At 72.8% G+C, this 57,671-nt stretch carries 46 protein-coding genes (2 of these 46 cut by a window edge); 29 read left to right on the top strand and 17 right to left on the bottom strand.

Features of this window, described 5'->3' with window-relative positions; genetic code table 11:
- Positions 1 to 317: the 3' portion of a ricin-type beta-trefoil lectin domain protein gene (locus tag ABD981_RS37700; RefSeq protein WP_046905397.1), read on the top strand. 1,093 nt of this gene lie to the left of the window's left edge; only the last 317 of its 1,410 coding nucleotides appear in the window; its start codon lies beyond the left edge, outside the window; its stop codon occupies positions 315 to 317.
- Between the two features lie 6 nt (positions 318 to 323).
- Here ABD981_RS37700 and ABD981_RS37695 read toward each other — a convergent pair whose 3' ends face one another.
- The gene (locus ABD981_RS37695) at positions 324 to 1,532 is read right to left on the bottom strand and encodes an acyltransferase family protein (protein ID WP_165590874.1); all 1,209 of its coding nucleotides are present in this window, start codon (positions 1,530 to 1,532) and stop codon (positions 324 to 326) included.
- Positions 1,533 to 1,771: 239 nt separating this feature from the next.
- Here ABD981_RS37695 and ABD981_RS37690 point away from each other — a divergent pair, with 239 nt between their 5' ends.
- The 5 genes from ABD981_RS37690 (at position 1,772) to ABD981_RS37670 (ending at position 10,244) form a co-directional block, all read left to right on the top strand.
- A complete protein-coding gene (locus ABD981_RS37690; RefSeq protein ID WP_046905545.1) occupies positions 1,772 to 3,880 on the top strand; it encodes a phosphocholine-specific phospholipase C in 2,109 nt (702 codons plus the stop codon).
- Positions 3,881 to 4,023: 143 nt separating this feature from the next.
- Positions 4,024 to 6,279, top strand: coding sequence for an MMPL family transporter (locus ABD981_RS37685; RefSeq protein WP_046905398.1), 2,256 nt, complete (start codon positions 4,024 to 4,026; stop codon positions 6,277 to 6,279).
- Positions 6,257 to 6,814: a GNAT family N-acetyltransferase gene (locus ABD981_RS37680; protein WP_046905399.1), complete on the top strand. Its 558-nt coding sequence runs from the start codon at positions 6,257 to 6,259 to the stop codon at positions 6,812 to 6,814. The genes ABD981_RS37685 and ABD981_RS37680 overlap by 23 nt, the downstream gene beginning before the upstream one ends.
- Positions 6,815 to 6,994: 180 nt before the next feature.
- A complete protein-coding gene (locus tag ABD981_RS37675; protein WP_165590875.1) occupies positions 6,995 to 7,168 on the top strand; it encodes a cytochrome c biogenesis protein ResB in 174 nt (57 codons plus the stop codon).
- 7 nt (positions 7,169 to 7,175) lie between these two features.
- Entirely contained in the window at positions 7,176 to 10,244 is a 3,069-nt protein-coding gene (locus ABD981_RS37670) for a helix-turn-helix transcriptional regulator (protein ID WP_046905400.1), read from the top strand.
- On the opposite strand, the gene ABD981_RS37665 is transcribed toward ABD981_RS37670, so the two are convergent.
- The 3 genes from ABD981_RS37665 to ABD981_RS37655 form a co-directional block, all read right to left on the bottom strand.
- A complete protein-coding gene (locus ABD981_RS37665) occupies positions 10,241 to 10,453 on the bottom strand; it encodes a DUF6191 domain-containing protein (protein ID WP_046905401.1) in 213 nt (70 codons plus the stop codon). The genes ABD981_RS37670 and ABD981_RS37665 overlap by 4 nt on opposite strands.
- Before the next feature lie 13 nt (positions 10,454 to 10,466).
- Entirely contained in the window at positions 10,467 to 11,603 is a 1,137-nt protein-coding gene (locus ABD981_RS37660; protein WP_046905402.1) for a PQQ-dependent sugar dehydrogenase, read from the bottom strand.
- Between the two features lie 92 nt (positions 11,604 to 11,695).
- The gene (locus tag ABD981_RS37655; RefSeq protein WP_345530558.1) at positions 11,696 to 12,634 is read right to left on the bottom strand and encodes an aldo/keto reductase; all 939 of its coding nucleotides are present in this window, start codon (positions 12,632 to 12,634) and stop codon (positions 11,696 to 11,698) included.
- Between the two features lie 142 nt (positions 12,635 to 12,776).
- On the opposite strand from ABD981_RS37655, the gene ABD981_RS37650 reads away from it, so the two are divergent.
- The 7 genes from ABD981_RS37650 (at position 12,777) to ABD981_RS37620 (ending at position 23,566) form a co-directional block, all read left to right on the top strand.
- Positions 12,777 to 13,739 carry a 2-hydroxyacid dehydrogenase gene (locus tag ABD981_RS37650; protein ID WP_205628090.1) on the top strand — a complete coding sequence of 321 codons (963 nt, stop codon included), beginning with the start codon at positions 12,777 to 12,779 and terminating at the stop codon, positions 13,737 to 13,739.
- Positions 13,740 to 14,401: 662 nt separating this feature from the next.
- Entirely contained in the window at positions 14,402 to 17,281 is a 2,880-nt protein-coding gene (locus ABD981_RS37645; RefSeq protein ID WP_205628094.1) for a putative bifunctional diguanylate cyclase/phosphodiesterase, read from the top strand.
- Positions 17,282 to 17,521: 240 nt separating this feature from the next.
- Positions 17,522 to 19,375, top strand: a complete 1,854-nt coding sequence (locus tag ABD981_RS37640) for an acetolactate synthase large subunit (protein WP_046905404.1) — start codon at positions 17,522 to 17,524, stop codon at positions 19,373 to 19,375.
- Between the two features lie 40 nt (positions 19,376 to 19,415).
- Positions 19,416 to 19,943 carry an acetolactate synthase small subunit gene (ilvN, locus tag ABD981_RS37635; protein ID WP_046905405.1) on the top strand — a complete coding sequence of 176 codons (528 nt, stop codon included), beginning with the start codon at positions 19,416 to 19,418 and terminating at the stop codon, positions 19,941 to 19,943.
- Positions 19,944 to 20,071: 128 nt separating this feature from the next.
- Entirely contained in the window at positions 20,072 to 21,073 is a 1,002-nt protein-coding gene (gene ilvC, locus ABD981_RS37630) for a ketol-acid reductoisomerase (protein ID WP_046905406.1), read from the top strand.
- Positions 21,074 to 21,309: 236 nt separating this feature from the next.
- Positions 21,310 to 22,899, top strand: coding sequence for a phosphoglycerate dehydrogenase (gene serA, locus ABD981_RS37625; RefSeq protein ID WP_046905407.1), 1,590 nt, complete (start codon positions 21,310 to 21,312; stop codon positions 22,897 to 22,899).
- Positions 22,900 to 22,987: 88 nt separating this feature from the next.
- Entirely contained in the window at positions 22,988 to 23,566 is a 579-nt protein-coding gene (locus ABD981_RS37620; RefSeq protein ID WP_046905408.1) for a TetR/AcrR family transcriptional regulator, read from the top strand.
- Positions 23,567 to 23,597: 31 nt separating this feature from the next.
- Here the strand turns inward: ABD981_RS37620 and ABD981_RS37615 are convergent, their stop codons facing one another.
- Positions 23,598 to 24,806: a PucR family transcriptional regulator gene (locus tag ABD981_RS37615; RefSeq protein WP_046905409.1), complete on the bottom strand. Its 1,209-nt coding sequence runs from the start codon at positions 24,804 to 24,806 to the stop codon at positions 23,598 to 23,600.
- A 194-nt stretch (positions 24,807 to 25,000) separates the two neighbouring features.
- On the opposite strand from ABD981_RS37615, the gene ABD981_RS37610 reads away from it, so the two are divergent.
- On the top strand, positions 25,001 to 25,942 hold the full coding sequence (locus ABD981_RS37610; protein WP_046905410.1) for a proline dehydrogenase family protein: 942 nt from the start codon (positions 25,001 to 25,003) through the stop codon (positions 25,940 to 25,942).
- A 33-nt stretch (positions 25,943 to 25,975) separates the two neighbouring features.
- Positions 25,976 to 27,607: an L-glutamate gamma-semialdehyde dehydrogenase gene (pruA, locus tag ABD981_RS37605; protein ID WP_046905411.1), complete on the top strand. Its 1,632-nt coding sequence runs from the start codon at positions 25,976 to 25,978 to the stop codon at positions 27,605 to 27,607.
- Positions 27,608 to 27,680: 73 nt separating this feature from the next.
- Here the strand turns inward: pruA and ABD981_RS37600 are convergent, their stop codons facing one another.
- The gene (locus ABD981_RS37600) at positions 27,681 to 28,565 is read right to left on the bottom strand and encodes an alpha/beta fold hydrolase (protein ID WP_046905412.1); all 885 of its coding nucleotides are present in this window, start codon (positions 28,563 to 28,565) and stop codon (positions 27,681 to 27,683) included.
- Positions 28,566 to 28,677: 112 nt separating this feature from the next.
- Between ABD981_RS37600 and ABD981_RS37595 the strand changes: the two genes are divergently transcribed.
- Positions 28,678 to 29,214, top strand: coding sequence for a GNAT family N-acetyltransferase (locus ABD981_RS37595; protein WP_046905413.1), 537 nt, complete (start codon positions 28,678 to 28,680; stop codon positions 29,212 to 29,214).
- A 12-nt stretch (positions 29,215 to 29,226) separates the two neighbouring features.
- Here the strand turns inward: ABD981_RS37595 and ABD981_RS37590 are convergent, their stop codons facing one another.
- Positions 29,227 to 29,991, bottom strand: a complete 765-nt coding sequence (locus ABD981_RS37590; protein ID WP_123954080.1) for a hypothetical protein — start codon at positions 29,989 to 29,991, stop codon at positions 29,227 to 29,229.
- Positions 29,988 to 30,329: a PadR family transcriptional regulator gene (locus tag ABD981_RS37585; protein WP_046905414.1), complete on the bottom strand. Its 342-nt coding sequence runs from the start codon at positions 30,327 to 30,329 to the stop codon at positions 29,988 to 29,990. The genes ABD981_RS37590 and ABD981_RS37585 overlap by 4 nt, the downstream gene beginning before the upstream one ends.
- Before the next feature lie 307 nt (positions 30,330 to 30,636).
- On the opposite strand from ABD981_RS37585, the gene ABD981_RS37580 reads away from it, so the two are divergent.
- A complete protein-coding gene (locus tag ABD981_RS37580) occupies positions 30,637 to 30,768 on the top strand; it encodes a hypothetical protein (RefSeq protein ID WP_276205548.1) in 132 nt (43 codons plus the stop codon).
- Here the strand turns inward: ABD981_RS37580 and ABD981_RS37575 are convergent.
- A complete protein-coding gene (locus tag ABD981_RS37575) occupies positions 30,762 to 31,550 on the bottom strand; it encodes a class I SAM-dependent methyltransferase (protein WP_046905415.1) in 789 nt (262 codons plus the stop codon). The two genes, ABD981_RS37580 and ABD981_RS37575, sit on opposite strands and share 7 nt — an antisense overlap.
- 136 nt (positions 31,551 to 31,686) lie before the next feature.
- On the opposite strand from ABD981_RS37575, the gene ABD981_RS37570 reads away from it, so the two are divergent.
- Both ABD981_RS37570 and ABD981_RS37565 read left to right on the top strand, forming a co-directional pair.
- Complete coding sequence (locus ABD981_RS37570; protein WP_046905416.1) at positions 31,687 to 32,727, top strand: 3-isopropylmalate dehydrogenase; 1,041 nt, start codon at positions 31,687 to 31,689, stop codon at positions 32,725 to 32,727.
- Positions 32,728 to 32,967: 240 nt separating this feature from the next.
- Positions 32,968 to 34,059 (top strand): branched-chain amino acid aminotransferase, encoded by a 1,092-nt coding sequence (locus tag ABD981_RS37565; RefSeq protein ID WP_046905417.1) that lies wholly within the window; start codon positions 32,968 to 32,970, stop codon positions 34,057 to 34,059.
- 14 nt (positions 34,060 to 34,073) lie between these two features.
- Here the strand turns inward: ABD981_RS37565 and ABD981_RS37560 are convergent, their stop codons facing one another.
- Positions 34,074 to 35,534 (bottom strand): cytosine permease, encoded by a 1,461-nt coding sequence (locus tag ABD981_RS37560; protein WP_046905418.1) that lies wholly within the window; start codon positions 35,532 to 35,534, stop codon positions 34,074 to 34,076.
- Positions 35,535 to 35,751: 217 nt separating this feature from the next.
- Here ABD981_RS37560 and ABD981_RS37555 point away from each other — a divergent pair, with 217 nt between their 5' ends.
- From ABD981_RS37555 to ABD981_RS37545, 3 genes are all read left to right on the top strand, one after another.
- Complete coding sequence (locus tag ABD981_RS37555) at positions 35,752 to 36,768, top strand: agmatine deiminase family protein (RefSeq protein WP_046905419.1); 1,017 nt, start codon at positions 35,752 to 35,754, stop codon at positions 36,766 to 36,768.
- Positions 36,769 to 37,054: 286 nt separating this feature from the next.
- Positions 37,055 to 37,600 (top strand): TetR/AcrR family transcriptional regulator, encoded by a 546-nt coding sequence (locus tag ABD981_RS37550; RefSeq protein ID WP_046905420.1) that lies wholly within the window; start codon positions 37,055 to 37,057, stop codon positions 37,598 to 37,600.
- A gap of 75 nt (positions 37,601 to 37,675) precedes the next feature.
- Positions 37,676 to 39,010, top strand: coding sequence for an MFS transporter (locus tag ABD981_RS37545; protein ID WP_046905421.1), 1,335 nt, complete (start codon positions 37,676 to 37,678; stop codon positions 39,008 to 39,010).
- Positions 39,011 to 39,130: 120 nt separating this feature from the next.
- Here the strand turns inward: ABD981_RS37545 and ABD981_RS37540 are convergent, their stop codons facing one another.
- Complete coding sequence (locus ABD981_RS37540; protein ID WP_123954082.1) at positions 39,131 to 39,883, bottom strand: hypothetical protein; 753 nt, start codon at positions 39,881 to 39,883, stop codon at positions 39,131 to 39,133.
- 522 nt (positions 39,884 to 40,405) lie between these two features.
- Between ABD981_RS37540 and cimA the strand changes: the two genes are divergently transcribed.
- Positions 40,406 to 42,022 (top strand): citramalate synthase, encoded by a 1,617-nt coding sequence (gene cimA / locus ABD981_RS37535; protein WP_046905422.1) that lies wholly within the window; start codon positions 40,406 to 40,408, stop codon positions 42,020 to 42,022.
- A gap of 43 nt (positions 42,023 to 42,065) precedes the next feature.
- On the top strand, positions 42,066 to 43,421 hold the full coding sequence (locus tag ABD981_RS37530) for a hypothetical protein (RefSeq protein WP_046905423.1): 1,356 nt from the start codon (positions 42,066 to 42,068) through the stop codon (positions 43,419 to 43,421).
- 38 nt (positions 43,422 to 43,459) lie between these two features.
- On the opposite strand, the gene dnaN is transcribed toward ABD981_RS37530, so the two are convergent.
- Positions 43,460 to 44,581 carry a DNA polymerase III subunit beta gene (gene dnaN / locus ABD981_RS37525; protein ID WP_046905550.1) on the bottom strand — a complete coding sequence of 374 codons (1,122 nt, stop codon included), beginning with the start codon at positions 44,579 to 44,581 and terminating at the stop codon, positions 43,460 to 43,462.
- A 137-nt stretch (positions 44,582 to 44,718) separates the two neighbouring features.
- Complete coding sequence (locus ABD981_RS37520) at positions 44,719 to 45,336, bottom strand: YceI family protein (RefSeq protein WP_046905424.1); 618 nt, start codon at positions 45,334 to 45,336, stop codon at positions 44,719 to 44,721.
- 251 nt (positions 45,337 to 45,587) lie between these two features.
- Here ABD981_RS37520 and ABD981_RS37515 point away from each other — a divergent pair, with 251 nt between their 5' ends.
- The 5 genes from ABD981_RS37515 to ABD981_RS37495 all read left to right on the top strand — a co-directional run bounded on the left by ABD981_RS37515 (position 45,588) and on the right by ABD981_RS37495 (position 54,533).
- A complete protein-coding gene (locus ABD981_RS37515) occupies positions 45,588 to 46,112 on the top strand; it encodes a hypothetical protein (RefSeq protein ID WP_046905425.1) in 525 nt (174 codons plus the stop codon).
- 106 nt (positions 46,113 to 46,218) lie between these two features.
- A complete protein-coding gene (locus ABD981_RS37510) occupies positions 46,219 to 50,106 on the top strand; it encodes an endo-alpha-N-acetylgalactosaminidase family protein (protein ID WP_046905426.1) in 3,888 nt (1,295 codons plus the stop codon).
- 111 nt (positions 50,107 to 50,217) lie between these two features.
- A complete protein-coding gene (locus ABD981_RS37505) occupies positions 50,218 to 52,584 on the top strand; it encodes a polysaccharide lyase 8 family protein (protein WP_046905427.1) in 2,367 nt (788 codons plus the stop codon).
- Positions 52,585 to 52,727: 143 nt separating this feature from the next.
- Entirely contained in the window at positions 52,728 to 54,311 is a 1,584-nt protein-coding gene (locus ABD981_RS37500; RefSeq protein ID WP_046905428.1) for an acyl-CoA carboxylase subunit beta, read from the top strand.
- 15 nt (positions 54,312 to 54,326) lie between these two features.
- Positions 54,327 to 54,533 carry an acyl-CoA carboxylase subunit epsilon gene (locus tag ABD981_RS37495; RefSeq protein WP_046905429.1) on the top strand — a complete coding sequence of 69 codons (207 nt, stop codon included), beginning with the start codon at positions 54,327 to 54,329 and terminating at the stop codon, positions 54,531 to 54,533.
- Positions 54,534 to 54,766: 233 nt separating this feature from the next.
- Here ABD981_RS37495 and ABD981_RS37490 read toward each other — a convergent pair whose 3' ends face one another.
- From ABD981_RS37490 to ABD981_RS37475, 4 genes are all read right to left on the bottom strand, one after another.
- The gene (locus ABD981_RS37490) at positions 54,767 to 55,348 is read right to left on the bottom strand and encodes a GTP-binding protein (protein ID WP_046905430.1); all 582 of its coding nucleotides are present in this window, start codon (positions 55,346 to 55,348) and stop codon (positions 54,767 to 54,769) included.
- The gene (locus tag ABD981_RS37485) at positions 55,329 to 55,889 is read right to left on the bottom strand and encodes a DUF742 domain-containing protein (protein WP_046905431.1); all 561 of its coding nucleotides are present in this window, start codon (positions 55,887 to 55,889) and stop codon (positions 55,329 to 55,331) included. Before ABD981_RS37485 ends, ABD981_RS37490 begins: the two co-directional genes overlap by 20 nt.
- 93 nt (positions 55,890 to 55,982) lie before the next feature.
- Complete coding sequence (locus ABD981_RS37480) at positions 55,983 to 56,396, bottom strand: roadblock/LC7 domain-containing protein (RefSeq protein ID WP_005311461.1); 414 nt, start codon at positions 56,394 to 56,396, stop codon at positions 55,983 to 55,985.
- 10 nt (positions 56,397 to 56,406) lie between these two features.
- Positions 56,407 to 57,671, bottom strand: the end of a protein-coding gene (locus tag ABD981_RS37475; protein ID WP_046905432.1) for a sensor histidine kinase. Its footprint extends 2,008 nt past the window's final position; the window shows 1,265 of its 3,273 coding nt (coding positions 2,009-3,273); the start codon falls outside the window, past its right edge — the gene reads right to left on this strand; its stop codon occupies positions 56,407 to 56,409.

Genomic DNA, 57,671 nt, shown 5'->3' with positions numbered 1-57,671 from the left:
AGGAGGCCGGCAGCTCGCTGATCATCTGGTGGTGCACCGCGGGCTCGGCCAACCAGCAGTGGGCCTACACGCCGGAGAAGGAGCTGCGCGTCTACGGGAACATGTGCCTGGACGCCGACCACGGCGGGCGCGGACTGATCATCTGGTACTGCAACGGCGGCGACAACCAGAAGTGGAACCTCAACGCCGACGGCACGGTGACCAACCAGCAGAACGGCTTCAACCTGGACGTCTCGGGTGCGGCCACCGCCCCGGGCAGCTCGGTCGCCCTGTGGTACGGCAACGGCGCGCCGAACCAGCGGTGGCAGCGCTCCTGACGCCTCCTAGTGCATGAACGCGGGCTTCTCCGCGGGCCTCAGCCCGCGGCGGAGCCCGCGTCTCATGAGGCGGCCCACCGGGCGCTCGATCCAGCGGTGGATGCCGTACGAGAGCAGCAGCACGAAGGTGGTGGTGACGGCCAGGGTGCCCCAGTGCCCGAGTGCCGGGACGTGGTGGGTGAGGCCCTTGGCGAACGGGATGCCGATGCTCACGTGCAGCAGGTAGAACGGGTAGGTGAGCGCGCCGGCGGTGATCAGCCACCGGTGGCGCACGTGCCGCAGCGGGCCGAGCGTGGCCAGCACCAGCACGCCGAGGAACGCGGTGAGGAGCAGGGCGCTCAGCGTCCAGGAGACCGTGTTCGTGGTGCCGGACGTGGCGAGGTGCCAGTTCACCCGGACCTGGAGCACGCTGAGCTGGTAGGCCCAGGCGAGGCCCATCACGGTCCACAGCATCAGGTTCTGCCCGAAACGGCACATCAGATAGAGCACGATCCCGGCGACGAAGAGCCCCGCGTAGGTGCTCAGGACGAACTGGTCGAGCAGGGTGAGCCGCTGGGAGTACGTGACGAAGGCGGCCACCAGCCACACGGTGCAGAAGCCGAGCATCCGCTGGTACGTGGCGCCGAACTTCAGCACCAGCACCATCAGCAGGTAGAAACGGGCCTCCACGTCGAGCGTCCAGGCGACCCCGTTGAGCAGGTCGGACCGGAGCGGCCCGGGGAACATCGTCAGGTTCGCGACGAGCTCCCGGGGGTGGAGCAGGCTGGCGGGGTCCTCGTTCCGCAGGGGGATCACCGCCACGCGCACGACGATCAGCAGCAGCACGAACCAGTACGCCGGGAAGAGCCGGGAGATCCGGGAGACGGCGAACTCGCCGGGGGTGCGGCCCCAGGCGCTCATGCAGATGACGAAGCCGCTGATGAGGAAGAACATCTCGACGCCGAGCCAGCCGTACATGGCCGCCCGGTGCACGAGGTACGCGAAGACCTTGGGCGACTCGCCCCAGGTGGCGAGCATCGGCGTGCCGAGGAAGTGGAACGCGGCGACGACGAGCGCCGCGACCAGGCGCAGCCCGTCGACCACGGCCAGCCGGGGCGGCCCCGCGGGCGCTCCGACCGACGCTCCGGCGGCGGGCCCGGCGGGGCGTGCCGAGCCCTGCGCCGGAGCCTGTTCGTCCGGGGGCGTCGGTCGTTCGGTCGTACGCGTGGCGTTCATGTGTTCCTCACGGATCGGTTGCCCCCGTACGACCCGTGACCCCGCCGGATGGTTGTCCCTCCGCCATGAGTGGCCGGAAATCGCTTGGACTCGCGGGCTGATCCGTTGGACGTTCACCGCCGTGTCCTCGTCGGGTCTTCTCTCCGTCATCCGGTCTCACTACCGTCCTCGCCGTAACCCCCCAATGGCTCGACGGAGAACCATTGGTCGTCGACTGGAGGTCGGTCTTGTCCACGGAGATGAACCGGGAGCTCTCCCGCAGGAAGCTCTTCGCCCTGGGGGGCGGCGCTCTCGGCGTCGCCGCCGCGGGATCGCTGCTGCCGCCGTCGTTGCAGGCCGCGATGGCCGCGGAGCCGCCCGCCGGGGGGCTGAACGCGGTCCGGCACGTCGTGATCCTGATGCAGGAGAACCGTTCCTTCGACCACTACTTCGGCACCCTGCGCGGCGTCCGCGGATTCGGCGACCGGAATGCCATTGAACTGCCCTCCGGCGCCTCCGTGTTCGAGCAGCCCGGCCCGGCCGGGCAGTCGGCGCGGACCGTGCTGCCCTTCCCGGTGCGGGGCGCGGCCGAGACGCAGAAGAAGGACCTCCAGTACATCGGCGACCTCGACCACTCCTGGGGCGGTGGCGGGAAGGCCTGGCACGGCGGGTGGATGGACGGTTGGGTTTCGGCCAAGACCGCGGCCACCATGGCGTACTACGACCGGCGGGACATCCCCCTGCACTACGAGCTCGCCGACACCTTCACCGTCTGCGACGCCTACCACTCCTCCATCCACACCTCCACCAGCCCCAACCGCAACCACCTCTGGTCCGGCTGGACCGGCCACGAGGCCGACGGCAGCCGTGCCGTCACCAACGCCGCCTACGCGGAGGGCACCCACCCCGGCTACGGCTGGTCCACCTACGCCGAGCGGCTCGAAGCCGCCGGGCGGAGCTGGAAGACGTACACCGAGTGGGAGAACTTCACCGACAACAACATCGAGTTCTTCACCAGCTTCAAGAAGATCGCCCGCAAGGCCCTCGCCGGCACCGGCGGGCACACCTTCATGGAGTCCTTCTACGCCGCCGTCCGCGACACCGACGACCTCGCCGAGCGGACCCGCCTGCTCGGCCTCCTGGAGCGGGGCGTCGCGACCCTCACCGCCGCCGAGCGCTCCCTGTTCGAGCGCGGTCTGCGCCGGGTCGAGACCGGCACCCTCGCCGACGCCTTCCGCGCCGACGTCGCCGCCGGGACCCTTCCCGAGGTCTCCTACCTGGTGCCCTCCGCCATCGACTCCGAGCACCCCGGCTCCTCCTCGCCGGTCGCCTCCGCCTCCCTCGTCTACAAGGTCCTCGACGCCCTCGGCGCGCATCCCGAGGTCTGGCGGCACACCGTCGTCCTGATCAACTACGACGAGAACGACGGCTTCTTCGACCACGTGCCGCCGCCCGTCCCGGCCGCCGACGACCCGGCCGGCGACGCCGAGCGCTGGAAGGGCCAGCCCACCGGCCTCGGCATCCGGGTCCCGCTGCTCGTGGTCTCCCCCTGGTCGGTCGGCGGCTACGTCTGCTCCGAGACCTTCGACCACACCTCCGTGATCCGCTTCCTGGAGAAGCTGACCGGGATCCGGGAGCCCAACATCACCCCCTGGCGCCGGGCCGTCACCGGCGACCTCACCTCCGCCTTCGACTTCACGCGCACCCGCCGCCGGCCGCCCGTCGAGCAGCCCGGGCCCGTCCCGCCCTTCACCGGTCGCTGGCGCCCCCAGCCCCCGGCGGTGCAGTCCATGCCCGTCCAGGAGCCCGGCACCCGCCCGGCGCGACCGCTGCCGTACCAGCCGGACGCCTCGGCCACGGTCGGCGACGGCGTCGTCACCGTGGCGCTGCGGAACACCGGCCGGGCCGGCGCGCACTTCGCCCTCTACCCGTACGCGGGCGAGTTCCCGGTCCCGCAGCACCGGGACGTGCGGGGCACCGGGGAGTGGACCGTCCCCCTGACCCGGGACCACTACCGCTTCACGGTCACCGGCCCCAACGGCTTCCGCCGCGAGTTCGAGGGGCCCGCCGCGGGCGGCGCCCAGCTCGCCTCGCGCGTCGACCACCACGACCGCGACCTGCACCTCACCGTCCGCAACGACTCGGACGCCAAGATCTCCTTCACGGTCCGGCCGCTCGGCTACGTGGACGAGCGCGACCTGGCCGACTGGACCCGCACCGTCACGGTCAAGCCCGGCCGGACCCGTACCGTCGTGCACTCCGCGGCCGACGCCCACGGCTGGTACGACGTCGAGGTGACCGGCCCCGACGGCTTCCGCCGGCGCCTGATGGGCCACATCGAGAACGGGCGGCCCAGCGTCTCCGGCTAGTCCGGGCTGCTCGTCCCGGAGGGGTCGGGACCTCGGTCCCGACCCGCTCCGGACACTCTGTGAGGATCGCCACGAAACGGGCAAACGATCACGTTTGGCTGTAACAGTGGGGCCAGTACCGATCCACCCAGGGAGCGCGTCCGTTGGCAGCCATCGCACGGTGGTGCATCAAGCACCGCCTCGTCGCCGTTCTCCTCTGGCTCCTCGCCCTCGGCGGGGCCGCGACCGGAGCGGCGATCGCCGGCAACGCGTACTCCAACGACTACGAGGTCCCCGGCACCGAGTCCGGCCGGGCCACCGCCCTGCTCGAACAGGGCTTCCGCGGCGCCGGCGGGGACAGCGACACCATCGTCTGGCACACCGACCGCGGCAGCGTCCGCGCCGCCGGCGTCGAGCAGCGGATGACCGCCATGCTCGACAAGGTCGCCGAGCTCCCCGGCATCGCCTCCGTCACCTCCCCGTACGGCCCCGCCCAGGGCCAGATCAGCGAGGACGGGCGCACCGCCTACGCCACCGTCGCCTTCGACGCGCAGGCCGACGACATACCCGAGAGCCAGGCCGAGGCCCTCGTCGACACCGCCACAGCAGCCGCCGGCGACGACGTGCAGGTCGCCCTCGGCGGCAGCGCCGTCGCCCTCACCGAGGCCCCCGGCGGACACATCGCCGAGGCCGTCGGCGTGGTCGTCGCGGCCGTCGTCCTCTTCGTCGCCTTCGGCTCGCTCGCCGCCTCCGCGCTCCCCATCGCGACCGCCCTGGTCAGCGTGGGCACCGCCTACTCCGGCATCGTGCTCCTCGGCCACGTCATGACCGTCGCCGACTTCGCCCCCATGCTCGGCATGCTCATCGGCCTCGGCGTCGGCATCGACTACGCGCTGTTCATCGTCACCCGGCACCGCAAGGGCCTCAAACGCGGCCTGTCCGTGCCCGAGGCCGCGCGGACCGCGGTCGCCACCACCGGCCGCGCCGTCGTCTTCGCGGGCGCCACCGTCTGCATCGCCCTGCTCGGCATGCTGATCCTGCGGCTCAGCTTCCTCAACGGCGTCGCCATCGCCGCCTCCCTCACCGTCGTGCTCACGGTCGCCGCCTCCGTCACCCTGCTGCCCGCGCTGCTCTCCCTCATCGGGATGCGCGCCCTCAGCCGCAGGGAGCGCCGCCACCTGGCCGAGCACGGCCCGCAGCCCGAGCTGCCCACCGGCTTCGCCGCCCGCTGGTCCGCCTTCGTGGAGCGCCACCCCAAGCTGCTCGGCGCGGTCGCCGCCGTCGTCATGCTGGTGCTCGCGCTGCCGACCTTCTCCCTCCACCTCGGCACCTCCGACCAGGGCAACAACCCGGCCACCGCCACCACCCGGCAGGCCTACGACCTGCTCGCCGACGGCTTCGGGCCCGGCGTCAACGGGCCGCTGACCCTGGTCGCCTCGCTCGACGGCGGAGCCGACAAGGTGGCCCTCAACGAGCTGCCCGCCACCCTCGCGCACACCCGCGGCGTCGCGTCGGTCTCCCCGGTCACGTACAACAGCACCGGCGACACCGCCGTGCTCACCGTGGTGCCCGACTCCTCGCCCCAGTCGAAGGCCACCAGCGAGCTGGTCGACCGGCTCCGCGAGGACGTCCTGCCGAAGACCGTGGACGGCACCTCGCTCCAGGTCCACGTCGGCGGCGTCACGGCCTCCTACGACGACTTCGCCGAGATCATCGTCGGCAAGCTGCCGCTCTTCGTCGGCGTCGTCATCGCCCTCGGCTGCGTCCTGCTGCTGCTCGCCTTCCGCTCGATCGGCATCCCCCTCAAGGCCGCCGCGATGAACGTCGCGGCCGTCGCCTCCGCCTTCGGCATCGTCGTCGCGATCTTCCAGTGGGGCTGGGGCAGCGAGCTCCTGGGCCTCGGCAGCGCCGGGCCGATCGAACCCTTCCTGCCCGTGATCATGGTCTCGGTGCTCTTCGGGCTCTCCATGGACTACCAGGTCTTCCTGGTCAGCCGGATGTACGAGGAGTGGCTGGAGACCGGTGACAACCGCCGGGCGGTCCGGGTCGGCCTCGCCGAGACCAGCCGCGTGATCAACTCCGCGGCGGTCATCATGATCTCCGTCTTCCTCGCTTTCGTCCTCTCCGGCGACCGCGTCATCGCGATGTTCGGCATCGCGCTCGCCGCCGCCGTCGCCCTCGACGCCTTCGTCCTGCGCACCCTCCTCGTCCCCGCCCTCATGCACATGCTCGGCGGCGCGAACTGGTGGCTGCCCCGCTGGCTCGACCGCAGGCTGCCCCGGATCAGCATCGAACCCCCGGAGTGCCGGGCCGCCGCCGACGCCCGCGACGCCGACGCCGGCCATGCGAAGATCCCCTCGCAACGAGTGACCGTGCAGCAGACCGGGGAGAAGGACGATGTTCGCGATATCGCTGGGTGACGACGGTGCGGAACTGACCCCGCTGGAGCCGTGGCAGGCCGAGGAGCTCCTCGACCACATGGACCGCGGCCGGGAGTTCATCGGTGCCCACGTCGGCCTGCCCGACATCGTCACCGACCTCGACTCGGCCCGCTCCTACCTCCAGGGCTACGCCGACAAGGCCGCCCGCGACGCCGGCCGGCTCTACGCCATCCGCGTCGACGGCAAGCTGGTCGGCGGCGTCATGTTCCGCATCTTCGACACCGAGAGCGAGCTGGCCGAGGCCGGCTGCTGGGTCGAGCCCGGATACGCCGGCCGGGGCCTGGTCACCCGCGCCTGCCGGGTCATCCTCGACTGGGCGATCGAGGAGCGCGGCATCCACCGCGTCGAGTGGCACGTCTCCTCCGCGAACGCCCCCAGCATCGCCGTCGCCCGCCGCCTCGGCATGAGCCGCGACGGGGTCATGCGGCAGAGCTACCCCTACCGCGGCGAGCGCGCCGACATGGAGGTCTGGTCCGTCCTGGCCCCCGAATGGCGGGCCGCCAAGGCGGCCTAGGGCCAACCGGATCCGAGCCTGGGCGGTGCCCCGGGGCGCCTAAGGACCCCCGGGCGCCGCCTAAGGCCCCCCCGTACGCCGAACATGCGGCACCCGCCCGATGTGGCCGCCCCCTCTGGCCGAGGAGAGTAGAGGCATCGCAAGGAGCGATACCGAAACCGAGAAGCCAGGGAGCACCCCATGTTCGAGTACGAACTCCACCGCATCCACCACGCCGAGCTCCTCCGCGAGGCCGCCGCCGAGCGCCTGGCCCACGAGGCCGCCCGCACCGCCAAGGGCCGCCGCTGGGCCAGGAAGCAGGATCCCGAGGGGCGGGTGAACGCCGACCAGCACCGCTTCGCCCGGGCCGCGTGACCCCCGTATGGGTGTGAACGCGGACGCCTGTGCGATGCTCGGCGCCGTGGAGACCAAGTCAGTGAGCCCCGTGTTCGTCGGCCGGGCCGGCGAACTCACCGCCCTCACCGAGGCGCTCTCCCGCGCGACCGCGGGAGAGCCCCAGGCCCTGCTCGTCGGAGGTGAGGCGGGAGTCGGGAAGACCCGCCTCATCGAGGAGTTCACCGCACTCGCCCGCACCCAGGGCGCCGTCGTCGCCCTCGGCGGCTGCGTCGAGATCGGCGCCGACGGACTGCCCTTCGCCCCCTTCTCCACCGCCCTGCGCGCGCTGCACCGGCTGCTCCCCGAGGAACTCGCCGCCGCCGCCGACGGGCAGGAGGGCGAACTCGCCCGGCTCCTCCCCGAGTTCGGCGACCTCGCCCACCACGAGCCGGCCGCCGAGGACGCCACCGCCCGCCTCTTCGAGCTGACCGTACGGCTCCTGGAGCGCATCGCCGCCGACCGCACCGTCGTCCTCGTCCTGGAGGACCTGCACTGGGCCGACGCCTCCACCCGGCACCTGCTCGCCTACCTCTTCCGCACCCTGCACCGCGGCCGCATCGTGGTCGTCGCCACCTACCGCGCCGACGACATCCACCGCCGCCACCCGCTGCGCCCCCTGCTCGCCGAACTGGACCGGCTGCGCTCGGTCCGGCGCATCGAACTCTCCCGGTTCACCCGCACCGAGGTGCACCGCCAGCTCACCGGCATCCTCGCCGAGGAGCCCAGCCCCGCCCTCCTCGACGAGGTCTTCGAACGCTCCGACGGCAACGCCTTCTTCGTCGAGGAGCTCATCGCCTCCCACGGCTGCGGCACCGCCCTCGGCTCCCTCAGCGAGTCCCTCCGCGACCTCCTCCTGGTCCGCGTCGAGGCCCTCCCGGACGACGCCCAGCGCGTCGTCCGGATCGTCGCCGAGGGCGGCTCCACCGTCGAGTTCGACCTGCTCGCCGCCGTCGCCCGGCTCGCCGAGGACGAGCTCATCGAGGCCCTGCGGGCCGCCGTCGGCGCCAACATCCTGCTCGCCGCGCCCGACGGCGACGGCTACCGCTTCCGGCACTCCCTGGTCCGCGAGGCGGTCAGCGACGACCTGCTGCCCGGCGAGCGCTCCCGGCTCAACCGCCGCTACGCCGAAGCCCTGGAGGACGAGCCCGGCCTGGTCCGCGCCGACGCCCGGGCCAACCGGCTCGCGACCTACTGGTACCACGCCCACGACGCCGCCCGCGCCCTGCCGGCCGTGCTGCGCGCCTCCGTCGAGACCCGCAAGCGCTACGCCTACGCCGAGCAACTGCGGCTCCTCGAACGCGCCATGGAGCTGTGGGACGACGCCCCCGCCGAGGTCCGCCGCGGCCTGCGCCCCATGGACTACGCCGAGGCCTACCCGTCCTGTGGCTGCGACCCCGACACCCCGCTGAGCTATCTCGACCTGCTCGCCGAGGCCACCGTCGCCGCCCGGCTCTGCGGCGAACGCGAACGCGCCCTGAAGATAGGCAAGATGGCCCACCGGCTGCTGGACGCCGCCGAGGACGAGGACCCGCTGCGCTCCGCCTGGTTCTGGGTCGAGCGGGCCCGGCTCCAGTCCAACCTCGCCCGCGGCGACGGCTGGGACGAGATCGCCCGCGCCCAGGACCTGGTCCGCGGCCTGCCGCCCTCCGCCGTGCACGCCGTGGTGCTCGCCTTCGCCGCGAGCTGGGGCATGCTCCGCAAGCCCGGCGCCGACGCCCTCGCCGCCGCCGAACGGGCCGTCGAGTACGCCCGGCTGGTCAAGGCCGAGGGCACCGAACTCGCCGCCCGGCTCACCCTCGGCACCATCATGGTGTCCGCCGGCGACACCGAGAACGGGCTCGCCGCGATGCGCGAGGTCGGCGAACGCACCCTGGCGCTCGGCCACTTCCACGAGGCCTCCCGCGCCGCGGTGAACATCTCCTCCGCCCTGGAGGGGCTCGGCCGCTCCCGCGAGGCCGTCGAGGTCGCCGCCACCGGCATCGCCATGGCCCGCTCGCACGGCCTGGTCGACAGCGCCGGCTGGGTCCGCGCCAACCTCGCCGAGTCGCTGCTCTCGCTCGGCGAGTGGGACCGGGTCCAGGAGGAGTGCGAGCTGCTGCTCCGCACCGGGGCAGCCGGTTCCAAACCGGGCGGCACCGCCCTCCTCCAGCTCGCCCACCTCGCCATCGGCCGCGGCGAGCCGGCCGCGGCCGCCGCCCGCCTCGCCGAGGCCGCGGCCCGCTACGGCACCCGCGACCCGATCCCGCAGTACACGCTGCCGATGACGCACGTGACCGCCGCCGTGGCCGCCGCCGAGGGCCGGCTCGCCGACGTCCGCGCGCAGCTCGCCGCGGTGGCCGGCTCCGGCTTCCCGGCCGGCACCCACCGCTACGGCTGGCCGCTGGTCCTCGTCGCCGTCACCGCCGAGGCCGACGCCCACGGGCTGCCGGCCGCCGCCGAGGGCCGGGCCGCCGCCCTGGACGCGGTGCGCCGCTCCGTACGGTCCCTGGCCGCCCAGGCGCCCGTGTGGCAGGCCTACGCGCTCCAGGTCTCCGCCGAGCTGGCCCGCGCCGAGGCCCGGGACACCGCCGAGCGCTGGGCCGAGGTCGTCGCCGCCTTCGAGCCGCTGGACCGCCCCCACGAGCTGGCCCGGGCCCGGCACCGGCTCGCCGACGCGCTCCTCGCCGAGGGCGGCCGGCGCGAGGAGGCCGCCGCCCTGATGCGCGAGGCCCACGCCACCGCCGTACGCCTGGGGGCCCACCCGCTGCGCGAGGACGTGGAGCTGCTCGCCGCCCGTGCCCGTCTCCCGCTGCACGCCCCGGAGGGGGCGGCCGCCGCGGAGCCGGAGCCGGAGGACCCGGCCGCCGACGCCTTCGGGCTGACCCCGCGCGAGCAGGACGTGCTGCGGCTGGTCGCCGAGGGGCGCACCAACCGCCAGATCGCCGAGGAGCTGTTCATCTCGCCGAAGACGGCGAGCGTCCACGTCTCCAACATCCTGGCCAAGCTGGGCGTCGCCGGGCGCGGCGAGGCCGCCGCCCTGGCGCACCGGCTGCGGCTCCTGGAGCCGGCCTCCTAGGAGGCCGGCTCGTCCCGGTCGTCCGCCGCGGGGGAGGGCTCCCCGGCGGCGCCGGGCAGGCGTATCACGACCTTGCCCGAGGTGAGGTCTATCGGGCCCTTGTGCGGGTCGCCGTCGCCCATGTCCTCCCGGGTCAGGGCGAGCCGCTGCCGCTCGTCGTCGGTGTGCTTGCGGCCCGGCGCGAACAGCTCTTCCATCAGGTTGAACATCCGCCTCGCCCTCCTACCCGACCTCCAGCCGGAGGATCTTGTCGTCACCGGGCCCGGGGGTGCCCCGGGTGTCGGTCTCACTGGTCACGAGCCAGAGCCGGGAGCCGCCCGCGGTCGCCAGGACCGTGCGCAGCCGCCCGTACCCACCTGTCAGGAACGCCTGGGGCTCTCCGGAACGTTCCGCTCCGGAGAGCGGCACGCGCCACAGTCTCTCGCCCCGCAGGCCGGCCATCCAGACCGCCCCCCGGGCGTACGCGATCCCGCTCGGCGAGGCCTCGGCCGGCGCCCACTGGGCCACCGGGTCCGTGAACCCGGCCCGGCCCGCCCGTCCCTCGACGACCGGCCAGCCGTAGTTCCGCCCGGGCCGGACGAGGTTCAGCTCGTCCCAGGTGTCCTGCCCGAACTCGGCGGCCCACAGCCGCCCGGCCGGGTCCCAGGTCAGTCCCTGGACGTTCCGGTGCCCGTACGAGTAGACCACGGAGCCCGGGAAGGGGTTCCCGGGGGCGGGGCGGCCCTCCGGGGTCATGCGCAGGATCTTCCCGCCGAGCGAGCCCCGGTCCTGGGCGAGCCCGGTCCGGCCGGTCTCGCCGGTCCCGGCGTACAGCATCCCGTCCGGGCCGAAGGCGATCCGGCCGCCGTTGTGGATCACGCCCTTCGGGATGCCGGTGAGCACGGGCTCGGGGGCGCCGAGCCGGTCGCCCGCCCCGCCCCCGTAGCGCATGCGGACGATCCGGTTGTCCGTCGCCGAGGTCAGGTACGCGTACACCCAGCCGTCCCGCACGGCCAGCCCGAGCAGCCCGCCCTCGCCGCCCGGCACCACCCCGGGCACCTCGCCGAGCGGGGTCTTCCGACCGGTCCCGGCGTCGATCCGGGTGACGGTCCGCTCGTCGCGCGAGGAGACGAGCAGGTCCCCGCCGGGCAGCTCGGCGAGCCCCCACGGGGAGCGCAGGTCCTGGGCGAGCACGCCGGCGACGCGCACGCCCGGGGGCGCCGAGGACGCCGTCGGCTTCGCGGAGGCGGTGGCGGACGCGCCGGCCGTGGGCGAGGAGCGGCCCTCGTCCCCGTCCGGCGGGGAGGAGCACCCGGCGGTCAGCAGCAGCACGGCGACGGCACCGGCCGCGCCTCCCACGACGAATCGGCCTCGGCCCATGGTCCCGGTCCCTTCCCGGCGGTGGTCCCCCCTCCTGAATACACCTCGGGGCCCGCCGGAGTTCCCGGTTCCGCGCCGGGCGGTCCGGTGCGTCAGTCCCAGGAGCCGCGGGCCGCCGGCAGCGCGGCGATCTCCGCCAGGTCCGCCGCGTCGAGCGTGAGACCGGCCGCCCGCGCGTTCTCCACGGCCCAGCGCTCCCGCTTCGCGCCCGGGATCGGCACCACGTGCCGCCCGCGCCCGAGCACCCAGGCCAGCGCCACCTGCGCCGGGGTGACCCCGTCGCCGTGCCGGGCCGCCACCCGCCGCAGCCCCGCGATCAGCGGCTGGTTGGCCGCCATCATCTCGGCCGTGAAGCGCGGGTGCCGGGCCCGCAGGTCGTCCTCCTCGAAGCCGCCGCCCGGCGTGAGCGTCCCGGTCAGGTACCCGCTGCCCAGCGGCATCGCGGCGAGGAAGCCCACGCCCCGGGCCTCGCACCAGGGCAGCAGCCGCTCCAGGGCCTCCGGCGACCAGACCGACAGCTCGGCCTCGACCGTCGCCACCGGGAAGACCTGCTGGACCCGCTCCAGCTGCCGGATCGTTCCCTCATAGCCGCCGCCCGTGCGGCCCCGGCGGGTCGCCCGGGCGCCCACCGCGCACAGCCCGAGCGCCCGCACCTTGCCGGCCCGCACCAGCTCGGCCATCGCGCCCCAGGTCTCCTCCACCGGGACCTCCGGGTCGGCCCGGTGCAGCTGGTAGAGGTCGATGACGTCGGTCTGGAGCCGCCGCAGCGAGGCGTCGCAGGCCCTGCGCACGTACCCGGGGCGCCCGTTGGCCACGACGTGCTGGTCGCCGCCGACGAGCAGTCCGCACTTCGTCGACACGAAGACGTCCGCCCGGCGCTCCTTCAACACCCGCCCCAGCAGCAGCTCGTTGGTGAAGGGGCCGTACATGTCGGCGGTGTCGAGCAGGCTGGTCCCGGCGTCCAGCGCCGCGTGCACCGTCCGCAGCGAGCGGTCGCCCCGCCGCTGCGAACCGCTGTACGCCCAGCTCATCGGCATGCATCCGAGGCCCACCGCACCCACACCGAGCGCCGCCGCCCCCGATCGTCCTGCGCTCCACCTGCCGGTACCCCTCCCTGTGCCGCCCCCCAAAGTAACCAATCGCGCGCGGGATTCTTCGCATAGCCTCCCGGTCATGACGTTCGATGACACCGCCGCTGACGTGTGGCTTCCGATTCCCGCGGACGAGATCGAGGGACTTCCCGCGCCGGGCGCGTCGGGCCTGAACTACCGTTTCTGGGACGGCGGGCCGGAATTCCCGGCCGATCCCGCGCGCTGCGCCTTCTACGTCGTGCCGTACATGAAGGGCGAGGAGATCGCGGTGCGCCCGCTCGCCGGGATGCGCGCGGTCCGCGTGGTGCAGACGCTCTCGGCCGGCATCGACCACGTGACGCCCGGCCTCGGCGAACTGCCGCCCGGCGTCCGGCTGTGCAACGCCAAGGGCGTCCACGAGGCCAGCACCGCCGAGCTGACCCTCGCGCTGATCCTCGCCTCGCTGCGCGGCATCCCCGGCTTCGTGCGCGGCCAGGACGCGGAGGAGTGGCGGGCCGGCTTCTACCCGGCGCTCGCCGACAAGTCGGTGCTGATCGTCGGGTACGGATCGATCGGCGCGGCCATCGAGGACCGGCTCGCCCCCTTCGAGTGCGCGCGGGTCGTGCGCGTCGCGCGCTCCGCGCGTGCCACCGAGCGCGGTCCCGTGCACCCGCTCACCGACCTGCCCGCACTGCTGCCCGAGGCCGATGTGGTCGTGCTCTCCACGCCGCTCACCCCGCAGACCCGGCACCTGGCCGACGCAGGCTTCCTCGCCCGGATGAAGGACGGCGCCCTGCTGGTCAACGTGGCCCGCGGTCCGGTGGTGGACACGGCGGCGCTCCTGAAGGAGGCGGAGAGCGGCCGGATCACCGCCGCGCTCGACGTCACCGACCCGGAGCCGCTGCCCGCCGGCCACCCGCTGTGGCACGCCCCCGGCGTCCTGGTCAGCCCCCATGTCGGCGGCTCCACCTCGGCGTTCATGCCGCGCGCCAAGCGCCTGCTGGCCGCGCAGCTGACCCGGTTCGCGGCCGGGGAGGAGCCGGCGAACCTCGTCCTCACCACCTGATCCGGCCGCCCGATCCGCGCGCCCCCGGAGCGCGCCGCACACGAGCCCCCCACCCGTCACGGAGAGTACTGCGACCCTGTCCCTGAGTGACGATCCTGGTGTATCGTCCCGGAGCGGGGGACTGCGTCGAGAACGGGCAGACGCTGGGGAGCGAAGTGACGGGTCATCAGATTCCGAGGGGGGTGACGGGTGGAGCACGGCCGAGCGAGCGACGATCCGACGCGGCGGGGCCTTCGACTCCCCTCCCGCGCCCCGCGGCAGCCCTGCCGGAGCAGCCGGGCCAGTCGTACCGTCCGGGCCCCGAGCGGTCCGCCACGGCAGGTCCCGGCGCGGCAGGTTCCGCCATGGCAGGTCCCGGCAGGAGCGGTCCCGGCGGGGACGCCCCCGCCCCGCCCGGCGCCCGCGCGCCCGCCGTCCCCGTCCCCCGCGCCTCCCGCGCGGGGGACGAGCCGGCCCCGCCGCCCGGCGCCGGTCCCGACGGGGGCCCCGGCCTCGGCGAAGGGTCCGGCCTCGGCGAAGGGTCCGGCCGGGTCTCCTGCGCCGCCCGCCCGGAGGACTCCGCGGCCTTCTGCGGCCACGCCGTGCCCCGTGCCGACGGGGAGACCGAGAGCCTCTGCGGGCCCGGTGCGCAGGGACACCCCGGCGAGGACCCGGAGGGCGCGGTGAGCACCCCCGGAGCGCTCGTCCGGAACCGGCCCGTGAGCGAGGGGGCCGGGGTCCACTCCGCCGGGCTCGGCCGCCCCGCCCCCGGACCGGGGCGCCAGGGGCCCGGGGTCGGGGGAGTGCTCACCCAGATCGGCCTCGGCCTGGTCTGCGGGGGGTACGCGACCGGCGCCGCCCTCGGCTGGGGCTCCGAGGAGCTCGCCCTCGTCATGGGCGACTTCGGACTGAGCGCCGCGGCGCTCGCCGCCGCCGTCTCCTGCTTCCTCTACGCCCGCGGCCACCGCGGCAGCTTCCGCCCCGCCTGGCTGCTCTTCGCCTTCTCCTCCTTCATGGCCTCGGCCGGCAACGCCGTCTGGGGCTGGTACGAGGTCGTGCTCGCCCGCGAGGTGCCCACCCCCTCGCTGGCCGACCTCTGCTTCCTGCTCTTCGCCCCGCCCGCCATCGTCGGCCTGCTGGTCCTCGCCAAGAAACCGGTGACCCGGGCCGGCTGGGTCTGCCTCGCGCTCGACGCCTGGCTCATCGGCGGCTCCCTGCTCACCCTCTCGTGGAGCCTCGCCCTCGCGCACACCGCGCGCGTCGAGGTCGCCGAGGGCGAGAGCGTGGCCCGCTCCGCGCTCTCCCTCGCCTACCCGCTGCTCGACATCGTGCTCGTCAGCATGGTGCTCGCCCTGCACTTCCGCCGCTCCCACATCAACCGCTCGGCGATCAACACCGCCATCGCCGCCCTCGCGCTCACCGTGCTGTGCGACGCCCTGTTCACCTCGCCGCTGCTGCGCGAGCACTACAGCTCCGGCCAGCTGCTCGACGCCGGCTGGTTCGCCGGCTCGCTGCTGCTCGCCTACGCGCCCTGGGGCGCCCGCCGCACCGTGGACCCGGCCGCCGCCCGCGCCCGGCACCCGCACAGCCGGCCCCTCGCCGGGTCGCTCGCCGCCCTCACCCCGTACCTCGCGGCGGCGGTCTGCACGCTCGGCATCCTGTACAACGTCGTCGAGGGACGCAGAGTGGACCGCGTGGTCGTCCTCACCGGCTGCACGGTCGTGCTCGCCCTGGTCCTCCGGCAGGGCATCATGCTGCTGGACAACATCGCCCTCACCCACGAACTGGCCCAGAAGGAGAACCACTTCAGGTCCCTCGTGCAGGGCTCCAGCGACGTCATCATGATCGCCGCGCCCACCGGGATACTCCGCTACGTCAGCCCCGCCGCCTCCGGGGTGTACGGGCGCGAGGCGGAGGACCTGATCGGCTCCGAGCTGGCCTCGATCATCCACCCCGAGGACCTCGGCGGCGTCGTCCACGAAGTGCGCCGCTTCCTCGCCGCGGCCCCTTCCGAGGAGCCCACCACCCGGATCGAGTGCCGCTTCCGCTCCGGCCGCGGCGAGTGGCTCAACGTCGAGTCCACCGTCAACCGCCACCAGGGCGGCCTGATCTTCAACAGCCGGGACGTCACCGAGCGCGTCCGCCTCCAGGCCCAGCTCCGGCACAACGCCGAGCACGACCCGCTCACCGACCTGCCCAACCGGGCGCTGTTCACCGAGCGGGTCCGGGGCGCCCTCGGCGGCCGCCGCTCCTCCGACCCCGGCACCGCCGTGCTCTTCATCGACCTCGACGGCTTCAAGGGCGTCAACGACCGCCTGGGCCACCAGGCGGGCGACGAGCTGCTGGTCCAGGCCGCCCGCCGCCTCCAGGACTCCGTACGGGCCGGGGACACCGCCGCGCGGCTCGGCGGCGACGAGTTCGCCGCGCTCATCCTCGGCGACGGCAACCGGGACCGGGCCGCCCGCGAGTGCCAGGTGTACGAGATCGCCGACCGGCTGCGCGTGACCCTCTCCCAGCCGTACCGCATCGACGCCGCCAACGAGGTGCGGGTCGCCGCCTCCATCGGCGTCGCCTTCGCCGAGCCCGGCATCAGCGCCGGGGACCTGCTGCGCAACGCCGACCTCGCCATGTACCGGGCCAAGGCCGCCGGCAAGGACCGCGTCGAGCTCTACGCCCCGCAGATGCAGGCCGAGATCGTCCGCCGCACCGAGCTCGCCGCCCGGCTGCGCACCGCGCTCCACGACGGCGAGTTCGCGCTGCTGCACCAGCCGGTCGTGGACCTGAGCACCGGCCGGATCAGCGCCGTGGCCGCCCAGGCCCGCTGGCGCTCCGCCCAGGGCATCCTCTTCACCCCGGCCGAGTTCCTGCGGGTCACCGACGACAGCGAGCGCATCGCCGAGCTGGGCCGCTGGCTGCTCGAAGAGGCGGTCGAGCAGGCCGCCGAGCGGGCCGGCATCGGGCATCGCACCCCGGTCACCATCCGGCTCTCCGCGCGCCGGCTGCTCGACCGCTCCCTGCCGCCGGGTTCCATCGAGTCCCTGCTGACCCGGCACGGCCTGCCCTCCGGCTCCCTCGTCATCGAGCTGGCGGAGAGCGACCCCCGCGACCCCCGGGTCAACTTCGACGAGCTGGAGCAGCGGCTGGCCGCCCTGCGGCGGCTCGGCGTGAAGATCGCCCTGGACGGATTCGGCAGCGGACACGCCGCCATCAGCGCCCTGCGGCGGCTCCCCGTCGACATACTGAAGCTGGACCGGGGTCTGGTCGAGGGCGTCGTGGAATCGGCCAGACTGCGCAAGATCACCAGCGGTCTGCTGCGCATCGCCGGCGACCTCGGCATGCAGTCCGTGGCCGACGGGGTGGACGTGCCCGAGCAGGTGCTCGCCCTGCGTTCCATGGGCTGCACCCATGGTCAGGGCATGGCCTTCGCCGGCCCGTTGGACGAGTACCGGCTGCGCCGGGCGCTGGTGCGGGACGAGTACCCGCTGCCCGGACCCGTCCGCGTGAGCGCCGGAAACCGTCCCTCGATCCGCTCAAATAATGAGACGCCCGTCCCACCCACTTGACAGTGACCGCGCCGCGGGGGGAGGGTCAGTGCCATGCGCACCCGAATTCTCGTACTTGGAAAGCGCGTCGGCTGAGGCAGGGCCAGAGAAGGCCCGCCTGTAACGCACCCGACGCGCTCCCCTCGCTTGCCTCCCGGCACGAGGGGTTTTTTGTTGCACCGGATCACCCCGAAGTCGTACCGAACCCTCGCAAAACGCCTCGCACACCCCCTCGCACAAACCCTCTGCTTCGAGAAGAGAATGCTGATGACCGAGCAGGCCACCGGGCACCATCCGCAGCCGCGGCCCCGTAACGGCGCGCAGCCCGCCACCACCGTCGAGCACGTCACGGGTGCGCAGTCCCTCATCCGTTCGCTCGAGGAAGTGGGCGCCGACACCGTCTTCGGCATTCCGGGCGGGGCGATCCTGCCGGCGTACGACCCGATGATGGACTCGAAGCGAGTGCGTCACGTCCTGGTCCGCCACGAGCAGGGCGCGGGCCACGCCGCCACCGGCTACGCGCAGGCCACCGGCAGGGTCGGCGTCTGCATGGCGACCTCGGGCCCCGGTGCCACCAACCTGGTCACGCCGATCGCCGACGCGCACATGGACTCCGTCCCGCTGGTCGCGATCACCGGCCAGGTCGCCTCCAAGGCGATCGGCACGGACGCCTTCCAGGAGGCGGACATCTGCGGCATCACGATGCCGATCACCAAGCACAACTTCCTGGTCACCAAGGCCGAGGACATCCCGCGGACGATCGCCGAGGCCTTCCACATCGCCTCCACCGGCCGCCCGGGCCCGGTCCTGGTCGACATCGCCAAGGACGCCCTCCAGGCGAAGACCACCTTCAGCTGGCCGCCCACCACGGACCTGCCCGGCTACCGCCCGGTGACCAAGCCGCACGCCAAGCAGATCCGCGAGGCCGCCAAGCTGATCACCAGCGCCAAGCGCCCCGTCCTGTACGTCGGCGGCGGCGTCCTGAAGGCCGGCGCCACCGCCGAGCTGAAGGTCCTCGCGGAGCTCACCGGCGCCCCGGTCACCACCACCCTGATGGCCCTGGGCGCGTTCCCCGACAGCCACCCGCTGCACGTGGGAATGCCGGGCATGCACGGTGCGGTCACCGCCGTCACCGCGCTGCAGAAGGCCGACCTGATCGTCGCCCTCGGCGCCCGCTTCGACGACCGCGTCACCGGCAAGCTGGACAGCTTCGCCCCCTTCGCCAAGATCGTCCACGCCGACATCGACCCGGCGGAGATCGGCAAGAACCGCGCCGCCGACGTCCCGATCGTCGGTGACGCCCGCGAGGTCATCGCCGACCTGGTCCAGGCCGTCCAGGCCGAGCACAGCGAGGGCCACAAGGGCGACTACACCGCCTGGTGGAGCGACCTCAACCGCTGGCGCGAGACCTACCCGCTCGGCTACGACCTGCCGGAGGACGGCAGCCTGTCGCCGCAGCAGGTCATCCAGCGCATCGGCGAGCTCGCCCCCGCCGACACCATCTACGCGGCCGGCGTCGGCCAGCACCAGATGTGGGCCGCGCACTTCATCAACTACGAGAAGCCGGCCACCTGGCTCAACTCCGGCGGCGCCGGCACGATGGGCTACGCGGTCCCGGCCGCGATGGGCGCCAAGGCGGGCCGGCCGGACCGTCCGGTCTGGGCGATCGACGGCGACGGCTGCTTCCAGATGACCAACCAGGAACTGGTCACCTGCGCGCTGAACAACATCCCGATCAAGGTCGCCATCATCAACAACGGCGCCCTGGGCATGGTCCGCCAGTGGCAGACGCTGTTCTACAACCAGCGCTACTCCAACACCGTGCTGCACTCCGGCCCGGACGACGTCAACCCGCAGGCGCGGGGCACCCGCATCCCGGACTTCGTGAAGCTCTCCGAGGCCATGGGCTGTGTCGCGCTGCGCTGCGAGGACCCTGCCGACCTGGACAAGGTCATCGAGCAGGCCAACGCCATCAACGACCGCCCGGTCGTGATCGACTTCATCGTCCACGAGGACGCCCAGGTCTGGCCGATGGTCGCCGCCGGCACCTCCAACGACGAGGTCATGGCCGCGCGGGGCGTCCGCCCCGACTTCGGCGACGGCGAAGACGACTGACGAGCGAAGAGCTGAAGAGCCAAGGGAAGAGACCCACACCATGTCCACCAAGCACACGCTCTCCGTCCTGGTCGAGAACACGCCCGGCATCCTCGCCCGGATCGCCGCCCTGTTCTCCCGCCGCGGCTTCAACATCGACTCGCTCGCCGTCGGCGTCACCGAGCACCCCGACATCTCCCGCATCACCATCGTGGTCAATGTCGAGGACCTGCCGCTGGAGCAGGTGACCAAGCAGCTCAACAAGCTGGTCAACGTCCTGAAGATCGTCGAACTCGAGCCCAGCGCCGCGATCCAGCGCGAGCTCGTCCTGGTGAAGGTCCGCGCCGACAACGAGACCCGCTCCCAGATCGTCGAGATCGTCCAGCTGTTCCGCGCGAAGACCGTGGACGTCTCGCCCGAGGCGGTCACCATCGAGGCCACCGGTTCGAGTGACAAGCTCGAAGCGATGCTCAAGATGCTGGAGCAGTTCGGCATCAAGGAGCTCGTGCAGTCCGGCACCATCGCCATAGGGCGTGGCGCCCGGTCCATCACGGACCGGTCCCTGCGGGCCCTCGACCGCAGCGCGTGACACTCCCGACCGTCAACGGGCGCTGACCGCCGGTCCATCCGGCGGTCCGCCTGGCGAGACCCGAAATCCTTCCTCCCGCACCCCGCCGTACGGTGGGACGCAACACCAGCACCTCAAGGAGATACCCAGTGGCCGAGCTGTTCTACGACGCCGACGCCGACCTGTCCATCATCCAGGGCCGCAAGGTCGCCGTGATCGGGTACGGCAGCCAGGGCCACGCCCACGCGCTGTCGCTCCGTGACTCGGGTGTCGACGTCCGTGTCGGTCTGCACGAGGGCTCCAAGTCCAAGGCCAAGGCCGAGGAGCAGGGCCTGCGCGTGGTCACCCCGGCCGAGGCCGCGGCCGAGGCCGACGTCATCATGATCCTGATCCCGGACCCGATCCAGGCCCAGGTCTACGAGGAGTCCATCAAGGACAACCTGAAGGACGGCGACGCGCTGTTCTTCGCCCACGGCTTCAACGTCCGCTTCGGCTTCATCAAGCCCCCGGCCAACGTGGACGTCGCCCTGGTCGCCCCGAAGGGCCCGGGCCACCTGGTCCGCCGTCAGTACGAGGAGGGCCGCGGCGTCCCCGCGATCGCCGCGGTCGAGCAGGACGCGACGGGCAACGCCTTCGCGCTGGCGCTCTCCTACGCCAAGGCCATCGGCGGCACCCGCGCCGGCGTCATCAAGACGACCTTCACCGAGGAGACCGAGACCGACCTCTTCGGCGAGCAGGCCGTCCTCTGCGGTGGCGCCTCCGCGCTCGTCAAGGCGGGCTTCGAGACCCTGGTCGAGGCCGGCTACCAGCCGGAGATCGCCTACTTCGAGTGCCTCCACGAGCTGAAGCTGATCGTCGACCTCATGTACGAGGGCGGCCTGGAGAAGATGCGCTGGTCCGTCTCCGAGACCGCCGAGTGGGGCGACTACATCACCGGCCCGCGGATCATCACCGACGCCACCAAGGCCGAGATGAAGAAGGTCCTCACCGACATCCAGGACGGCACCTTCGCCAAGAACTGGATGGACGAGTACCACGGCGGTCTGAAGAAGTACAACGAGTACAAGACCCAGGACGAGCAGCACCTCCTGGAGACCACCGGCAAGGAGCTGCGGAAGCTCATGAGCTGGGTGAACGACGAGGAGGCGTAAGCCCCTCGGTGCGGGGCCGGACAGGGTGTCCGGCCCCGTGCCACATCGTTGGACACCCCGTCCAACCACGGACGGGTGATCCTTCCAACGAGGCGTACGAGCTGCGCCGACGCACCACTACACTGCTCAACAACATACGCGTCAGGCCCACAGCGTCGTGCGCTTTCACGCGGCAAGCCCCCTCCACGCCTGCGGCCGTCGGGACGGCCGTCCGCACTGGATCTGTGAGGACTCACGTGAGCTCGAAACCTGTCGTACTCATCGCTGAAGAGCTGTCGCCCGCCACCGTCGACGCACTGGGCCCGGACTTCGAGATCCGGCACTGCAACGGCGCGGACCGCGCCGAGCTGATCCCCGCGATCGCCGACGTCGACGCCATCCTCGTCCGTTCCGCGACCAAGGTCGACGCGGAGGCCATCGCCGCCGCGAAGAAGCTCCGGGTCGTCGCCCGCGCCGGCGTGGGCCTGGACAACGTGGACGTCTCCGCCGCCACCAAGGCCGGCGTGATGGTCGTGAACGCCCCGACCTCCAACATCGTCACGGCCGCCGAGCTCGCCTGCGGCCTCCTGGTCGCCACCGCGCGCAACATCCCGCAGGCCAACACCGCGCTGAAGAACGGCGAGTGGAAGCGCTCGAAGTACACGGGCGTCGAGCTCAGCGAGAAGACCCTCGGCGTCGTCGGCCTCGGCCGCATCGGCGTCCTGGTCGCCCAGCGCATGTCCGCGTTCGGCATGAAGATCGTCGCGTACGACCCCTACGTGCAGCCGGCCCGCGCCGCCCAGATGGGGGTGAAGCTGCTGGCCCTGGACGAGCTCCTGGAGGTCGCCGACTTCATCACCGTCCACCTGCCCAAGACCCCGGAGACCATCGGTCTCATCGGTGACGAGGCGCTGCACAAGGTCAAGCCCTCGGTCCGGATCGTCAACGCCGCGCGCGGCGGGATCGTGGACGAGGCGGCGCTGTACTCGGCGCTCAAGGAGGGCCGGGTCGCCGGCGCGGGCCTCGACGTGTACGCGAAGGAGCCCTGCACCGACTCGCCGCTCTTCGAGCTCGACGAGGTCGTCTGCACCCCGCACCTGGGCGCCTCCACCGACGAGGCCCAGGAGAAGGCCGGCATCGCGGTGGCCCGTTCGGTGCGCCTGGCGCTCGCGGGCGAGCTGGTCCCGGACGCGGTCAACGTCCAGGGCGGCGTCATCGCCGAGGACGTGAAGCCGGGTCTGCCGCTGGCCGAGAAGCTCGGCCGGATCTTCACCGCGCTGGCCGGCGAGGTCGCGGTGCGCCTCGACGTCGAGGTGTACGGCGAGATCACCCAGCACGACGTGAAGGTGCTCGAACTCTCGGCGCTCAAGGGCGTGTTCGAGGACGTGGTCGACGAGACCGTGTCGTACGTGAACGCCCCGCTGTTCGCGCAGGAGCGCGGTGTCGAGGTCCGTCTCACCACCAGCTCCGAGTCGCCCGACCACCGCAACGTGGTCACCGTGCGCGGCACCCTCTCGGACGGCCAGGAGGTCTCGGTCTCCGGCACGCTGGCGGGCCCGAAGCACCTGCAGAAGATCGTCGCGGTCGGTGACTACGACGTGGACCTGGCGCTCGCCGACCACATGGTGGTGCTGCGCTACGAGGACCGCCCGGGCATCGTCGGCACGGTCGGCCGGATCCTCGGCGAGGCCGGTCTGAACATCGCGGGCATGCAGGTCTCCCGTACGGAGGAGGGCGGCGAGGCGCTCGTCGTGCTCACCGTCGACGACACCGTCCCGGCGGCCGTGATCGCCGAGATCTCGGAGGAGATCGGCGCCGCCTCGGCCCGCTCGGTCAACCTGATCTGACCCCGGGGACCCTGGGGCGCACACTCCGTACCCGGCTCATAGACGTTCGTCTTACACGGACGTCTATCGGCCGGGTACAGTGCTGTCCATGGGACACAAGGAAGACCTGCTCGAAGGCGCCAAGCGCTGCCTGCTGGAGAAGGGCTACGCCCGCACCACCGCCCGTGACGTCGTGGCGGCCTCGGGCACCAACCTCGCCTCCATCGGCTACCACTACGGCTCCAAGGACGCCCTGCTCCAGCAGGCCTTCCTCGCCCTCACCGAGGAGTGGGGCGAGCGGGTCGGCGGGGCCGACGCCGAGGGCGCCGCGAAGCTCCCGGCCGATCCGTACGAGCGCTTCCGCGCCGTCTGGGAGCCGCTGGTCGGGGCCGCCGAGGGCAGCCGCCCGGTGTGGAAGCTCCAGACCGAGGTCGTCACCCGCCTCGACGACGACGAGAAGCTCCGCGAGGCGATCAAGGAGCCGCAGCGGGAGGGCCGGCTCGGCATGGCCGAGGGCATGCTCGGCATCGACCCGGAGGCCGACCCCGAGAAGGCGCGCGTCGCCGGCCTCCTCCTCCAGGCCCTCGCGACCGGCGTGATGATCCAGTGGGTCGTCGACCCGGAGACCGCCCCGAGCGCCGACGACCTCACGGCGGGGCTGAAGGTGCTGATGGGGGAGCGGGACTGACGATCCGTCCGCGGCGCCGGTGCCGCGCCCGCTACAGCTTCCACGCCTTGATCGCCATGTGCAGCAACAGCCGGTCCTCGCCCGTGTCCAGGTCGAGGCCGGTGAGCTGTTCGACGCGGGAGAGGCGGTAGTAGAGGGTCTGGCGGTGGATGCCGAGGGCGGTGGCCGTGCGGCCCGCCTGGCCCGCGTGGTCGAGGAACACCTCGGCGGTGCGGGCCAGTTCGGCGTGGGCCGGGGCGAGCAGGGCGCGCACCGCCGGGTCGGGCTCGGCCGGCGGCAGCGCGGTGAGCAGCCGGTACGGGCCGATGGCGGACCACTCCGCGAGCGGGCCGAGGCGGGGCTGGGCGGTCGCCGCCCGGGCGGCCGAGGCGGCCTCGCGCCAGGCGACGTCCAGGTCCGCGAGCCCGCGCCGCGGGGAGGCGACGCCGGCGACGGACGAGCCGCCGGCCGCCTCCGCCGTGGTGCGCAGCCGTCCGGCCGCCGTGGCCGCGGGGGAGAGGTTGTCGCCCGAGCGGAGCCGTACGAGCACGGCGAGCGCGCGGGCCGGGCCGGGGCCGGCGGCGTACGGACCGACGGCGGAGGCGGGGGCCGCACCCGGTCCCGGCCCGGCCGGCTGCCACGGCACCGTGCACAGGGCGGCCGCGCCGGGGACCGTGCGCGGGGACGGGGAGTCCTCCGCGGGCCAGGGCGCGAGGCAGACCAGGGCGTGCAGGCCGTCCGCGTCCGGGCCGAGGGCCGTGCGCAGGGCGGCGAGCGCCATGTCGTACTGCCAGCCGCGCTCGGCCGACAGGGCGGCGCGCAGCTCACGGGAGAGGTCCGCCCCGGCCCGCTCCTCGTCGGCGAGCAGCTCGCCGATCCGGGCGGCGACCTCCATGGCGGCGGTGAGCTGGGCGTGCGAGGGGCCGGGCTCGGCGTCGAGCAGCCAGACGTAGCCGAGGACGACACCCCGATGGCGTACCGGCAGGCAGATCCGGTCCCGGAAGACGCCCGCGTCGGGGGCGGCCGGGATCCGCACCGGGCCGGTCGCCCGGGTGATGCCGAAGCCCTCGAACCAGGCCCGCACGGCGGGGGTGGACTTGCGGGTGAGGATCGACCGGGTGCGGACCGGGTCCATCGCCTCGTCGTCGTCGCTGTCGTGGGCGCCGAAGGCGATCAGCCCGAAATCCCGGTTCTCCAGGGTCGCGGGGGCGCCGAGCAGCGCCGAGATCTCGTCCACAAGGTCCTGGTAGTCGCCCTTCACGGCGCCATTCTCGCACCGTCGGCCCCTTCCTTCAGACAGATGTCTGAGGGTGTGGCCACGGATGCGTGACAGCTGTAGATGGCGGACGATCGGAGCGGTCCTTAGGTTTCACGGTGGTTCTTCGTGCTGTTCCCGAATCCTTACGAAAGATCGGGTACGGCACCTTTCGTCACCCTGCCCTCTGGAGGTGCCCCGTGCTGGGTCCCGTGATCCTCGCCGCGTCGCGCAGCGACAAGATGCGCCGTTTCGTGTCGGCCGCCCCCGGGACCAAGCAGGTCGTGGCTCGCTTCATCGCCGGCGAGACGGTGAACGACGTCGTCCCGATCGTGCAGGACCTGGCGGCCCGCGGCCTGGAGGTCACCCTCGACGTGGTCGGTGAGGACATCACCACCGTCGAGCAGTCCTACGCCGCCCGTGACGCCTACCTGGAGCTGATCGGCCGCCTCAAGGAGCTGGGCCTGGGCGCCCGCGCCGAGATGTCCGTCAAGCTGTCCATGTTCGGCCAGTCGCTGGACCCCGAGGGCCCCGGCAGCGGTCACGAGCTGGCCCTCGCGAACGTCCGCCCGGTCGTCGCGGCCGCCGCCGAGATCGGCACCACGGTCACCCTGGACGCCGAGGACCACACGACCCTCGACTCGATGTTCGCGATCCACGAGGAGCTGCGGAAGGACTTCCCGCAGACCGGCTGCGTCATCCAGGCCTACCTCTTCCGCACGGAGGAGGACGCCCGCCGCCTCGCCGCCAACGGCTCGCGCGTGCGCATCGTGAAGGGCGCCTACAAGGAGCCCGCCGAGGTCGCCATCCAGGACAAGCCGGAGATCGACAAGGCGTACGTCCGGATCATGAAGATCCTGATGGAGGGCGAGGGCTACCCGATGATCGGGTCCCACGACCCGCGCCTGATCGCCGTCGGCCAGGAGCTCGCCCGCCGCGCCGGGCGCAAGCTGGACGAGTACGAGTTCCAGATGCTGTTCGGCATCCGCAGCGAGGAGCAGAACCGGCTCGCCGCCGAAGGCCACCGGATGCGCGTCTACACCGCCTACGGCACCGACTGGTACGGCTACTTCATGCGCCGCCTCGCGGAGAAGCCGGCCAACCTGCTCTTCTTCGTCCGCTCCATCCTCACCAAGGGCTGAGCCCACACCCCTCAAGAAGGAGTCAAGCGACCCATGGACGCTGTCACCCAGGTCCCCGCTCCGGTCAACGAGCCGGTGCACGGCTACGCCCCCGGTTCCCCCGAGCGCGCCCGTCTGGAGGCCAAGCTCAAGGAGCTGGCCGACAACCCGCGCGAGCTGCCGATGACCATCGGCGGCGTGAAGCGCATGGGCGGCGGCGAGCGCGTCGACGTCGTGCAGCCGCACAACCACAAGGCCGTCATCGGCACCTTCGCCGGCGCCACCCAGCAGGACGCCCAGGACGCGATCGACGCGGCCCTGGCCGCCGCCCCGGCCTGGCGCGCGATGTCCTTCGACGACCGCGCGGCGATCATCCTGCGCGCCGCCGAGCTGCTCGCCGGCCCGTGGCGCGAGACGCTGGCCGCCTCCACCATGCTCGGCCAGTCCAAGACCGCCCAGCAGGCCGAGATCGACACCCCGTGCGAGCTCGTCGACTTCTGGCGCTTCAACGTGGCCTACGCCCGCCAGATCCTGGCCGAGCAGCCCCCGGCCAACTCCCCGGGCGTGTGGAACCGACTGGACCACCGCCCGCTGGAGGGCTTCGTCTACGCGATCACGCCGTTCAACTTCACGGCCATCGCGGGCAACCTGCCCACCGCCCCCGCCCTCATGGGCAACGTGGTGGTCTGGAAGCCGTCCCCGACCCAGACCCACTCCGCCGTGCTCCTCATGGAGCTCCTGGAGGAGGCCGGTCTGCCCAAGGGCGTCATCAACCTGGTGACCGGCGACGGCATCGCCGTCTCCGAGGTGGCCCTGAACCACCGCGACCTGGCCGGCATCCACTTCACGGGCTCGACCAAGACCTTCCAGCACCTGTGGAAGACGGTCGGCAACAACATCGAGAAGTACCGCTCCTACCCGCGGATCGTCGGCGAGACCGGCGGCAAGGACTTCGTCGTCGCGCACCCGAGCGCCGACCGCGCGATCCTGAAGACCGCGCTGACCCGCGGCTCCTTCGAGTTCCAGGGCCAGAAGTGCTCCGCGTCCTCGCGCGCCTACGTCCCGGCCTCCATCTGGAACGACGGGTTCAAGGAGGAGTTCGCGGCCGAGGTCGACGGCATCACCATGGGTGACGTCACCGACCTGTCGAACTTCATCGGCGCCGTCATCGACGAGCGCTCCTTCGCGAAGAACAAGGCCGCGATCGACCGCGCGAAGGCCGACGCCTCCTGCACGATCGTCGCCGGCGGCACCTACGACGACTCGGAGGGCTACTTCGTCCGCCCGACCGTCATCGAGTGCACCGACCCGGAGAACGAGGTCTTCACGACCGAGTACTTCGGCCCGATCCTCGCGGTGTACGTCTACGACGACGCGAAGTACGACGAGATGCTGACCCAGATGGAGTCAGTCTCGGACTACGCGCTCACCGGCTCGGTCATCGCGGGCGACCGCGCGGCCGCCGCTTACACGATGGAGAAGCTCCGCTTCGCCGCGGGCAACTTCTACATCAACGACAAGTCGACCGGCGCCGTCGTCGGCCAGCAGCCCTTCGGCGGCGGCCGCGCCTCCGGCACCAACGACAAGGCCGGCGCCCCGCAGAACCTGATGCGCTGGACGCTGACCCGCGCCATCAAGGAGACGCTGGTCCCGCCGACCGAGTACGGCTACCCCCACATGGGCTGACGCCCCCGCCTCCCCGGAGGCCCCTGATCACCGCCCCCCTCCTCGGTCCCCCAACTGAGGACGGGGGCGGTTCTCATTCCCCCTTCACGTGCCGCGTCAGGAAGTCGTCGATCAGTGACGCGATCCGCGGGGCGTGGGTCTCCAGGGCGAAGTGGCCGGTGGGGAGGAGGTGGATCTCCGCGTCCGGGAGGTCGCGGCGGAAGGCCTCGGCGCCGGCCGGGACGAAGACCTCGTCGCCCTCGCCCCAGACGGCGAGCAGGGGGACCCGGGAGGTGCGGAAGTACTCCTGGAAGGCGGGGTAGAGCGCGAAGTTGGCGCCGTAGTCGGCGATCAGGCCGAGCTGGACGGCGTCCTGGCCCTCGCGGGACATCAGGGCGGCGTCGTGGTGCCAGGCGTCGGGGCTGAGCAGCTCGCGGAACTCGGCGGGGACGCCCGTCTCGTACTGCCAGCGGATGCCGTCGAGGGAGCGGATCGCGCGGACCGGCTCCTCGGTCTCGGGGGTGCGCTCGGCGATCAGGGCGAGGACCGGCGCCCAGGCCTCGGCCCCCAGGCCCTCCTCGTACGCGTTGCCGTTCTGGCTGACGATCGCGGTGATCCGCTCGGGGTGGGCGAGGGCGAGGCGCAGGCCGATGGGGGCGCCGTAGTCCTGGATGTAGAGGGCGAAGCGGTCCAGGCCGAGGGCCTCGGTGAAGGCGGAGGTCAGCTCGGCGAGTCCGGCGAAGGTGTACGGGAAGTCGGCGGCGTCCGGGGCCGCGCTGCGGCCGAAGCCCAGGTGGTCGGGGGCGATCAGGCGGTAGCGGTCGGCGAGCCGGGGGAGCAGGTCGCGGAACATGTGCGAGCTGGTCGGGAAGCCGTGCAGCAGGAGCAGGACGGGGGCGTCGGCGGGGCCCGCCTCCCGGTAGAAGATCTCGTGGCCGCGGACGGTGACGGTGCGGTGGTGGACGGGCAGCACGGACATCTCTTCTAACCCCTCTGCTGTGCGTGACTGGTTATGGGGAGAGTCAATCGGGTCGCCTCTAACCTGTCAATAATTCTTTAAGGGTTAGTTGGGGAGGCGGCAGACTGAGGGCATGACCCTGCGGACCGCTCCCACCCACGCACTCGGCCCCGACCGGCTCCGCGCCGTGCGCGAGCTGCTGGTCGCCGCCTTCGACGGCGGCTTCGACGCGGAGGACTGGGACCACGCCCTGGGCGGCACGCACGCCTGGATCGAGGACGGGCGCGGCCTCGCCGCCCACGGCAGCCTCGTCATGCGGCGGGTCCTGCACCGCGGCCGCTCGTACCGCGTGGGGTACGTCGAGGCGGTCGCCGTCCGCGCCGACCTGCGCCGGCGGGGGCTCGGCGGGCGGATCATGGCCGAACTGGAGCGCGCGATCGACGGCGCGTACGCCTTCGGCGCGCTGTCCGCCTCCGACGAGGGGGCCGCGCTCTACCTGGCCCGCGGCTGGCGGCTCTGGACGGGGCGGATCGAGACCCTCGCCCCGGCCGGGATCGTCCGGCTCGCGGACGAGGAGGACTCCACCTATCTGCGCCCGGCCGGCGGGCGCCCGCTGCCGGACGCCGCCGACCCGCTCGTGTTCGACTGGCGGGACGGCGACGTCATGTGACGCGGCGGGGGGTCAGCCGACGGCGCTCTCCCGGTCCGCCGCGTTCTTCGCGGCCACCTTGCCCCGGTCCGTCTCCAGCTTCGCGGTGTAGACCGCCGACAGCGCCCCGCCCAGGGCGATCAGCATCGCGAGTCCCGGCAGCCCGAGCGACAGGTACGCGGCGCCGGTGGCCGCGGCCCAGACGGCGAGCAGCGCCTTGGCTCGGCGGCTCAGGAATAGGCGGCGGTCCGGGGCGGCGGGCACCGCTCCCAGGGTCCCCGCGGGCCCCGCGGTCGCCGCCTTGGGGCGCTTGAGGTAGCCGTACACCAGCCACTCGCCGCAGAGCTCCCAGCCCTCCGGGTCCAGCTCGCCCAGCACCTTCGCGCGGCGCCGGCCGGCGATGATCTCGCGCCGGTACTCCCAGGCGAGCGGCGCCCCGGGTGCCCGGCGGCAGACGAAGCGGCCGAGCGAGTCCAGGTGCTCGACCTCCCAGCCCTGGTCGCCGTGGACCGCCAGCATCCGCCGGTCGTTGAAGAGGTCCGCCGTCCAGGTCCACCGTTCGGCCGCCTCGTCCGGCTCCCCGGGGGCCGGGGCCAGTCCGCCGAGCGAGGCCGCGAAGCGGTCGGCCGGGCCGAACTCCTCCTCGGCCGTCGTGCCCGACTCCGCCAGATGGCCGCGCAGCTCGTCGGCCGTGCGGGCGATCTGCTCCTCGGGCACTCCGGCGGCGCGCAGCGCCCCGGCGAGTGCGGCGAACCAGCGCTCGGGTCCGGTCCCGGTGTCGGTGGGCCTGGTGCTCATCGTGTCGTTCCCCCTGTGTGCAGCTTGGTCCCTACGGCCCGGTGGAACTGCGTCCAGGCCTCGCTCTCGGCCGCGAGATGCGTCCGGCCGGTCTCGGTGAGCCGGTAGTAGCGGCGTCCGGGGCCGCGTTCGGCGGCCCGGAACTCGGCCTCGACGAGGCCCGCCTCCTCCAGGCGGTTCAGCACGGGATACAGCGTCCCGCCCTTGATCTCGCCGAGTCCCGCCTCGGCGAGCGCCTTGGCGATCTCGTACCCGTAACTCTCTCCGTCGGTCAGGCAGGAGAGGACGAGCAGGTCGAGGACTCCCTTGAGCCAGCTGGATCTGCGGTCTGCGGCCATGACGGCATTCCATCACTACCTAGGTAGGAATGCAATCTAGATAGGAATGAGAGGGCGGTGGGCGCCGTCTCAGATAGTAGGAAGTCCGAGTAATTGTGGAGACAGTTCGAGCGAGCTGTCCTAGCTTTGTAGGAGCCGAACGTCCCGCTCCATCGAGCGCAGGGCGGTCGAGAGCGCCACGCCCCGAGCAGGCAACCCCTGCGGCGACGCTCCCCGCCCCTTCCGGCGCCTTCGATCACCACCGATCTCGCATCACCGTCGATACCGTCGATCTCGGGTCCACGCTGATCTCAAGGAGTCGATCCCCATGGCCGCTCAGACCGCCCGTCGCGTCCGCCACTCCGCCGCCCGCCCCAGCGACGACGCCCGCAAGAACGCCGCCGCCGCCCTCCAGCGCTCCCTCGACCGCCGCGACAACGGCGGCGAGACCGGTCACTGACCGGCCGCGCCCCCGCCGGGCCCGGCCGCGGGCTTCCGCGCCTCGATCAGGGTGCGCGCCGAGTGCGCCACGAACGGACCCCGTTCGCGGATCAGCGCGTCCAGCTCGCGCAGTCGCGGCAGCCGGTCCTCCACCGTGAAGCCCGGCACGATCCAGATCACCTTGCGGAGGAACCAGACCACGGCCCCGACGTCGTGGAACTCCATCCGCAGGCGCTCCGCCCGCACGTCGACGACGTCGAGGCCGGCCGCCCGGGCCGCCGCCGTCTCGTCGTCGGGATGCCGCAGCCGGGCCGCCTCCGGCTGCGGGCCCAGGAAGTACTCGACCAGCTCCCACACGCTGGCCGGGCCGACGTGCTGGGCGAGGTACGTGCCCCCGGGGCGCAGCACCCGGGCGATCTCGTCCCACCACACGGTCGCCGGATGGCGGCTGGTCACCAGGTCGAAGGCCGCGTCGCCGAAGGGCAGCGGGGGCTCGTCCGGGTCCGCGACCACCACCACCCCGCGCGGGTGCAGCAGTTCCGTCGCCCGCGCGACGTTGGGCGGCCACGACTCGGTGGCCACGGCCGTCCGGGGGAGCGCCGGCACGCCGGCCAGCACCTCGCCGCCGCCGGTCTGGACGTCGAGCGAGGCCGCGGCCGTCGCCAGCCGTTCGCCGATCAGGCGCTGATAGCCCCAGGACGGGCGCCGTTCGGTCGCCCGCCCGTCCAGCCAGGAGAAGTCCCAGCCGTCCACCGGCGCCCGGGACGCCTCCGCCACGAGTTCCTCGAAAGTGCGCGTCATCCCCCCATCATCGGCCGCGTCCGCCCAGACCGTCGGAGCCCCGCCGACCTGCGGCGAGCCTCCCCCGCGAACAGGAGGATCGTCCGCATCCTGGACAGGATGTGTCAGACGATGGGACGAAGAGTAGGGTGCCGACATGTCTCACAGCATCGATCTCGCAGTCATCCCCGGCGACGGCATCGGCCAGGAGGTCGTGGCCGAGGGCCTCAAGGTCCTCGCGGCCGTCCTTCCCCAGGATGTGAAGCTGGAGACCAAGGAGTACGACTTCGGCGCCACGCGCTACCACGCCACCGGTGAGACCCTCACCGACGCCGACCTCGACTCCCTCAAGGGTCACGACGCGATCCTGCTCGGCGCGATCGGCGACCCGTCGGTCCCCTCGGGCGTCCTGGAGCGGGGCTTCCTGCTGAAGCTGCGCTTCGCCTTCGACCACCACGTCAACCTGCGTCCCTCGAAGCTGCTCCCCGGTGTCGCGACCCCGCTCGCCGGCCAGCCCGAGATCGACTTCGTCGTCGTCCGCGAGGGCACCGAGGGCCCGTACACGGGCAACGGCGGCACCATCCGCAAGGGCACCCCGCACGAGGTCGCCACCGAGGTCTCGGTCAACACCGCCTATGGTGTCGAGCGCGTGGTCCGGGACGCCTTCGCCCGCGCCCAGGCACGTCCCCGCAAGAAGCTCACGCTGGTCCACAAGAACAACGTGCTGACCTTCGCGGGCCACCTGTGGACGAACATCTTCAACGCGGTCGCGGCCGAGTTCCCCGAGGTCACCACCGACTACCTGCACGTCGACGCCGCGACGATCTTCCTCGTCACCGACCCGGCCCGCTTCGACGTGATCGTCACCGACAACCTCTTCGGCGACATCATCACCGACCTCGCCGCCGCCGTCTCCGGCGGAATCGGCGTGGCCGCCTCGGGCAACATCAACCCGAGCGGCGAGTTCCCGTCCATGTTCGAGCCGGTCCACGGCTCCGCGCCGGACATCGCGGGCCAGGGCAAGGCCGACCCCACGGCCACCGTGCTCTCCGTCGCGCTGCTGCTGCGCCACCTCGGCTACGAGGCCGAGGCCGGCCGCATCGAGGAGGCGGTCTCCGCCGACCTCACCGAGCGCGGCGACGCCGTCCGCACGACGGCCGAGATCGGCGACGCGCTCGCGGTACGCGTAGCGAGCTGACCCGCCGCTGAACGCTCCACCCCAGCCGCCGGGTCGCACTCCGCACCCGGCGGCTGTACCTATGCGGTCGCAGGGTGCCACCATCGAACCCTGGACCGCGTCACGCACGTTTTCGTGCAGCGGCCCCCACGCGCGATAATCGAACGTGGGGGCCGCGGCATGCGGGAAAGCTCGGACGTCCTAGCAGTACTGCGGCGTGAGCGCGGTCCGACACACACAACCGGTGAAGGACAAGCACTCATGACGACGCCCACCATCGAGCTCAAGCCCTCCTCCAGCCCGCTGTCCGACGCGGAGCGCGAGGCGATCCTGGCCAACCCGGGATTCGGCCGCCACTTCACCGACCACATGGTCACCATCCGCTGGACGGAGGGCCGGGGCTGGCACGACGGCCAGCTCGTGCCGTACGGCCCGCTCTCGCTCGACCCGGCGACCAGCGTCCTGCACTACGCCCAGGAGATCTTCGAGGGCCTGAAGGCCTACCGCCGCCCCGACGGTTCGGTCGCCACCTTCCGCCCCGACGCCAACGCCCGCCGCTTCCAGTTCTCCGCGCACCGCCTCGGCATGCCGGAGCTCCCGGTCGAGACCTTCATCGAGGCCTGCGACGCCCTGGTCCGCCAGGACGCGGCGTGGGTCCCGGCGCACGGCGGCGAGGAGTCCCTCTACCTGCGTCCGTTCATGATCGCCACGGAGGTCGGCCTCGGCGTCCGCCCGGCCAACGAGTACCTCTTCGTCGTCATCGCCTCCCCGGCCGGCGCCTACTTCCCGGACGGCGTCAAGCCGGTCGCGATCTGGGCCTCCGAGGACCGCGTCCGCGCCGTCCCCGGCGGCGTCGGCGACGCCAAGACCGGCGGCAACTACGCCGCCTCCCTGCTGGCCCAGGCCGAGGCCGCCGAGAAGGGCTGCATCCAGGTCGCCTACCTCGACGCCGTCCAGCACAAGTGGGTCGAGGAGCTCGGCGGCATGAACCTGTACTTCGTGTACGGGAACAAGATCGTCACCCCGACCCTCACCGGCTCGCTGCTCGCCGGCATCACCCGCGACTCGCTGCTCCAGGTCGCCCGCGACCTGGGCTACGAGTCGGAGGAGGCCCGCGTCTCCATCGACCAGTGGCAGGAGGACGCCGCGAACGGCACCCTCACCGAGGTCTTCGCCTGCGGCACCGCGGCCGTCATCACGCCCGTCGGCACGGTCAAGTCCGCCCGCGGCGAGTGGCACCACTCGGGCGGCGAGCCCGGCGAGGTCACGATGAAGCTGCGCGAGGCCCTGCTCGCGATCCAGACCGGCAAGGCCGAGGACACCCACGGCTGGGTCCACGAGCTGGGCAAGTGACGCGCTAGCGCGGTCTAGCCCTGGTCGGCCAGGACGCCCGGGACGGTCTCCGTCCCGGGCGTCTCCGTCTCCGTCTCCGGGGCCGGCACGGACGCCTTCGCCGGGCCCGGCGTCAGTACCGCGTACAGCGCGCCGCCGACGAGGCCCGAGAGGACGAAGCTGCAGTCGATCCCGCCGGTCAGGGCGAGCAGCGGCCCCTCGTAGAGCGGGGTCGACACCGCGGCCAGGCCGACCGCCGCGCCGATCGCCCAGGAGGCGGTGGCCCGCGGGTGCCAGCCGGCCGCGTACCAGTAGACGCCGCCGCGCGAACGCCGGTTGTAGACCTGGAGCGCCTCCGCGTCGTACCGGCCCCGGCAGCGCACGTGCCCGATCAGGGTGATCACCGCCCACGGGGTGCCGATCGCGGTGAGCAGCAGCACGAACGAGGTCATCGCGGTCTGCGCGTCCGAGGCGAAGTGGCCCACGAAGACGAAGGCGGTGGCGACCGCCGCCACCACGAGGGTGGCCCGGGCGCGGGTGGCCTTCGGCAGGATCGCGTCGAGGTCCAGGCCCATCGAGTAGAGCATCAGGCCGGCGTTGCCGACCGAGCCGGCGGTCGCCGCGAGCAGCAGCGGGACCAGGTACCAGCCGGGCGAGGCGGCGACGAGCGGCCCCGCGTACTCCAGGCCGCCGCGGGCCGCCAGCGCCGTGTACGTACCGAAGAGCTGAGGGATCAGCAGGCCGACGACGAGGCCGAGACAGGTGGCGCGCCAGACCTTCTTCGGGCTGTGCTTCGCGGGCGAGACGTAGCGGGTGTAGTCGCCGAGCAGGGTGATGAAGGCGACCGGTCCGCTGAGTCCGGCGGCGACCGCGGAGAGCAGCCAGGTCGGCCAGAACGAGCCCAGCAGGTACGGGGTGTCCGGCACCGCGGCGGTGGTGAAGTCCCCGGCGTACGCGACGAGTCCGAGCGCGAGCAGCAGGGTCATGCCGACGGCGAGCGCCTGGCTCAGCTTGAGCAGCAGCCGGTAGCCGTAGACCGCGCCGACCACGGTGAGCGCGGCGAGCAGGGCGTAGACGAGGGTGTGCGCGAGACCGCCGGTCGGCAGGCCGACCAGGCGCTCCAGGGTGCCCACCATCACGTCGCCGCCGATCCACAGGGTCAGCGCGGTGTAGCCGAGCGAGAGCAGCAGGCCGACCACCGAGCCGACGAGCCGGCCGCGGACGCCGAAGAAGGCGCCGGAGGAGGTGGACAGGTTGGTGGCGGTGCGCAGCGAGACCAGCGCGAGCGGGGCGGTGACGGCCACGCCGACCAGCGTGCCGGTGACGACGGAGGTCACCGAGGCCCACAGACCGAGCCCGAAGGAGACCGGCAGCCAGCCGAAGACGATCACGCCGAGGCAGAGGTTGGAGCCGAGCAGGATCGAGACGAGGTCGCGCGGGCCGCTGGTGCGTTCCGCCTCGGGGATGGTGTCGACTCCGCGCTGTTCTATCGCCATGGGGACTCCTGGGGCCTGGAGGAGGGGGAGCGGGGCAGGGGGCGTGGGGGGTAAATTTAGAGTGCCGCTCAATGTGACCCACGGGGACAGCCGACGTCAATCCTTGGAAGCTGCGGCTTCAGCATTTAGAGTGTCGTTCAAAGTGGAGGTATTCGGCGTGTGCTGCTGACCCCCACGGAACGCCTCTCCCTCCCCTGACCAGCTAGGACCGCAGCCCATGACGTACCGCATGCCCGCCGAGTGGACCCGCCACGAGCGCACCTGGATGGCCTGGCCCAGCCCCAACCCGACCTTCACCAACCCCGAGGAGCTGGCCGAGGCCCGCGCCGCCTGGGGCTCGGTGGCCCGTGCCGTGCGCCGCTTCGAGCCGGTCACCGTGGTCGTCGCCCCCGGCGACGCCGAGTCCGCCCGCGCGCTGCTCGGCGAGGACGTCGAGCTCGTCGAGCGCGACCTCGACGACGCCTGGATGCGCGACATCGGCCCGACCTTCGTCACCGACGGCACCCGGCTGGCGGCGGTCGACTGGGTGTTCAACGGCTGGGGCGGCCAGGACTGGGCCCGTTGGGAGCACGACTCCAAGATCGCCCGCCATGTCGCCGACGCGGCCGGCGTCCCGGTCCTTTCCTCCCCGCTCGTCAACGAGGGCGGCGCCATCCACGTCGACGGCGAGGGCACGGTCCTCCTCACCGACACCGTCCAGCTGGGCTCGGGCCGCAACCCCGAGTGGACCCGTCTCCAGGTCGAGGAGGAGATCCACGCGAAGCTGGGCACCACCAAGGCGATCTGGCTCCCGCACGGCCTGGCCGGCGACTACGGGCTGTACGGCACCCAGGGCCACGTCGACATCGTCGCCGCCTTCGCCCGCCCCGGCACCGTGCTGGTCCACAGCCAGCAGGACCCGGCGCACCCGGACCACGAGCGCTCCCGCCTCTACGTGAACCTGCTGCGCGGTCAGACCGACGCCCAGGGCCGCCCCCTGGAGGTCATCGAGGTCCCGGCCCCGACCGTCCTGAAGGGCGAGGAGGGCGACTGGGTCGACTACTCGTACATCAACCACTACCTGTGCAACGGCGGCGTCGTCCTGTGCGCCTTCGACGACCCGAACGACGAGGTGGCGGCCCGGATCTTCCGCGGCCTGTTCCCGGAGCGCGAGGTCGTCCTGGTGGACGCCCGGACGATCTTCGCGGGCGGCGGGGGCATCCACTGCATCACCCAGCAGCAGCCGGCGGTCTGAGCGGGCGGAAAACCCGTCGAGGCGGCTCCCCGGAGCCCCTTAAGGTGATCACCAAGGCGGGGTCGTAGCACAGAGGTAGTGCGCCGCGACATCATCTCGGAGGACGCCGGTTCGAATCCGGCCGCCCCGCCCCCCATTCCTCCACGTTCCCCCTCATTCCCCAGGGGAAGGCCCCGGCGGCCCGATCATGTAGAACGTACGAGTGAGTCAGAGCAGCGATCCCACCCCTCATCCGCGCCGCCGCAACCAGGCCGCCCCGCCCCGCGAGGACGTCCTGGCCGCCGCCATGGACACCATCGCCGAGCGCGGGCTCGACGGGCTGACCATGGCCGGGCTCGGGCGGCAGGTCGGGATGAGCAGCGGGCACCTGCTCTACTACTTCCGCACCAAGGACGAGCTGCTGCTGCGCACCCTGGAGTGGAGTGAGGGACGGCTCGGGGCCGAGCGCAGCGCCCTGCTGTCCCGGCCGGGGAGCGCCCGCGAGCGGCTCGACGGCTACATCGACGTGTACGTGCCCGCGGGCCCTCGCGATCCGCACTGGACGCTGTGGCTGGAGGTCTGGAACCGCTCGCAGAACGCCGACGACGACGCCCGCGCCCGGCAGGCCGCCATCGAGGGGGCCTGGCACCGGGACCTCGTCGCGATCCTGGCCGAAGGGGTGTCGCGCGGGGAGTTCCGGACCGTCGACCCGGACCGGTTCGCGCACCGGATGCGGGCCCTCCTGGACGGCTTCAGCGTCCACGTGGCCGTCGGCATCCCCGGCACCGGACGGGAGCAAGTCCTGTGCCACGTAAGGGAGTTCGTCGAGCAAACCCTGATCGCGCGATCTTAAGGAACGTAAGTACTCCCGATCGTTGCGCGGTACGGCCTTGTTGGGGACGCGCTTCCTCCGGCACGGTTCCTGCCCATGGGACGAGAGCACTGGAAGAAGATCTGGGTCGGGTCGGCCGGCAACATGGTCGAGTGGTTCGACTGGTTCGTCTACGCGAGCTTCGCGACCTACTTCGCGGGGGCGTTCTTCCCCGAGGGCAACGACACCGCCAAGCTCATGAACACCGCCGGCATCTTCGCCGTCGGCTTCTTCATGCGCCCGGTCGGCGGCTGGCTGCTCGGCCGGGTCGGCGACCGCAAGGGCCGCAAGACCGCGCTGACCCTCACCGTGACGCTGATGTCCGCCTCGGCCGTCCTCATCGCCGTCGCCCCCACCTACGCCGTCGCCGGATACGGGGGCGCCGCCGTCCTCCTCGTCGCCCGCCTCCTGCAGGGACTGTCCGTCGGCGGCGAGTACGCCGCCAGCGCCACCTACCTCACCGAGGCCTCCGCCCCCGACCACCGCGGCTTCGCCTCCAGCTTCCAGTACGTGTCGATGACGGCCGGCCAGATCCTGGGCCTGGGCCTCCAGATCGTCCTCCAGCGCACCATGTCCGCCGAGGCCCTGCACAGCTGGGGCTGGCGCATCCCCTTCATCGTCGGCGCCCTCGGCGCGGCCGTCGTCTTCTACCTGCGCCGCTCCATGCTGGAGACGGAGGTGTACGAGGAGACCGCCGACGACGGGGTCGCGCAGGGCGAGAAGGGCACCCTCAAGGCGCTCTGGGCGCACCGGCGCGAGGCCTTCCTCGTCATCGCGCTCACCATGGGCGGCACCGTGGCCTACTACACGTACACCACCTACCTGACGAAGTACCTGTCCAACTCCGCCGGACTGCCCAAGCAGACCGCCACCCTGGTCTCCTTCTGCGCGCTGATCGTCTTCGCCTGCCTCCAGCCGCTCGCCGGCCGGCTCTCCGACCGGGTCGGCCGCCGCCCGCTGCTCATCACCTTCGCGGTCGGCTCCACCCTGCTGACCGTCCCGATCCTGACGATGCTCCGGCACGCGGGCTCCTTCTGGCCGGCCCTCGGCCTCTCCCTGCTCGCCCTGGTCGTCGTCACCGGCTACACCTCGATCAACGCCTGCGTGAAGGCCGAGCTCTTCCCGACCGGCATCCGCGCCCTCGGCGTCGCCCTGCCGTACGCCATCGCCAACGCCCTCTTCGGCGGCACGGCCGAGTACGTGGCGCTCTGGTTCAAGGACGCGGGGATCGAGTCCGGCTTCTTCTGGTACGTGGCGGGCTGCGCGGCCGTCTCGCTCATCGTCTACCTCACGATGCGCGAGACCCGCGACATCGACCTGGGCCGGGTCGGCCGCGCGGTGCCGACGCAGCGCGCCGACGGGCCGGAGAAGGCGTCCGCCCCCGCGGCCTGACGGGGTGCGGCGGGGCTCGGCGGTGCCTGACGGTGCGCGCCGGTGCTCGGCGGTGCCTGACGCTGCGCGCCGGTGCCTGACGGTGCCTGACGGTGCGTGCCGGGGCCCGGCGGTCGTCCGTCAGGAGCCGGTCGCCCCGCCGCGGGCGCTCGCCAGCCGCCGCTGCAGCTTCTGCAGGGCGGCCGTGGCCTCCGGGGCCAGGGACTTCACGTCGGCCCGGGTCTCGTAGGCGATCACGCTCAGCACGGTGTCGCCCGAGCGGCCGGTGTAGGCGACGTAGGGGTAGTCGGTCCGCTTGCCGTCGGCGTCGGCGGTCTGGGTGCCCTCCTCCGCCGTCACCTCGTCGAAGCCGGTCACCGTGGGTTCCGTGGCCTCCTGGACCCCCGACCAGCGCGACGTGCCCGACTGCTGCGCCGGGCAGCGGTGGATGGTGTCCCGGGCGTCGGCCAGGAACAGCTCGGCCGTCCTCGTGTCCGCGAACACCCGGACGTCGGTGATCCCGGTGAGGGTGAGGCTCGACCTCGGGTCCGTCACCGCCCGGGAGACCGCGGCCAGGGTGCCCGACCGGTTCGCCTGGGTGAAGCCCTGGCAGGACTTCGACACCTCGTACTCGCTCGCCGGGTCCTGCTCGTACGGATCGGCCCGCCGATAGCCGGGCGCCCAGTCCTCCGGCGCCAGGACCACCCGCAGGGCCAGCGCGTGCGCCCGGGCGCGGGCGGCGGGGGAGTCGGCCGGCGGCGCCGAGGAAGGGGACCCGCTCGCGCCGGTCGCCGTCACGGAAGGCGAGCCGCTCTCGTCGCCGCCCCGCAGCAGCGCCACCAGGGCGACCGTCAGGCTCGCCGCCGCGAGCGCCCCGCCCGCGACGAGCAGCACCAGCCGGCGGCGGCCGCCCGGCGGGGGCTCGTAGCCGGGCGGCTCCTGAGGACCGGGAGGGCCCGGGGGTCCGGGGGACGGGGGTTGCGTGCCGCCCCCGCTGTCACGGCCGCCGCCGGGCCCCGGTTCCGGCGGCGGGGGCGGATGGAGCGGACCGCTGGGCGGCCCGCCGGGCGGTCCGGAAGGAGGTCGGGTGCTCACGCGGATGATCCGTCCCACGGACCGCCCGCCCGCATGCTGAGACCGCGCCCCTGTCACCCGCCCGGCTGTGGCAGACTGCGGGCGTGCTTGCTACCACGATGATTATCGGCAGCAGCGCGCCGGTCCGCAGTGGCCGCTGACGCGTGGACCAACCCCCACGCAGGCGGACACCGTGCCCCAGACCCGCGCGCAGACCTCTCGCACCCGCGAGGGGTTTTTTCGTTTTCCGGCCCCACCACCGCCGAAAACGGACCGCGCGTGAGAATGGGGGCAAGTGGATCCAGACTTCCGGAGCCACATCCGACAGGAGCCATCACAGTCATGACCACGGAGAACGGCGAGAGCCCGCGCCTCGGCGACAGCTTCCATGTCTTCGACACGACGCTGCGCGACGGGGCCCAGCGCGAAGGAATCAACCTCACCGTCGCGGACAAGCTGACGATCGCGCGGCACCTCGACGACTTCGGCGTCGGCTTCATCGAGGGCGGCTGGCCCGGCGCCAACCCGCGCGACACCGAGTTCTTCGCCCGCGCCCGGCAGGAGATCGCGTTCAAGAACGCGCAGCTGGTCGCCTTCGGCGCCACCCGCCGGGCCGGCGGCCGTGCCGCCGAGGACCCGCAGGTCAAGGCGCTGCTCGACTCCGGCGCCCCGGTGATCACCCTCGTCGCCAAGTCGCACGACCGGCACGTCGAGCTCGCCCTGCGCACCACCCTCGAAGAGAACCTGGAGATGGTCCGCGACACCGTCTCCCACCTGCGCGCCCAGGGTCGCCGGGTCTTCGTCGACTGCGAGCACTTCTTCGACGGCTACAAGGCCAACCCCGGCTACGCCAAGGACGTCGTCCGCGCCGCGCACGAGGCCGGCGCCGACGTCGTCATCCTCTGCGACACCAACGGCGGCATGCTGCCCGCCCAGATCCAGGCCGTCGTCGCCACCGTCCTCGCCGACACCGGCGCCCGGCTCGGCATCCACGCCCAGGACGACACCGGCTGCGCCGTCGCCAACACCCTCGCCGCCGTCGACGCCGGCGCCACCCACGTCCAGTGCACCGCCAACGGCTACGGCGAGCGGGTCGGCAACGCCAACCTCTTCCCCGTCGTCGCGGCCCTGGAGCTCAAGTACGGCAAGAAGGTGCTGCCCGACGGCGCCCTCCCCGAGATGACCCGCATCTCGCACGCCATCGCCGAGGTCGTGAACCTCACCCCCTCCACCCACCAGCCGTACGTGGGCGTCTCCGCCTTCGCGCACAAGGCGGGCCTGCACGCCTCCGCCATCAAGGTGGACCCCGACCTCTACCAGCACATCGACCCCGAGCTGGTCGGCAACACCATGCGGATGCTGGTCTCCGACATGGCCGGCCGCGCCTCCATCGAGCTCAAGGGCAAGGAGCTCGGCGTCGACCTGGGCGGCGACCGCGCGCTGGTCGCCCGGGTGGTCGAGCGGGTCAAGGAGCGCGAGCTCAAGGGCTACACGTACGAGGCCGCCGACGCCTCCTTCGAGCTGCTGCTCCGCGAGGAGGTCGAGGGCCGGCCGCGCCGCTACTTCCGCACCGAGTCCTGGCGGGCCATCGTCGAGGACCGCCCGGACGGCACCCACGCCAACGAGGCCACCGTGAAGCTGTGGGCCAAGGGAGAGCGGATCGTCGCCACCGCCGAGGGCAACGGCCCCGTCAACGCCCTCGACCGGGCCATCCGGGTGGCCCTGGAGCGCATCTACCCGCCGCTCGCCAAGTTCGGCCTGGTCGACTACAAGGTCCGCATCCTGGAGGGCCGCCACGGCACCGAGTCCACCACCCGGGTCCTGGTGACCACCAGCGACGGCAACACCGAGTGGTCGACCGTCGGCGTGGGCGGGAACGTCATCGCCGCCTCCTGGCACGCCCTGGAGGACGCCTTCACCTACGGCCTGCTCCGGGCGGGCATCGACCCGGCCGAATAGCCCCTCTATGTCCTGTTCGATGCTGTTCGGGTAGCGTCGAACCATGAGGACCAGGGCGATATCCGTGTGGTCGGCCCTCGCCGGGCTGACGCTGCTCCTGCTCTTGGCCCTGGCCCCGTCCGCGGGGGCCAGGGCCACGGGCCTCTCCGAGGCCGCCGCGGCCCTGAAACAGGGGCCGGTGTACGTGGACCCGGGGGCCGCCGCGCAGCTGTCGAAGGCCGACGCCGACGCCCTCGCCAAGAAGATCAAGGACGCGGACAAGCCGCTCTTCGTGGCGGTGCTCCCGGCGAACGCGCAGTTCCCGCCGGAGAACCTGCTGCGCAACCTGCGCACCGAGACCGGCGTGACAGGGCTCTACGCCGTCCGCCTCGGTGACGGCTTCAACGCCGCCGCCGACCGCTCCGTGTTGTCCGGCGACGCCGTCCGCAACCTCGTCACCGACGTGCGGCAGCCCGGCGTCGACGCCAAGACCGAGCTGAACAACTTCGTCGACCAGGCGCTGCCCACGATGCGCGGCTCCGCCCCCGCCTCCTGGGGCGCTGCCGGCACCTCCGGCAGCGGCTCCGGCGTCCCCGTCGCGGGCCTGGTCATCCTCGGCCTGGTGGTCGTGGGCGTCGGCGCCGGGCTCTGGACGGCCTCCCGCCGCAAGCGGCTCCGCAGGGAGGCCGAGGAGCGCGCCGCCCTCGACAAGCTGCGGGTCGTCGTCGACGAGGACATCACCGCCTTCGGCGAGGAGCTGGAGCGGCTCGACTTCCACCCCGCCGAGGCCGGCGCCGACGACGCCATGCGCGGCGACTACGAGCGCGCCCTCGACTCCTACGACCGGGCCAAGTCGCTGATGGGCGCGGCCACCCGCCCGCACGACGTGCGCGGGGTCACCCAGGCCCTGGAGGACGGGCGCTACTCGCTCGCCGTGCTCGCCGCCCGCCGCGAGGGCCGGCAGCCGCCCGAGCGGCGCGCACCCTGCTTCTTCGACCCGCGCCACGGGCCCTCCACCGCGGACCGCACCTGGACCCCGGCCGGCGGCGCCGCCCGCGAGGTCCCGGTCTGCGCCGCCGACGCGGCCCGCCTGGACGACGGGCTCGACCCGCAGGCCCGCACCGTCGAGACCGACGGCGGGCGCCGCCCCTACTGGGAGGCGGGACCCGCGTACGGACCCTGGGCGGGCGGCTACTTCGGCGGCGGGATCCTGCCGGGCCTGCTCGTCGGCACCATGCTCGGCTCGATGCTCTCCACCCCGGCCTACGCCGCCGAGTACGGCGGCGCGGACTTCCAGGGCGGCGACGTCTCCGGAGCCGACTTCGGTTCGAGCGACTTCGGTTCGAGCGACTTCGGCGGCTTCGACGGGGGCGGTGGTTTCGACGGGGGCGGCGGCTTCGACGGCGGCGGCGGCTTCTGACCCCCCGCGCCGCGGGTCCGCACCACGGGGGGCCTCCGTCAGACCAGGGGCTTCACCGACATCAGCAGATGGCGGTGGCTCCCGCCCTCCCCGTCCGTGACGAGCGCCCGCTGGCCCGGGCCGAGCAGCTGGAGGTGCAGCTCCGCGGCGTCGAAGGAGCTCAGGGCGTCGAGCAGATAGCCCGGGTTGAAGGCGACCGTCAGCGACTCGGCGCCGGTGAGCGCGGCGGGCAGCCGCTGGGAGGCGACGTCGTCCTCGTACCCCGCCTGGAGGTGCACGCCGGTCCCGTCGAAGGTCAGCTGGACGGGGCTGTCGCCCTCGGCCACCACCGCGACCCGCTTGACCGCCTCGACCAGCGGGGCCCGCCCGGTGACCGCGACCGCGTGCTCGCCGAGGGCGAAGAGCTTGTCGTGCCGGGGCAGCCGCCCGTCCAGGAGCCGGGTGGTGGTCCGCATGCCCTCGCTCTCGAAGCCGATGGAGCCGTGGTCGAGGGCGAGCCGGAGCGGTCCCGTGCCCGCGAGCGAGCGGGCGATCTCGGTGAGCCGTCGGGCCGGCACCACCACGTCGGCGGCCTCCGCGCCGGGCTGCCCCGGGGCCCCGGGCGCCCGCTCCGGCCGCCACTCCAGGGTGCGCACCGCGTACCGGTAGCGGTCCGTCGCGGCCAAGGTCATCGTCGTGCCGTCCAGGCCGAGCCGTATCCCCGTGAGCACCGGAAGCGCGTCGTCCCGGCCGGCCGCCACCGCCACGTGCCCGACGGCCGCCGCGAAGGCGTCGGCGTCCACCGTGCCGCGCAGGGCGGGCAGCGCGGGCGGGGCCGGGTAGTCGTCCAGCGGCAGCAGCGAGAGGCCGAACCGGGCGTCGCCGCCGGTCACCGAGAGCCGGGCCCCGTCGACGGCGCAGGCCACCGGCCCGGCCGGCAGCACCTTGCAGATGTCGAGCAGCCGCCGCCCGAGCACCAGGGCGCGGCCGTCCCGCAGGGTGTCGGCCTCCACCTCGATCCGGGCGGAGGCCTCGTAGTCGAGACCGGAGACGCGCAGTCCGCCGTCCGCGGCCTCCAGGAGCAGGCCGCCGAGGACGGGCACGGGGGAGCGGACGGGCAGCACCCGGGCCGCCCAGGCCACGGCTTCGGTCAACAGGCCGCTGTCGATACGGAATTCCATGCCGCCGACGCTAGCGGCCGCCACTGACAACGGGGTTCCGGGCCGGGAACGCCGAGCGCCCGCCTTCCGCGGGGCGGAGAGGCGGGCGCGCTCGTGTTCCAGGCCGGTCGGCCGCGCCGGGGCGGGGCCCCGGGGGATCAGGCGGCGTTCTTGATGGCGGAGATGTCGAAGTTCAGCTTGACCTTGTCGCTGACCATGACGCCGCCGGTCTCCAGGGCCGCGTTCCAGGTCAGGCCCCACTCGGAGCGCAGGATCTCGGCGTTGCCCTCGAAGCCGACCCGCTCGTTGCCGTAGACGTCGGTCGCGGTGCCGTTGAACTCCAGGTCGATGGCGAGCGGCTTGGTGACGTCCTTGATGGTCAGGTCGCCGGTGATGCGGTACTTGTCGCCGCCCAGCTGCTCGGCCTGCGTGGAGCGGAAGCTCATCAGCGGGAACTGGTCGGCGTCGAAGAAGTCGCCGCTGCGCAGGTGCCCGTCACGGTCGGCGATGCCGGTGTCGATGGAGGCGATCCTGACGTCGATGACGGCCGTGGAGGAGGCCGGGTCGGCGCCGTCCAGCTTCAGCGAGCCCTCGTGCTCCGCGAAGGTGCCGCGCACGTTGGTGACCATGGCGTGGCGGACGGTGAAACCGATGCTGCTGTGGGCCGGGTCGATCGTGTAGTCGCCGGTCAGGGCGGCGAGGGCCGGGTCCACCGGGAGGGTCGCGACGGCGGTGGCGGTGGCGGTCTCGTTGTTCTTGCGGCTGAAGATGCCCATGACGTGCTCCTTGATCAGATTCCCGGCCGGGGGTGGTGCCGGTTTCCGTGTTGTTGAACCTTCAACGAGAATGACTGTAGACCTATTCCGTTCAACTTTCAACATCTGCGGAAGATGTTCACCCGCGCGGCCCCGACGCCCTCTGGCGGACGCGCGTAGAACTGCGGCACCATCGGTCTGCGCATCAGCGCCACCGCACCACCTGCACAGCCGTCCCCAACCGTCACGGTCATCCGCAGGAGGCACCCCGCATGAAGCACCGCTACCGCTCCGCGCTCACCGCCCTCGCCCTGGTCCTCGGCGCCCTCTTCGCCCCCGGCTTCGGCGCCCTGTCCACCGCCGGCGACGCCCACGCCGCGGCGACGGTCACCAAGATCAGCCACGCCACGGCGACCTCGATGTTCCGCTCCTCCGGGATCACCTGGTCCTCGTCGGGCAACTGCTCGGACCGCAACAACTCCACGTGTACGTCCTTCGAGCAGCTCAACCTCGCCACCGCCCAGGGCGCCCAGACCCTCAAGAGCGCCAGCGGCTGCGCCCTGAACATCACCGGCGGCACCGAGACCGGCCACGCGAGCGGCACCTACTCGCACTGGAACGGCTACAAGCTGGACTTCGGCAAGGCCACCTGCGTCACCAACTACGTGAAGAACACGTTCACCTACATCGGCCTGCGCGGCGACGGCGCCCCGCAGTGGAAGTCCGGCGCCGGCAACATCTACGCCGACGAGGGCAACCACTGGGACGTGACCTTCTACAACTGCGGCGGCTGCTGAGCCCCCGGCTCCACTTGGACTAACCGGAGGGGGTTGTTGGACTGGCGGGGCCGTCGGCGGACGATCTCGTTGACGCTGCTCCGCCGACCCGGGCCAACTGGTGCGCATGTCGCACCCACACCCTCCCTCCGCCGCGCGGCGGCTGCGCACGGTCTGTGCGCTGGCCGCCGCCACCTCCGCCGTCCTCGCCCTCGCCGGACCGGCCCGCGCCGGCACCGACGACCTCCACGCGACGGCCGCCGCGTCCGCCGAGCCCGCCGCGGGCACCGCGGTCATCCGGTCCGGCCCGCTCGCCGTCGCCGTCGCCGACGACTTCCCGCGCGTCCTCTCGTACACCGACCGGGCCACCGGCGCCCGGCTGCTCGGCAGCACCGCCCCCGTCACCCAGGTCGTCCTCAACGGCACGGCCCACGCCGTCCGGGCCACCGGCGCCCCCGTGCTGCGCCGCGACTCCGCCACGTACACGCTCGCCTTCCCCGACCTGCCGGGGGTGGAGATCGACGCCCGGCTGAGCGTCAGCGGCCGGGCCACCACCTTCCGGGTGACCGCGGTCCGCGACACCGAGGCCTTCCGGGTCGGCACCCTCGACATCCCGGGCCACGACCTGGTCTCCGTCGGCTCCGCCGACCCCGGCGCCGCGACCGCGTTCACCCGGCTCGACCCCGACTCCACCCGGACCGCCGACGTCTTCGCGCAGGTCACCGACGCCACCCCGGCCGATCCGGGCGCCGTCGGCGCCTCGTACGCGATCGTCAGCACCGGGCGGCTCGCCGCCGCCGTCGAGTCCAACTCCTCCTACGACAAGCCCGCCGGCCCCTCCGCCCGCGACGGCGCCCGCTTCTGGCACCAGGCCCGGAAGTCCGGCGGCGAGACCCGCGTCGGCGTCTGGTCCGGCCAGTGGACCTACCGCGGCGCCGGCGCCCCCGCGCCCGAGAGCGGCGACGCCCTGCCCTGGGCGAAGGTCGTGGTCACCCCCGACGCCAACGGCGACGGCCGCACCGACTGGCAGGACGGCGCCGTCGCCTTCCGCACCATCGGCGTCAAGGCCCCGGGCAGCGAGGGGACCCCGGACCGGGTGGTCGCCCACATCCCCTTCAACTTCGCCTCCCAGGCCACCCACCCCTTCCTGCGCACCCTCGACGACGTCAAGCGGATCTCGCTCGCCACCGACGGGCTCGGCCAGTTCGCCCTGCTCAAGGGGTACGGATCCGAGGGCCACGACTCCGCCCACCCCGACTACGGCGGCAACTACAACAAGCGCGCGGGCGGCCTCGACGACCTCAACACCCTGCTGAAGGAAGGCCGGAAGTGGGGCGCGGACTTCGGCGTCCACATCAACGCCACCGAGTCGTACCCCGAGGCGAAGAACTTCAGCGAGACCCTGGTCGACAGGACCAAGCCCGGCTGGAACTGGCTCAACCAGAGCTACTACATCGACCAGCGCCGGGACGTGAACAGCGGCGACCTGGCCCGCCGCCTCCAGCAGCTCAGGGACGAGACCGACGCCAACCTGTCCACCCTGTACATAGACGTCTACTACACCCACGGCTGGATCGCCGACAAGACGATGCAGGCCGTGCGGGCCCAGGGGTGGAACGTCGCCACCGAGTGGTCCGAGAAGTTCGAGCGGTCCTCCCTGTGGTCCCACTGGGCCAACGACCTCGACTACGGCGGCGCCACCAACAAGGGCCTCAACTCGCAGATCATCCGCTTCATCCGCAACGGCGAGAAGGACGTCTGGAACGACCACCCGGTCCTCGGCCAGACCGCCCTGGTCGACTTCGAGGGCTGGACCGGCGAGACCGACTACACCGCCTTCACCGCCAACATCTGGCAGCGCAACCTCCCCGCCAAGTACCTCCAGCGGCAGCGGATCACCCGCTGGGACGGCAACGACATCACCTTCACCGGCGGGGTCCGCGGCACCGTCGAGGACGGCCGCCGCACCTTCTACGAGCACGGCCGCAAGGTCCTCGACGGCGACGCCTACCTGCTGCCCTGGGACGGCGGCGACAAGCTGTACCACTACGACAGGTCCGGAGGGACGACGAGTTGGGCCGTTCCCGGCACCGGCTCGTACACCGTCTACAAGCTCACCGACAACGGGCGCGTGAAGACCGGCACCGTCCGGCCCGTCGACGGCCGGCTCACCCTCGACGCCGTCGCCGGACAGCCCTACGTCCTCTACCCGGACCGGGCTCCCGCGCAGCGCGCCCCCCGCTGGGGCCAGGGCACCCCCGTCGAGGACCCCGGCTTCAACGACGCCGCGCTCCGCTCCTGGACGAAGACCGGCAGCGTCACCCGCGACACCGACGACCAGGGCCGCAACAGCGCCCGGCTCGGCGGGCCCGCCGCCGCCTCCGTGAGCCGGCGGATCGGCGGTCTGACGCCCGGCGCCCGCTACACCGCCTCCGCACTGATCGAGGTCGAGGCGGGGAAGACCCGGCCGACCACGCTCTCCGCCGGCGGCGCCTCCGTCACCGTCGAGCGCTCCGCCCTGGAGGACCGGGTCGCCGCCTCCGACTGGAACGGCACCCGCTTCCAGCGCGCCAAGGTCACCTTCACCGCCCCGGCCGGCGGCCGCACCCTGCTGAGGATCGAGGCGGCCGGCGGCCCGTCCGCCGCCGTCCGCCTGGACGACGTCCGGATCGTGGCCGACGCGCCCGCGACCCGGCCCGGCGCCCTCGTGTACGAGGACTTCGAGGCCGTCGACCAGGGCTGGGGCCCCTTCCTCAAGGGCGACGCGGGCGGCACCACCGACCCGCGCACCCACATCGCCCAGCTGCACGCCCCGTACACCCAGGCCGGCTGGAACGGGAAGCTCGTCGACGACGTCCTCGGCACGGGGGACGGCGGTGCCGAGTCCCTCAAGTCCCACGACGAGAACAGCGGCCTGGTCTACCGGACCGCCCCCTGGACCGTCCCGATGAAGGACGGCCGCAGCTACCGCGTCGAGTTCGACTACCAGTCCAGCCACGCCGGCGCCTACGAGTGGATCACCGGCTACGACCGCCTGAACGGACCGGGCGCCCCCGTCGAGACCCGCCGCACGCCGCTCGGGCAGCAGCGCACGACCGGGCACTTCACCGAGACCGTCACCGCCGGCTGCGGCGACACCTGGACGGGTCTGCGCAAGCGCGCCGACGCCCCCGACGGCGCCGACTTCGTGCTCGACCGCTTCACCGTCACCGACCTCGGCCCGGCCGCCGAGCGCCCCGCCTGCGGCACCCTCGGCCTCGGCGCGCCCGAGACCCTGGAGCCGGGCCGCGCGAACACCGTCACCGCCACCTTCGGCAACGACGAGGCCACCGAGGTCTCCGGCGCCCGGGCCACGCTCAGCCTCCCCGAGGGCTGGACCGCCGAGCCCGCCGCGCCCCTCGCCCTCGCCGCGGTCGCGCCCGGCGCCACCACCACCGCCACCTGGCGGGTCACCCCACCGGTGGACGCCGCCTACCGGCCGTACGAGCTGGGCGCCACCGTCACGTACGGGCTCGGCGGCGGCCCCCGGAAGCTGACCGCCGCCACCACCGTCCGCACCCTGCCGCCGCCGCCCACCGCCGACAGCTGGGCCAGCGACCTCGACTGGGCCTCGGCCGCCAACGGCTGGGGACCCGTCGAGAAGGACCTGTCCAACGGCGAGACCGGCACCGGTGACGGCAGCCCGCTGCGGATCGGGGGAGTGACCTACGCCAAGGGCCTCGGCAGCCACGCCCCGGCCCGGGTCCGCTACTACCTGGGCGGCCGCTGCACCTCCTTCACCGCCGAGGTGGGCGTGGACGACGTCCAGACGAGCCGCGGCTCCGTCCGCTTCTCGGTGCTCGCCGACGGGACGGAGAAGGTCCTCTCCCCGGTCCTCAAGGCGGCGGACTCCGCCTGGCCGCTCACCGCCGACGTGACCGGGGCCGCCTACGTGGACCTGGTCGTCGGGGACGGCGGCGACGGCAACGGCAACGACCACGCGGACTGGGGGAACGCGCGCTTCCACTGCGGCTGAGCGCAGGCACAGCAAGATAGAAAGCGTTTGCAGTGCTCATTGATTGCGTCGGGCGACGGATGTTAGACCGGGCGCCAACCGGTCCCCACCCCCTTCCCCCGGGAGGCTCCCGTGTCCGTCCCCTTCGCAAGCGGCTGGTCCCGCCGCACCTTCCTCGGCGCCGGCTCCGGTGCCGCGGCGGCCCTCGCCCTCGCGCCGTACGCCCGGGCGGCCGAGGCCGCCGACGGCGCCCGGGCCGCCGAGGGCGCGGCCGACGAGTTCGAGACGCTGCGCCGCCGCTGGCTCGACCTCCAGCTCGGCTCCGGCTATGACGCCGGGGCCGAGCCCTACGCCTCCCGGCTCGCCGAGACCGGCACCCTCGCCCGCGGCTTCCGGAGCACCATGGCGCCCGCCGCGAACTCCCTGTGGCCCGACGCCCCCTTCGACCCGCCGGCCGGCATCACCCAGGGCTACGGCCGGCTGTGGACGATGACCCAGGCGTACGTCCAGGACGGCACCGGCTCCACCGGCGACCCCGCCCTCCTCGCCGACGTCCTGCGCGGCCTCGACCACCTCTCCGAGCGGGTCTACAACGCCACCACCACCCGCTACGGCAACTGGTGGGAGTGGCAGATCGGCGCCCCGCGCCTCCTCATGGACATCGTCGCCGCCCTCCACCCGCTGCTCGGCGCCGACCGGATCGCCGCCGCCTGCGCCGCCGTCGACCACTTCGTCCCGGACTCCGCGATCGGCTCCTACACCGGCACCTCCACCGGCGCCAACCGCGTCGACCTGTGCCGCTCGGTCGCCCTGCGCGGCGTGCTCGGCGCCGACCCCGCCAAGCTGGCCCTCGCCCGCGACGCCCTCTCCCCGGTCTTCCCGTACGTCACCAAGAGCGACGGCCTCTACGCCGACGGCTCCTTCGTCCAGCACACCTGGGTCGCCTACTCCGGCACCTACGGCCAGGTGATGCTCGACGGCCTCGGCCGGCTCTTCACCCTGCTCGCCGGATCCACCTGGGAGGTCACCGACCCCCACCGGCAGATCATCCTCGACAGCGTCGAGCACGCCTACGCGCCCCTCCTCTACGACGGCCTGATGATGGACAGCGTCAACGGGCGTGCCGTCAGCCGCGGTTACCTGAAGAACGACGAGCGACGGATCATGCGCTCCGACCACTTCCACGGCCAGGGCCTCATCGCCGCCATCGCCCTGCTCGCCGGCGGCGCGAGCCCGGCCGAGCGCACCCGCTGGCACGCGCGCGTGAAGGGCTGGATCGAGCGCGACACCGTCTCCCCGGTCCTCGCCGCCCGGCAGTTCGGCGTCGCCGACCTCGCCCGGCTGCACGCCATCGCCGCCGCCCCCGCCCCCGCCGCGCCCGAACCCACCGGGCACCGCCTCTTCGCCGCCATGGACCGGGCCGTCCACCGCCGCCCCGGCTGGGCCGCCAACATCGCCATGGCCTCCGAGCGCATCGCCCACTACGAGTGCGGCAACGGCGAGCACCCGCGCGGCTGGCACACCGGCGCCGGCATGCTCTCCTGGTGGACCGGCGGCCGGGGCGACCAGTACACCGACTGGTTCTGGCCCACCGTCGACCCCTACCGGCTGCCCGGCACCACCGTCTCCACCAAGCGCCTCGCCGACCGGGCCGGCGGGGAGTGGGGTGCGGCCCGGCCGGCCGTGAAGTGGGTCGGCGGCGCCACCGACGGCGAGTTCGCCGCGGTGGGCCAGCACCTCAAGGGCCTCGGCTCCACCCTGGAGGCCCGCAAGTCCTGGTTCTGCGCCGCCGACACCGTCATCTGCCTGGGCGCCGGGATCACCGCGCGCGACGGCGTCCCGGTCGAGACGATCGTGGACAACCGGCTGCTCGGCGAGGGCGGCACCGAGGCCTTCACCACCGGCGACGGCTGGGCCCACCTCGAGGGCCACGGCGGCTGGGTCCTCCCGGCCGGAACGGGGGAGCTGCGCACCCTGCGGGAGGACCGCACCGGCGCCTGGAGCGACATCAACACGACCAGCTCCACCGAGCGCCGCACCCGCCGCTACCAGACCCTCTGGCTGGACCACGGCACCGACCCGGCGGGAGCCTCGTACGTCTACCTGCTGATGCCGGGGGCCTCGGCGCGCACCCTGGCCGCCCGCGCCGCCGACCCCGGCTGGCTGCGCGTCCTCGCCAACGACGCGGCCCGGCAGGCGGTCTCCGTGCCCTCGCTCGGGCTGACGGCGGCCTCCTTCTGGCAGGCCGGTACGGTGGAGAAGCTGACCGTCTCCGCGCCCGCCAGCGTGCTGATGCGGCGGTGCCGTGCCACGGTGACGCTGCGGGTGAGCGAGCCGGTCCGGTCGGGGCAGCCGTTCGAGCTGGTCTGGGACCGGCCGGTGCGCGCGGTGACCGCCCGCGACGCCTCGGTGGAGGTGCTCGCCACCGGCCCGGGTCTGCGGCTGCGGATCACCCCCGGTACCGCGGGGGCCACCCACCGTTGCGATGTGCTGCTGTAGGAACCCCACAATCACCGGGGGTGTCTGGCTGTTGACTCGGCCTGGTGGGGCGCAGGTTCTGTCAGGCCCCACCAGGATTCGACACGGGAGACTGTACGGAGTCGACGGCGGGGTTTCCCAGGATGAGTTCGTAGGGTCGGTACATGACCGTTGTGGACCAGATCCCGAGCGAGCCCGCTGACGCCCGCGGCCGTGTGGCCGAGCTGCACGAGCTGCGCGAGCAGGCTCGGCGTGGCCCGAGTGACCGAGCGACCGAGGCCCAGCACGCCAAGGGCAAGCTGACCGCTCGCGAGCGCATCGAGCTGCTGCTCGACGCGGGTTCCTTCCAGGAGGTCGAGCAGCTCCGCCGGCACCGCGCCAGCGGCTTCGGCCTGGAGGCCAAGAAGCCCTACACCGACGGTGTCATCACCGGCTGGGGCACGGTCGACGGCCGCACGGTCTTCGTCTACGCGCACGACTTCCGGATCTTCGGCGGCGCCCTCGGCGAGGCACACGCCACCAAGATCCACAAGATCATGGACATGGCCATCGCGGCCGGCGCCCCGCTGGTCTCCCTGAACGACGGCGCCGGCGCCCGCATCCAGGAGGGCGTCTCCGCCCTCGCCGGCTACGGCGGCATCTTCCAGCGCAACACCCGCGCCTCGGGCGTCATCCCGCAGATCTCGGTGATGCTCGGCCCGTGCGCCGGCGGCGCGGCCTACAGCCCCGCCCTGACCGACTTCGTCTTCATGGTCCGCGAGACCTCGCAGATGTTCATCACCGGCCCGGACGTCGTCAAGGCGGTCACCGGCGAGGAGATCACCCAGAACGGCCTCGGCGGCGCCGACGTGCACGCCGAGACCTCCGGCGTCGCGCACTTCGCGTACGACGACGAGGAGACCTGCATCGCCGAGGTGCGCTACCTCCTGTCGATGCTCCCGCAGAACAACCGCGAGAACCCGCCGACCGTCGCCTCCGAGGACCCGGCCGACCGCCGCTCCGACGTGCTGCTCGACCTCGTGCCCGCCGACGGCAACCGCCCGTACGACATGCACAAGGTCATCGAGGAGCTCGTCGACGACGGCGACTACCTGGAGGTCCACGAGCGCTGGGCCCGCAACATCATCTGCGCCCTGGCCCGGCTCGACGGCCAGGTCGTCGGCATCGTCGCCAACCAGCCCCAGTCGCTGGCCGGCGTGCTCGACATCGAGGCCTCCGAGAAGGCCGCCCGCTTCGTGCAGATGTGCGACGCCTTCAACATCCCGATCATCACTCTTCTGGACGTCCCCGGCTTCCTGCCCGGCGTCGACCAGGAGCACGGTGGAATCATCCGCCACGGCGCGAAGCTGCTGTACGCGTACTGCAACGCGACCGTGCCCCGGATCTCGCTGATCCTGCGCAAGGCGTACGGCGGCGCCTACATCGTCATGGACTCCCAGTCCATCGGAGCCGACCTGACGTACGCCTGGCCCACCAACGAAATCGCGGTGATGGGTGCCGAAGGCGCCGCCAACGTGATCTTCCGCAAGCAGATCGCGGAGGCCGAGGACCCCGAGGCCATGCGCGCGCGCATGGTCAAGGAGTACAAGGCGGAGCTCATGCACCCGTACTACGCCGCGGAGCGCGGCCTGGTCGACGACGTCATCGACCCCGCCGAGACCCGCGAGGTGCTGGCCAAGTCCCTCGCGATGCTCCGCACCAAGCACGCCGACCTGCCGTCCCGCAAGCACGGCAACCCGCCTCAGTAAGAGGAGCCCACCGAAGTGACCACGCCTGCCACAGCCAACCTTCTCCGCGTCGAGAAGGGCCACGCCGACCCCGAGGAGCTGGCCGCGATCACCGCGGTCCTGCTGGCCCGCGCCGCGGCCCAGCCCGAGGAGAGCACGGCCGCCCACCACGGCCGCTCCACGGCCGGCTGGCGCCGCCTGGAGCGCGAGAACGGCTTCCGCGCCCCGCACAGCTGGCGCTGACGCCCACCGCACCACCCGGAGGGCCCCCGGTTCCCGAGAGGAGACCGGGGGCCCTCCGGCGTCGCCGGGGCATGGCATCGCCCGATGCCGACGATCGACGCGCTGATACCGGAGCGGAGCCGGCCCGACCGGACCGCCCTGCACGCCCACGACCCCGACGCGAACGACGAGGAGGCCCCGCACACCGGATCCGGTGTGCGGGGCCTCCTCGTTGCCTCGGCCCGTCGGGACGGTTACCGCAGTCGCGCCATGAGGGCGTGCTCGACCAGGGTGATGAGCGCGCTCTTGGCGTCCGCGCGGTGGCGGGCGTCGGTGGTGATGATCGGGGTGTCGGGCCCGATCTGGAGGGCCTCGCGGACCTCCTCCGGGTTGTACGGCTGGTGCCCGTCGAAGCCGTTGAGGGCGATGACGAAGGGCAGACCCGAGTTCTCGAAGTAGTCGACCGCGGGGAAGCAGTCGGCGAGGCGCCGGGTGTCGACCAGCACGACGGCGCCGATGGCGCCGCGGACCAGGTCGTCCCACATGAACCAGAAGCGGTCCTGGCCGGGCGTGCCGAACAGGTACAGGATCAGGTCCTGGTCCAGGGTGATGCGGCCGAAGTCCATGGCGACAGTCGTCGTCGTCTTGTCGCCCGTGTGGGTGAGGTCGTCGATGCCCGCCGAAGCGGACGTCATCACGGCCTCGGTTCGCAGCGGGTTGATCTCCGAGACCGCGCCGACGAACGTGGTCTTGCCCACGCCGAAGCCACCCGCCACCACGATCTTCGCGCTGGTGGTTGAACGGGCCGCGCCGCCGTTAGAGCTTGCGAAGTCCACTGAGCACCCTTTCGAGCAGTGTCACGTCTGGCTGACCGCCGGCGGCCTCGTCGCCGCCGGGCTGGTGGATGGCGACAAGTCCGGCCTCCGCCAGGTCGGCGACGAGAATCCGGGCAACGCCGAGGGGGATGGAGAGAAGGGCCGAGATCTCCGCGACCGACTTGATCTCGAAGCACAGCCGGCAGATCCGCTGGTGCTCGGGCAACTGCCCCTGCAGCCGGGACGGATCGGCCGTCGTGCTCACCAGCGCCTCGATGGCGAGCTGGTAGCGCGGCCGGGTCCGGCCGCCGGTCATCGCATACGGACGTACGAGCGGGTTGTGCCCGCCCGAGCCGCCCTGACCGCCCGACCGGTGGCCCGGCGCGGTGGACGCGCTCGGGCTGCCGGCGGGGGAGGGCTGGGGCTGCTGCTGGTAGGGCTGCTGGGCGCCGTGTCTGCTCGGCGTGGAGGGAAAGTTGAACCGGTTCTGCGCAGGGTCGCCCTGCGGCGCCCGGTGCGCGTCGAAACCGTTGTAGGGGCTACTGCCCGGGGGTGTTCCCACGTCTCCTCCTCCTACTGCCTCGCGGCCCCATGTCCCTTGGAACCGCGCCACCGCACCCTACGGTGCGGTGACGAGAAACGCACTGTCTGTCTGTTAGTTGAGAAGACTTCCCTGAAGCTCCGCCCGGAGGTCAGGAGTCAGGACGCTTCCCGCACGGTCGACGAGCAGTGCCATCTCGTAGCCCACCAGACCGATGTCGGCCTCGGGGTGGGCCAGCACGGCCAGCGAGGAACCGTCCGAGATCGACATGATGAAGAGGAAGCCGCGCTCCATCTCCACCACGGTCTGGTTGACCGCGCCGCCCTCGAAGATCCGGGACGCGCCCGCGGTCAGCGAGGTCAGTCCGGAGGCGACGGCCGCCAGCTGGTCGGCACGGTCCCGGGGGAACCCCTCGGACATCGCGAGCAGGAGTCCGTCGGCGGAGACCACCACCGTGTGGGACACCCCGGGGGTGTTGTCCACGAAGTTGGTGATCAACCAGTTCAGATTCTGCGCCGCCTGGCTCATCGGGCTCACACTAACGCTCCTGGTTGTAGGTACTACCCGGGCCGAGGCCCGATCCGTTCGTGTCCGTCCCCGCGTTGCGTCCCTGCTGGACGCCGCGGCGCAGGTTGCTCAACCTGCCCCGTACGTCCTCGGGTGCGCGGGAGACCTGGGGGCCGCCCTGCGGGGTGTGCTCCGCCGATCCCTCGACCAGGTTGGCCTTGGGGACCCGCCGGGGAAGGCCGGAGGGGGTGACCCCGCCCGCCTTCGGGTCGCGGAGCTTCTCTGCCCGGGACCAGCGCTCGTCGTTGGCGGAGCGCCAGTCCTCGGTGCCTTCGGCTGCTTCGGCGACCGGCTGCGCGGGCTGGGCCGGCGGCGCGGGCTGCTGCGCTGCCTGCGGGGTCTGCGGCGCCTGCGGGGCGACGCTGCCGCGGCGCGGCAGACCGGCGTCGGTCAGTGCGTGGCCGGTGTCCGGGGTGGGACTCTGCGTGGGACCCGGACGGTCGAAGCCTACGCGCTCGGGGGCCTGTTCGGGAGCGGCCTGGGCAGATTCCGATTCGGTCCCGAACTCCTGCGCGTAACCGTTCTGGTACGCCGACTGCTGGGGCCAGTCACCCTGGTGGGCCGGGGGTTCGTAGCTGTTCTCGTACGCCGAGTGGCCGGTCGGCTGACCGTCGTAGGCGGCTTCCGCATACGCCTGGTCGCGGTAGCCGTCCACGGGCTGCTCGTATCCCGGGTGGCCCTGCTGGCCCTGCTGCTCCTCGTAGCCCTGCGGAGCGTAGCCGAAGCCGTTCTGGTCCTGCGGGTACTCCGCGGGGTACCCGGCGGGCGGGTACTCGGCGGTCGGGTAGTCCCCGGCGTACGGCTGCTCCTGCGGGACCTGCCCCTGCCCCTGCTCCTGCGGCAGGAAGCCCTGCTGCCCGGCGGCGGACCCGGTCTCGTCCCGGTACAGCGGGTTGTCCCCGTGCTGCACCTGGGCCTCCAGGGCCGCGCGGCGCTCGTCGCGCTGCAGCGAGCGGTTGACCGGGTCGAGCTGCTGCTCGTCGGCCGGCTGCTCGTAGCGGGAGTCGTCGAAGCCGAGCTCGGCCGCGGTCCGCATCGGCTGCAGCTGCTGCTGCGGGGCCTCGAAGGCCGAGTGCTGCTGCTGCGGGATCATCTGGGAGACGGTGAAGTCGTCCTGGAGCGGCTGCTCGCCGCCACCGCCGTGCGTGATCGCGTCCGGCAGCATGACCAGCGAGGTGGTGCCGGCCTGCTCGCCCGAGGGGCGCAGCTGGACGCGGATGCCGTGCCGGTCGGCGA

Source organism: Streptomyces showdoensis (genome assembly GCF_039535475.1).
Taxonomy (GTDB): domain Bacteria; phylum Actinomycetota; class Actinomycetes; order Streptomycetales; family Streptomycetaceae; genus Streptomyces; species Streptomyces showdoensis.
Note: the sequence above shows the minus strand (reverse complement) of the source record. Positions and strands in the feature narration are given on the sequence as shown.

Excerpts from the sequence above, each read along its gene's own strand:
- ABD981_RS37680 (WP_046905399.1), top strand. The coding sequence starts at position 6,257 with ATGTTCGCGATATCGCTGGGTGACGACGGTGCGGAACTGACCCCGCTG.
- ABD981_RS37690 (WP_046905545.1), top strand. The coding sequence starts at position 1,772 with ATGAACCGGGAGCTCTCCCGCAGGAAGCTCTTCGCCCTGGGGGGCGGC.
- ABD981_RS37520 (WP_046905424.1), bottom strand. The coding sequence starts at position 45,336 with ATGGGCATCTTCAGCCGCAAGAACAACGAGACCGCCACCGCCACCGCC.
- ABD981_RS37560 (WP_046905418.1), bottom strand. The coding sequence starts at position 35,534 with ATGGCGATAGAACAGCGCGGAGTCGACACCATCCCCGAGGCGGAACGC.
- ABD981_RS37650 (WP_205628090.1), top strand. The coding sequence starts at position 12,777 with ATGACGTTCGATGACACCGCCGCTGACGTGTGGCTTCCGATTCCCGCG.
- ABD981_RS37530 (WP_046905423.1), top strand. The coding sequence starts at position 42,066 with ATGAGGACCAGGGCGATATCCGTGTGGTCGGCCCTCGCCGGGCTGACG.
- ABD981_RS37575 (WP_046905415.1), bottom strand. The coding sequence starts at position 31,550 with ATGACGCGCACTTTCGAGGAACTCGTGGCGGAGGCGTCCCGGGCGCCG.
- ABD981_RS37620 (WP_046905408.1), top strand. The coding sequence starts at position 22,988 with ATGGGACACAAGGAAGACCTGCTCGAAGGCGCCAAGCGCTGCCTGCTG.
- ABD981_RS37550 (WP_046905420.1), top strand. The coding sequence starts at position 37,055 with ATGGACACCATCGCCGAGCGCGGGCTCGACGGGCTGACCATGGCCGGG.
- ABD981_RS37510 (WP_046905426.1), top strand. The coding sequence starts at position 46,219 with ATGTCGCACCCACACCCTCCCTCCGCCGCGCGGCGGCTGCGCACGGTC.
- ilvN (WP_046905405.1), top strand. The coding sequence starts at position 19,416 with ATGTCCACCAAGCACACGCTCTCCGTCCTGGTCGAGAACACGCCCGGC.
- ABD981_RS37500 (WP_046905428.1), top strand. The coding sequence starts at position 52,728 with ATGACCGTTGTGGACCAGATCCCGAGCGAGCCCGCTGACGCCCGCGGC.
- ABD981_RS37600 (WP_046905412.1), bottom strand. The coding sequence starts at position 28,565 with ATGTCCGTGCTGCCCGTCCACCACCGCACCGTCACCGTCCGCGGCCAC.
- ABD981_RS37660 (WP_046905402.1), bottom strand. The coding sequence starts at position 11,603 with ATGGGCCGAGGCCGATTCGTCGTGGGAGGCGCGGCCGGTGCCGTCGCC.
- ABD981_RS37565 (WP_046905417.1), top strand. The coding sequence starts at position 32,968 with ATGACGACGCCCACCATCGAGCTCAAGCCCTCCTCCAGCCCGCTGTCC.
- ABD981_RS37570 (WP_046905416.1), top strand. The coding sequence starts at position 31,687 with ATGTCTCACAGCATCGATCTCGCAGTCATCCCCGGCGACGGCATCGGC.
- ABD981_RS37695 (WP_165590874.1), bottom strand. The coding sequence starts at position 1,532 with ATGAACGCCACGCGTACGACCGAACGACCGACGCCCCCGGACGAACAG.
- ABD981_RS37515 (WP_046905425.1), top strand. The coding sequence starts at position 45,588 with ATGAAGCACCGCTACCGCTCCGCGCTCACCGCCCTCGCCCTGGTCCTC.
- ABD981_RS37675 (WP_165590875.1), top strand. The coding sequence starts at position 6,995 with ATGTTCGAGTACGAACTCCACCGCATCCACCACGCCGAGCTCCTCCGC.
- cimA (WP_046905422.1), top strand. The coding sequence starts at position 40,406 with ATGACCACGGAGAACGGCGAGAGCCCGCGCCTCGGCGACAGCTTCCAT.
- ABD981_RS37665 (WP_046905401.1), bottom strand. The coding sequence starts at position 10,453 with ATGTTCAACCTGATGGAAGAGCTGTTCGCGCCGGGCCGCAAGCACACC.
- ABD981_RS37580 (WP_276205548.1), top strand. The coding sequence starts at position 30,637 with ATGGCCGCTCAGACCGCCCGTCGCGTCCGCCACTCCGCCGCCCGCCCC.
- ABD981_RS37590 (WP_123954080.1), bottom strand. The coding sequence starts at position 29,991 with ATGAGCACCAGGCCCACCGACACCGGGACCGGACCCGAGCGCTGGTTC.
- ABD981_RS37595 (WP_046905413.1), top strand. The coding sequence starts at position 28,678 with ATGACCCTGCGGACCGCTCCCACCCACGCACTCGGCCCCGACCGGCTC.
- ABD981_RS37655 (WP_345530558.1), bottom strand. The coding sequence starts at position 12,634 with ATGAGCTGGGCGTACAGCGGTTCGCAGCGGCGGGGCGACCGCTCGCTG.
- pruA (WP_046905411.1), top strand. The coding sequence starts at position 25,976 with ATGGACGCTGTCACCCAGGTCCCCGCTCCGGTCAACGAGCCGGTGCAC.
- ABD981_RS37555 (WP_046905419.1), top strand. The coding sequence starts at position 35,752 with ATGACGTACCGCATGCCCGCCGAGTGGACCCGCCACGAGCGCACCTGG.
- ABD981_RS37545 (WP_046905421.1), top strand. The coding sequence starts at position 37,676 with ATGGGACGAGAGCACTGGAAGAAGATCTGGGTCGGGTCGGCCGGCAAC.
- ABD981_RS37670 (WP_046905400.1), top strand. The coding sequence starts at position 7,176 with ATGGGTGTGAACGCGGACGCCTGTGCGATGCTCGGCGCCGTGGAGACC.
- ABD981_RS37480 (WP_005311461.1), bottom strand. The coding sequence starts at position 56,396 with ATGAGCCAGGCGGCGCAGAATCTGAACTGGTTGATCACCAACTTCGTG.
- ABD981_RS37640 (WP_046905404.1), top strand. The coding sequence starts at position 17,522 with ATGCTGATGACCGAGCAGGCCACCGGGCACCATCCGCAGCCGCGGCCC.
- ABD981_RS37585 (WP_046905414.1), bottom strand. The coding sequence starts at position 30,329 with ATGGCCGCAGACCGCAGATCCAGCTGGCTCAAGGGAGTCCTCGACCTG.
- dnaN (WP_046905550.1), bottom strand. The coding sequence starts at position 44,581 with ATGGAATTCCGTATCGACAGCGGCCTGTTGACCGAAGCCGTGGCCTGG.